We start from the raw sequence: 56,015 nt of genomic DNA, 5'->3' as shown, positions 1-56,015 counted from the left end.
ATGAACGCGGCGCCCTTCACCGCCGCACGTACCAGGGCAGCGACCACATCCGGATTCTTGTCGGACCAGGTCTGGCGGACGGCCAAGACTTTCTCCGCCGCCCGCACGAGAATGTCGGCGACGAAATGCAGGATGTGGCCGATGCCGAGATCGACCGCGACAGAATTCCAGGGCGCGCCGACACAGAACGCATCGACATGGCCGTTCGCGAGGCTGTCGACCATGTAGGGCGGCGGCAGCACCACGAGGCGCACATCCTCGTCCGGATCGACGCCGGCTGCCGCCATCCAGAACCGCAGCTGGTAATTGTGGGTCGAGAACGGGAAAGTCATGCCGAATGTCAGCGGCTCAGCCCCTGCCTTGCGCCGCTTGGCGACCACGCGCGCCAGCGCTTTCGCCGTGACAAGCGGATCAAAGCGGTCGCCGTCGATCTCTTCCATCAGCGCGGCATGAAGCGCCGGCGAGACCGTGATCGCGTTGCCGTTGATGCCGAGGTTGAAGGGCGCGGCGATCGGCACCTTGACGTGGCCGAGCCCGAGAGAGGACGCGATCGCCACCGGCGCCAGCAGATGCGCGGCGTCGAACAGGCCGATATTGAGCTTGTCGCGGACGTTGGACCAGGAGACCTCGCGCACCAGCTCGATCTCGAGCCCTTCGGCGGCGGCAAAGCCCTTGTCGACGGCGACGATGAGAGCGGCAGCATCGACCAGCGGAATGAACCCGATGCGGAGGGGGGCAGTCATTTCAGCATCTCCGACGCGGTGATGATCGACTGCGCGATCTCGCCGATTTTCTTCTTCTCGCGCATGGCGGTGGAGCGCAGCAGCACATAGGCCTCGTCCTCGTTGAGGCCCTTCACCTTCATCAAGATGCCCTTGGCGCGTTCGATGATCTTGCGGTCCTCGAGCTGCGACTTGGTGCGCTCGAGCTCCTCCTGAAGCTTGGCGAAGGCGTTGAAGCGCGACACGCAGAGGTCGAGGATCGGCTTGATGCGCTCCTTCTTCAGCCCGTCGACGATGTAGGCGGATACTCCCGCCTCCACGGACGCCTGGATCGAGGCTGAATCGCTCTGGTCGACGAACATCGCGATCGGCCGTTTCACGGCGCGGCTGACCTGGAACATCGCTTCCAGCACGTCGCGGCTGGGGTTTTCCAGATCGATCAGGATGATGTCGGGGTCTACCGCATAAATACGGGCGAGCAGGCTCTGCATCTCGCGGATATGGACGACCTGCGTGAAGCCGGATTCCCGCAACCCTTCCTCGAGGATCGCAGCCCGGATCGGGCTTTCGTCGACGATCACGATTTTGGGCGACTGCTCGGCGCTCATAGCTCACTCACCACCAGTGATTCATCCATAGCATGCCCGCGGGCGATGCAAAGGGTTGTAATTATGGGCAATTGGGACTAGCTCAGGCCGGTCAATCAGGCAGATCAGATATGGATCAGACGGCTGCGCCCAAGGTCAGCTTCGTGTCGCTCGGGTGTCCCAAGGCATTGGTGGATTCCGAGCGCATCATCACGCGCCTGCGCGCTGAGGGCTACGAGCTCGCCCGAAAGCATGACGGGGCCGACATCGTCATCGTTAATACGTGTGGCTTCCTCGACAGCGCCAAGCAGGAATCCCTCTCGGCGATCGGCGAGGCCATGGCCGAGAACGGCAAGGTGATCGTGACCGGTTGCATGGGCGCGGAACCCGAGCAGATCGAGCAGGCCTATCCCGGCGTGCTCTCCATCACCGGCCCGCAGCAATATGAGAGCGTGCTGGATGCCGTGCACCGCGCGCTGCCACCGGCGCACAATCCGCATCTCGACCTGGTGCCGCCGCAGGGCATCAAGCTGACGCCGCGCCACTACGCCTATTTGAAGATTTCCGAGGGCTGCAACAACCGCTGCACCTTCTGCATCATCCCGAAACTGCGCGGCGATCTCGTCTCGCGTCCGGCGGGCGACGTGCTACGCGAGGCCGAGCGTCTGGTCGGTGCCGGCGTCAAGGAATTGCTGGTGATCTCGCAGGACACCTCGGCCTATGGCGTCGATCTCAAATACGCCGAGAGCCCGTGGAAGGATCGTCAGGTCCGCGCCAGATTCCTCGACCTCGCGCGCGAGCTCGGCGAGCTCGGCGCCTGGGTGCGGCTGCAATATGTCTACCCCTACCCGCATGTCGATGAGGTCATCGCGTTGATGAACGAGGGCAAGGTGCTGCCGTATCTCGATATCCCCTTCCAGCACGCGAGCCCCGAGGTGCTGAAGGCGATGAAGCGCCCGGCGGCGCAGGACAAGACGCTGGCGCGGATCAAGCGCTGGCGCGAGGAATGTCCCGATCTGGCCTTGCGCTCGACCTTCATCGTCGGCTTCCCCGGCGAGACCGATGCCGACTTCGCCTATCTGCTCGACTGGCTGGATGAAGCCGAGATTGATCGCCTCGGCTGCTTCAAATACGAGCCGGTTGCGGGTGCGACGTCGAATGCGATCGAGAACCCGGTCGCGGAAGACATCAAGCAGGAGCGCTACAACGCGCTGATGGCCCGCCAGCAGAAAATCTCCGCGCGCCGGATGAAGCGCAAGGTCGGCACGCGCCAGCAGATCATCATCGACGAGGTGGGCCCGACGGTCGCCAAGGGCCGCTCCAAGGCCGATGCGCCGGAGATCGACGGCGCGGTCTATCTCTCCAGCCGCCGTCCTCTGCGCGTCGGCGAGATCGTCACCGCGAAGATCGAGCACGCCGATCAATACGATCTGCACGGCAGCGTCGCGGGGTTCTGAGAACTTACCACGCCACCAGCCATTTCGGCACCCAGCGCTCGGGGCGCGGGGCGCGGGCGAGATCGGCCTGCGCTTCGGACAGTTTTGCAGGCTCGCCATAGATGGTCGGGCGCACATCGTATTCGAAATTCGGCATGACCCGGCCGTCGGCATAGAGCCCGAAGGTCATCGCGTGCCACAACCCGAGCTCGGGCTGCGCGCGGCGCATCTCCTCGCGCAAGTCGCGCAGCAGGGACTCGATCGAGGCGGCTTCCTCGAACGGCTGCGGTCCACGGGTCAGGACGCGGGCTTCGTATTGCTTGCCGACGATCGCGACTTCGAAATGCGTCTTGTCCCAGGGATTCTTGCCCTTCGGCAGATGGGCGGCAAGGCGCCAGCCGAGTTCGGCCATCAAGCGGTGATTGGCCCAGTAGTCTTCGCGATCCCGGCTCCATTTTTCGACAAAGCCGCGAAAGTCGGGCAGCTCCGACGATGTTTCGTCGGGCGCCATCGTCTCGCCGGTCGGCCGTCCGGCCAGCCATTGTGCAAGCTCGACCGTCTGGCACTCGACCTCGTCATGCGGCCGCAGATCGCTCCAGGCCTTGTCGAATTGCTGCGATGTCAGTTTTGCGAGCAACCCGTCGAGGCTCGGCGCCAGCAACTCGTAGTCGCCCTCCGACCCCAGCCCCACCATCGGCGGATTGTCGCGATCCAGACCCGCGCCATACCAGCCGCCGACGGCCGAGCCGTCCGGCAGCCGCATGAACAGTGAAAACCTGTCACGCAAGAAACTGCCGTTGATGATCGGTGTGTGATCCGAGAACTGGCCTTGCAGCGAGAAGCAGCCAACACTGCCCCAGGGGCGCCCCTTCAGCCAGCTGGCGAAGTCGACCAGGAGGGATGGCGCTTCGATACCCGGCGGAAACGCGCTGCGAATGCTGTCGAGGTCGATCGAGTAGAGCGTATCTGACAAGGCTGAAAACTGTCTGGTTGGTCCCGCCCCTCTTGGTCTGAGCCGCGGTAGCTTCGGTTCGAACCAATTGGCGCTCATCGATCACAAACGCGCCAGAGGCGTGATGGTTTCTAGGCGGACAATCGGTGAAATTCAACCGAACGCGCGATATCCAGTGCATCGCGCCGCGCGCAACCGCACGGACCCTGCACCTCTTCGTCACCCCCGATGTCACAACCGGAATACGCCGAGAAAGCCGCGCATCCGATCTGACCGATGCACGCTCGGCGAGCAACTTCCAAGACGCCCGCTTGACAAGCCCTGCCATTCGCCTGTATTGCCGCGGCCCATGATCAACGCTCGGACCCATCAGCGCACCGAAATGCTCCGTCGTCGCTTCCGCGACGATGAGAGGGTGCGCCATGTCCGACGACGCCGCTGAACCACTGAATTCAGCCGAGTTTTCGAGAAGGCCGCACCCGCAAGGTGCGGCCTTTTTGCTTTTCGCGCGCCCTTTCCACCCGCCTCCAGAGGAGTTCGACATGACCAACGCCACCCATCCGTATGACGCGCTGATGGACATCACCGCACGGCCCAACGCCGTGTTCGTCCGCGGCGCCGGCTCCTACCTCTGGGACGACAGCCGCAAGCGCTATCTCGATTTCGTGCAGGGCTGGGCCGTCAATTGCCTCGGGCACTCGCCGCCCGCGATCGCCGACGCCCTCGCCGCGCAGGCCAAGCGGCTGCTGACGCCGAGCCCGGCCTTCTACAACGAGCCGAGCCTGAAGCTCGCCGAGGCGCTGGTCGCAAACAGCGCCTTCGACCAGGTATTCTTCGCCAATTCCGGCGCGGAGGCCAACGAGGGCGCGATCAAGCTCGCGCGCAAATACGGCAGCCTGCACAGAGGCGGCGCGTTCGAGATCATCAGCTTCGAGGGCGGCTTCCACGGCCGGACGCTGGCGACGATGTCAGCCTCGGGCAAGAAGGCGTTCGAGCCGCTGTTCGAGCCGAAAATTGCCGGCTTCAAGAAGGCGAAGCTGAATGACATCGCCTCGGTCGAAAAGCTGATCAACGACAACACGGTCGCGGTGATGCTGGAGCCGATCCAGGGCGAGTCCGGCGTGTGGCCTGCGACCGATCAGTTCTTGCAGGAGCTGCGCGCCCTCACCGACGCGCACGGCCTGCTGCTGATCTTCGACGAGATCCAGACCGGCATGGGCCGGACCGGAAAGCTGTTCCACTACGAGCACGCTGGGATTGCGCCCGACATCATGACGCTCGGCAAGGGCATCGGCGGCGGCGTGCCGCTCGCGGCGCTGCTCGCGACCGAACGCGCATCCTGTTTCGAGCACGGCGATCAGGGCGGCACCTTCAACGGCAACCCGATCATGTGCGCGGCGGGGCTCGCGGTGCTGGAAGAGATCGGCAAGCCCGACTTCCTGAAGGCGGTGACCGAGACCGGCCTGCTGCTCGAAAGCGAGTTGCAGAAGGTCTCGGCGCGGCATGGTCTCGGCGGGGTGCGGGGACGCGGCCTGTTGCTGGCGCTCGACCTCAAGCTGCCGATCGCGCCCGGCATCGTCGTGCAAGCGTTCGAAGCCGGCGTGCTCCTCAACGCGCCGCAGGTCGATGCACTGCGCTTCATGCCGGCGCTCAACGTCACGCGGGCCGAGATCGCCGAGATGATCGATTGTCTCGACGGGATCTTGACCAGGGCCGGCGCGGCGCGGTGCGTGGCGTAAGTTGCCGCTCTCTCTCCGTCACGGCCGGGCTTGTCCCGGCCGTCCACGCCTAGACGCAGGGCGCGAAGAACGTGGATGCCCGGGACAAGCCCGGGCATGCCGTTCCTCGCGGGCACAATGATTACGGCTTCAGGATCGACGCGCCTGTGGTCTTGCGGCTTTCGAGATCGATATGCGCTTTCGCAGCGTCTTTCAGCGCGTAGGCGTGGTTGATCGGGACGTGCAGCTTGCCGTTGATGACGGCGGCAAACAGCGTGTCGGCACCTTCCAGCAACTCCTTGCGCGTGCCGATGTAATCATTCAGCTTCGGCCTCGTCGCAAACAGCGAGCCGTGAGTGTTGAGCTCGGCGATCGAGAACGGCGGCACCGGACCTGAGGCATTGCCGAACGAGACGAACATGCCGCGCGGCTTGAGACACGACAGCGAGCCCGGGAACGTCGCCTTGCCGACGCCGTCATAGACGACGTCGCAGCCTTCGTTGCGGCTGATCTGTTTGACGCGCGCGACGAAGTCTTCTTCATTGTAGAGGATGACGTGGTCGCAGCCATTGGCTTCGGCGAGCTCGGCCTTCTCACGCGAACCGACGGTGCCGATGACATGGGCGCCCATCGCGCTCGCCCATTGGCAAGCCAGAAGGCCGATGCCGCCGGCTGCGGCATGGATCAGCACGCGGTGATGCGGCTCGACCTTGAAGGTCTTGTGCAGGAGGTACCAGACCGTGAGCCCCTTCAGCATCAGCACCGCGCCCTGCTCGTGGGTGATGTGGTCGGGCAGCTTGACCAGCTTCTCCCAGGAGATATTGCGCTCACCGGTATAGGCGCCGAGATTGTGGTAGTAGGCGACGCGGTCGCCGGGGTGGAAATTGGTCACGCCCGGCCCGACCGCGACGACCTCGCCCGAGGCCTCGTTGCCCGCGATGAAGGGCAGTCCCGGCGCCTTATAGAGGCCGGTGCGATAATAGACGTCGATGAAGTTCAGCCCGACCGCATGCTGGCGGATGCGCACCTCGCCGGTAGCCGGCGCCGGAACATCGACGCTCTCATAGACCAGGACTTCGGGGCCTCCGACCTTGTGCACACGGACGGCTTTGGTCATCACCTGACCTCCTCTTCTCGCGGCTAGAGCCATTCCCGTTCCAATGAAATTGGAACGGGGCTCTAGATTCTTGTTTTGACGCGTTTTCCTTACGCGAACCGGTATCCACTTCGCTCGAAAACGCTCTCAGCGAAAGACATCGCGCCGGCCTTGTCAACTCGACGCTGCCTGGAACGGTTAACCCGACGGGTTGCGGGCTTTCCTGCGGTTGCGCTTCGCCAGCACGTTGAAGAATTCCACTGCGGCCGAGAACGCAATAGCGAAATAGATGTAACCGCGCGGAATGTGAAATTGGAATCCGTCCGCGACCAGCGCGACGCCGATCAGCACCAGGAACGCCAACGCCAGCATCTTGGTGGTCGGATGCTCCGCGACGAATCGCGACACCGGCCCCGACGAAATGTACATGATCAGGCAGGCGATCACGACGGCCGCGATCATGATCTCGATGTCCTGCGCCATGCCGATCGCGGTGATGATCGAGTCCAGCGAAAACACGATGTCGATGACGATGATCTGGACGATTACCCAGAAGAAGGCGCGGCCACCCGACTCCCGGTCGCCCTCGCCGTCATCGGCTTCGACCTCGGCGTGGATCTCGTGCGTCGCCTTCGCGATCAGGAACAGGCCGCCGCCGATCAGGATGAGGTCGCGCCACGAGAAATCGTAACCTGACAACGAAAACACCGGCGCGGTCAGGCCGATCAACCAGACCAGCAGGCTGAGCAGGATGATGCGGAAGACCAGCGCCAGCGCCAGCCCGATCTGGCGGGCGCGGTGCGCCTGCTTCTCGGGGATGCGCGAGACCATCACCGACAGGAAGATGACGTTGTCGATGCCGAGCACGATCTCGAGCGAGGTCAAAGTGAGCAGCGCGGCCCAGGCTTCGGGGCTGGTGAGCAGGTGCATCATGCGAAGGATCTTGCGAGCCGGATCAATGCGTCACTGAAGACGATCCAGAGTGCGATCGCACAGAGAGCGACGGTTACGCCGGCGCCGACGCGAAAATCCATCTGCAGCGTGTAGAGCCCGAGCAGCGCCCAGATCGCGATCAGCGACATCGTCAGCCAGCGCAGCCGCACGACCCGGAGCGGATGCAGCACGTGGAACGGCACGAAGGTCAGCACCACCAGGGCCGCGACCAGCAGCGTCGATGCCAGCGGCGGCCAGTGCAGCAGGAATAGATAGAACGCAGCCGCGTTCCACAGCGCCGGAAACCCGCGAAAATGATTGTCGTCGGCCTTCATGCGCAGATCGGCGAAATATAATGCGCTGGTGACGATGATGGCGATGCCGAGCAGCGGCGCCGCAACCGGCAGCAACAGCCCGCTCGCCACGATCGCATAGGCCGGCACGAAGACATAGGTGACGAAATCGACCACGAGATCGAGCACGTCGCCCGACCAGTTCGGCTGCACACCCTTGACGTTGAGCCGGCGGGCGATCGGCCCGTCGATCGCATCGATGATCAGGGCTACACCCAGCCACTGAAACATCCCCGCCCAGTGCTCGCGCACGGCCTCCAACATCGCCAGCAGCGCGATGGCCGCGCCGAAGGCGGTGAAGATGTGCACCGAAAAGGCCGCGGCGCGGATCGCCGGTTTCGGCTTCAGGGAATCCTGCTGGGTATCCATGGCTTCTGCTATCAGAATGAGGCCGGTTTGCACATCCGCCATTGCGGCGCACGGTCGCACAATTCGCCATAAAAGCAGGCAAAATCAGTGGGCGGCGAGTTGATTGTCTCCGTATCGTCATGCCGGGGCGGCGCGCAGCGTCGAGCCCGGAATCCATTTCACAGCCATCTGTGCGGCGTGATGGATTCCGGACTCGCGCCAAGAGGCGCGCCCCGAAAGGACGACGGAGACTTAAGCTTGAATTTGCCGCGGGGCGTGTCAAATGTCGTTCCATGACAGACGCATCGACACTCCATGACGCGGCCGTGATCGGCGGCGGACCGGCGGGACTGGCGGCCGCCATCGCACTGGCGCAGGCGGGTGCAAGGACCGCGCTGGTGGCGCGGCGTGTGCCCTATGCCGACAACCGCACCACCGCGCTGCTCGGCGCCTCCGTCGATCTCCTGGAGGGGCTCGACGTCTGGCCGCGCTGCAAGGACAAGGCGGCCGCGCTCGAAATCATGCGCCTCGTCGACGACACCGACCGGCTGTTCCGCGCGCCGGAGGTCCGATTCTCGTGTCACGAAATCGCGCTCGATGCCTTCGGCTACAACATCGACAACCGCTCGCTGATGCTGGCGCTGGAAGAACGTGCGGCCGAGTTGCCCAACCTCGCCCGTTTCGATGACGAGGCCGAAAGCGTTCTGATCGAAGCCGACGACGTCGCGATCCGCACCGCGTCCGCGCAATTCCTCTCGGCCCGGCTCGTGGTCGGTGCCGACGGCCGGCACTCGCTATGCCGGGAGGCCGTCGGCATCGCGGTGACGCGGCGCGACCTGACGCAGACCGCGCTGACCTTTAATGTCGGCCACGCGCGCCCGCATCGCAACGTCTCGACCGAGTTCCACACTCCGCACGGGCCCTGCGTGTTCGTGCCCCTGCCCGGCGACCGCTCCAGCACCGTCTGGGTCTCGGCACCCGCGGAAGCCGAGCGGCTTCGCGGATTGAGCGATGAGGAGCTGTCCGCCGCGATCGAGAAGCAGTCGCATTCGATGTTGGGACGCATGACGGTCGAACCGGGCCGCAACCTGTTCCCGCTTGCGATCGAACGGCCAAAATCCTTCGGCCGCGACCGCATCGCGCTGGTCGGCGAAGCCGCCCATGTGGTTCCGCCGATCGGCGCCCAGGGTCTCAATCTCGGCCTCCGCGATGCCGCCGACATCGCCAGGCTCGCGGGCGAAGCCATCGCCGCGGGCCAGGATCCCGGCGCACCCGACCTGCTCAAGCGCTACGACCGGGCGCGACGTCCGGATATTCTGAGCCGCACGTTTGCGATCGATATCGCCAACCGCTCCCTGCTCAACGATTTCCTGCCGCTCCAGCCGATTCGCGCGGTCGGCATGCACCTGCTCGGCGCCATTGGCCCGCTCCGGCGGTTTGCGATGCGCGAGGGGCTGACGCCGACGTGGCGCAGGTAGATTTGGCGCAGGTAGATTTGGCGCAGGTAGATTTGGCGGCGGTAGGCCCGCTCAGGGAAACGCGAGGCGGCCGGTCTGGATCGCCCACATCACGGTCGTCAGCGTGACCACGGACGCGAAGGTCCCGAGCAGCACGGCGACGGAAGCGGACTCGATCCAGGCGTCGTTCTGCCGGGCGATCACGAACACGTTGAGTGCCGGCGGCAGCGAGGCCATCAGCACGGCCGTGGCGGCCCATGGCTGCGCAAACGGGCCGAACGCCAGCATCAGCCCGAATGCTGCGAGCGGATGGATCAGGAGCTTGACGGCGATCACGCCCGGCACTTCCCAGGGCACGCGATCGAACGGGCGGAGCGCAACTGTCACGCCGAGCACGAACAGCGCGGTCGGTGCGGCTGCGTTCTGGAGAAAGGTGATGGTGCGATCGAGTGCAACCGGCAGCTCGATATGAAGCGCCGCCACCGCCGCGCCAAAACAGGCCGACATGATCAGCGGGTTGAGCACGATCTGCTTCAGCACGACGCCGAAGGCATGGACCAGCGAGGGATGGTCGCGGTCGGAGAGCTCGATGAGCAGCGGCACGATCGTGAACAGGAAGATGCTGTCGCAGCAGAAGATCAGCGCGGTCGGTGCCGATGCCGTCGTTCCGAGTACGGCGAGCGCCAGCCCCGGTCCCATGTAGCCGATATTGCCGTAGCCGCCGGAAAGGCCCGCGAGCGTCGCCTCGCGCAACGATAGCCGGCCGAGGAGCTTGCCGACGACGAGCGCAATTGTGAACGCGGCAATTGTCGACAGCGTGGTCGCGATCAGGAATGGCGGGTTGTTCAGCTCCGAAAACGGCGTCTTCGACATGATCGCAAACAGCAGCGCCGGCAGCGACACGTAGAGCAGGAAGAAGTTCATCCAGGCGAGCCCCGATTCCGGCAGCGATTTGGCCTTGCCGCAGGCGAAACCGACGAAGATCAGGCCAAAATAAGGGAGAGCCAGATTGAGGATATCGACCATTGATGAAGTGTTTTCTGAAGAGTTGGGGCCTATCCGCCCCTGAGGCGAAGGGAAATTCCAAATGAGGGCACTAGCATCGGCCACAATCCTGGTCTATCGACGGAGAATGATTAAAGCGCGGACCGCGAAGTTCCAGATCGGACAGGTCGTTCGCCACCGGATCTTCTCGTTCCGGGGCGTCATCTTCGACATCGATCCGGAATTCAACAACACCGAGGAATGGTGGCTGTCGATTCCCGAGGAGGTGCGGCCCCACAAGGACCAGCCCTTCTATCACCTGCTCGCGGAGAACGCGGAGTCGGAGTACGTCGCCTATGTCTCCGAGCAGAACCTGGTGCCGGACGATTCCGGCGAACCGATCCGCCATTCGCAGGTCGCCGAGATCTTCATCAAGGACAAGGGCGGCGGCTATCGCCCGCGGAATCCGTCGCTGAACTAGATTCTGGTTTGACGCGTTTTCTTTACGCGAACCGGTATCCACTTCGCTCGAAAACGCTCTGAAGTTTCGCCGCCGGCACGCGGCCAGCAAAAAAGGCGCTCGAAGTGAGCGCCTTTTTCATGTCCGGACGTCCGTCGCCCGATTACTTCTGAGCGGTCGGAGGTGCGCCGGGCGCACCGCCCTGCTGCTCGAGCTTCTTGCGCTGCTCGTCGGCCTTCTTCTGAAGCTCTTCCTGGAGCTTCTTCTGGGTTTCCTCGAACACCTTCGGATCGGTCGGCGGACCGTCATAGGCCTTCTGGAATTCGCCGGCGAGCGGCAGCGGAAGGGTCAGCGGCGCGCCGTTGGCATTGATCGCCTGAACGACGAGGTTCTGGCCCTTCTTCATGTTGTTGATGAACTCGGGCGTGGCCTCGTAGTCGGACATGCAGCCGTTCTGGAAGCAGATCACATACGGGCTCTGCAACGGCGGATTGTTGTCCACGATGATGCGGGTGCCGTGCACGAGCTGCATGCCGAGCGGCAGCGTCACGCGCAGGATCTTCTTGGGCTCGCCTTCCGGCTCGATGATCACGGCGGCGATGACCGGCTGGCCCGACTCGATACGGCCGTCCTTGCCGGTGAAGCAGACCTGCTTGGCATTGGCGTCCTGGCCCTTGAGGCAGAACTTGGTCCAGGGGGCGTAGATCAGCTGGATCTGCTGATCAGCCGGCTGGGCCGCACCCTGCTGCGCCGGAGCGCCCTGCGCGGGAGCCTGCTGGGCGGGAGCCTGGGCGGCCGGCGCCGGAGCCTTGGGCGCAGCCTTCGGAGCAGCTTTCGGCGCCGCCTTGGGCGCGGGCGCGCCCGGGGCGGGCGCAGGAGTTTGGGCTTCGGCGGCAAACGGAACGGCCAACGCCGTCGCCGTCAACAAGGCGAGAAGTCGCCCGCGCGGCCGGACGCACGCGGCCAAGTAACGGAAATTCATTGCGGAAAACCCTTTCTGAACGGGAAGTGCCCGAACCGCTCCGAAGCGCCGAACCTGCCGCCTTGGGCGCGGCTCTCTCCCCACCAAATGAGGCGGATAAGTGACGGGCTCGGCGCTGTTGCGCGATTGCCCGTCTTCTTAGCGTGGCCGACGAAAAGATCAATGCCGACAACCATCTTTGACCGCATCCGACCCTGCGGTCGGTGAAATTCCCTGTGATAGGATTCAGACCCGCCCTGTCCTCGAATCAACCTGTGCCGATGTTCATGTTCCAGCACCTTTTCGAGGGTCGTTTTCAAGGCCTTGGCGTCCGCCTCTGCGTCCTTGCCTTTGGCCTCGCCTACGGGCTGTCGGCAGACGCCGCACGGGCAGAGGAAGCCCACGCCATCGCCATGCACGGCAAGCCGGCGATGCCGGCCGATTTCACCCACATGCCCTACATCAATTCTGATGCCCCCAAGGGTGGCCGGCTGACCTGGGGCGTTCTCGGCACCTTCGACAGCCTCAATCCCTTCATCGTCAAGGGATTGGCCGTGCAGCAGGTGCGGAGCTACGTGGTCGAGAGCCTGCTCGCGCGCGGCAACGACGAGCCGTTCACGCTCTACGGCCTGCTCGCCAGATCGGTCGAGACCGATGACGAGCGGAGCTTTGTCACGTTCCGCCTCGATCCCCGCGCCCGCTTCTCCGACGGCAAGGCGGTACTGGCTGAGGACGTGCTGTTCTCGTGGCAACTGCTGCGCGATCACGGCCGCCCCAACCATCGGCAATATTATGCCAAGGTCGCCAAGGCCGAGGCGCCCGATCCCCTCACCGTCCGCTTCGACCTGGCTGGGGCCAACGACCGCGAGTTGCCGCTGATCCTCGGCCTGATGCCGATCCTGCCGAAGCATGCCGTGGATGTTGCGACCTTCGAGGAGACGACGCTGACGGGCCCGATCGGCTCGGGCCCGTATCGGATCACGGCGGTGAAGCCCGGCGCCAGCGTGACCTTGACCCGCAATCCCGACTATTGGGGCCGCGACCTGCCCATCAATCGCGGGCTCTACAATTTCGACGAGATCAGGCTCGACTATTTTCGCGAGGCCAACGGCCAGTTCGAAGCCTTCAAGCGCGGCCTCTATGATTTCCGCGTCGAGCACGAGCCGCTGCGCTGGCACGACGGTTACGACTTTCCGGCCGCCAAAGGCGGCGAAGTGATCCGCGACACCATCAAGCCCGGCGTGCCGCAGCCCTCGGAATTCCTCGTGTTCAACACAAGGCGTTCGGTCTTCGCCGACATCCGCGTGCGCCAGGCCTTGACGCTGCTGTTCGATTTCGAGCTGGTCAACCGCAACTACTTCTTCGGACTCTATTCGCGCGTTGCCGGCTATTTCGCCGGCTCGGACCTGTCGGCTTATGGCCGCCCTGCCGATGCGCGCGAGCACGAGCTGCTGAACCCCTTTGCCGCGCAGATTCCGCCCGACCTCATGGACGGCAGCTACCGCCTGCCCGTCACCGACGGCTCGGGGCGCGATCGGACGACGTTGCGCGCGGCACTCAAGCTCCTGTCGGACGCAGGCTACGATCTCGATGGCACCGTACTGCGCAACCGCGCGACAAAAGCCCCCTTCACCTTCGAGATGCTGGTGACGACCCGCGACCAGGAGCGCATCGCGCTCGCCTTCCAGCGCGACCTCAAGCGCGCCGGCATCGAGCCGAGCGTTCGCGCGGTCGATCCGGTGCAGTTCGACCAGCGCAGGCTCGGCTACGAGTTCGACATGATCCAGAACCGCTGGGACCAGTCGCTGTCGCCCGGCAACGAGCAATATTTCTATTGGGGGAGCGCTGCCGCCGACAATCCGGGCACCCGCAACTACATGGGCGCCAAAGATCCCGCCGTCGATGCCATGATCGGCGCTCTGCTCGAGGCCCGTGATCATACGGCCTTCGTCTCGGCGGTGCGGGCACTCGATCGCGCCTTGATCGCCGGTTTCTACACAATCCCGCTGTTTAACGTATCCGAGCAATGGATCGCGCGCTGGAATCGGATAGAACGGCCAAAGGCCATCTCGCTGTCCGGCTATCTGCCGGAGACCTGGTGGTCGAAGGGGCAGCCGCAAGCTACTCAAGCAAAGTGACGCCGTGAATCAGCCACCCGTATCGCCGACGCTCGACACGTTGTTTCAGCGCACGCTGACGCGGCAACCGCACGCGCCCGCTCTATTCGATCCCTTCAACAAGGCCCGCGTGACCGGCCACCAGCCGCGGCGGATGACCTACGCCGAGGCCGACACTGCCATCGAGGCCCTGTCGGCGCATTTCGTCGAATCGGGCCTGCCCGCCAATTCCGTCATCGCAATCCAGCTGCCTGCGACGGTCGAGTTCGTGCTGACGGTGCTCGCCGCCCATCGCGCCGGGCTCGTCGTCGCCGTGCTGCCGCTGCTGTGGCGTCATGCGGAACTCACCGCCGCGCTGAACCGCACGGCGGCGCGCGCCATCGTCACCATGAGCAAGGTCGACGGCGTCAGCTATTCCGATCTCGCGATGCATGCCGCCGCAGAGGCCTTCTCGATCCGATACGTCTGCGGTTTCGGCACCGACCTGCCCGAGGGCATGGCCTCGCTCGACGACGTGCTCGCCCGCCCGCCCGGCACCACGCGCGCCGTGATCCAGGATGGCCGCAAGGCGGCGATGATCTCCTTCGACGTCACCGCGGAAGGCTTTCGCCCGGTGCCACGGCCGCATTTCAGCCTGATCGCCGGTGGCCTCGCGATGTCGCTGGAGGCTGACATCAAGCAGGGCGCGACCGTGATGGCGGCGTTCATGCCGATGTCGTTCGCGGGCCTCGCGTCCTCGCTCGCGGTGTGGCTGCTCTGCGGCGGCGCGCTGGCGCTGCATCACCCCTTCGAGAATGACGTGCTGGAGCAGCAGATCAACGAGCATGAATGCGAGGTGCTGATCGCCCCCGCACAGCTCGCCTTGCGGCTCGGCAATTCCGACCTCGCGGCGCGGATGCCGAGCTTGCGCAACGTCATCGGCCTGTGGCGCGCGCCCGAGCAGGTTGCGGCGAGCGAGGCCTGGATCGCGCCGCATGCACCGCTGACCGACGTCTATCTGTTCGGCGAGGCCGGGCTGTTCGGCGCCCGCCGCGGCGAGAACGGCATGCCTGTTACGGTGATGCCCGGACCGCACGGCGCCCCACGCGAGCAGTCCGGCTCCTCCATCGCCGGCGAGATCCTGCTGACGCCGAAGGGAACGCTCGGCCTGCGCGGAGCAATGGTGCCGATCGCGGCCTACGCCCCGCCGCAGCCGGTCGGTGACACCCTGACGGCGCAGCCGCCGCGCGACTATGTCGACACCGGCTATGCCGCGCGGATCGACCGCCCGAGCGGCGCGATCTGCATCACCGCGCCGCCCTCCGGCATCATGGCCGTCGGCGGCTACCGCTTCCTGTCCAACGACCTCCAGGAATGGGCGCGCCGGCTCGGCCAGGGCGCCCTGCTCACGGCGCTGCCCGACCGGCTCTCGGGCCACCGGCTCGCGGGACGGGCGCAAGACAATGCCCGGGCCCGCGAAGCGCTCAACGAACTCGGGCTTAACCCCCTGATGGTCGAGGCTTTTCGCGACCGCTCCGGGCCGGTTTAAGCGCAGTTTCGAGCTATCCATTGACGCTGCATTAAGGCGACCGGACTAGATTGCGCAGCATCTGTCGCGTGATCAGAGTTTGTGATGTCCCAGGCGGGCCCGATCCTGTTTGTGTCCAACGCCCAGCGGCCGCCCTTCATCGCGGCACTGGACGAGGCCCGTCTCTTTCCCGTCGTCGATACCGACTGGGCCAGCGCGGCGCGCGCGGTCGGAGAGGTGCAGCCGGCCGCGGTTCTCGCCGCGATGCATGTCGGGCATGAGGCCCATCTGGCGACGCTCGCCAGGACGATCGCCGAGCAATCGCCCTACCTGCCCTTCGTGGCGCTTGATGCTGCGGGCACACTGCCGCAGAACGCCCTGCCCTTCTCCTCGCACGGCGGCAATTCCGACCGCCTCGTCGCGCGGCTCCGCGCCGCGCTACGCGTGCGCACCCTCCATGCCACGGTGCTGCGCCGGCTGCCGGAGGTGAAAGTAGCGCTGCCGGAGGCCGATCCCGTGCGCGATGCTACCGTGCTCCTGATCGGCCGCGGCGTGGCTTATCCTGCACTCTCCGTGGCGCTCGGCGAACGCGTCGGCGTCATCGGCGCGCTCTCGATCGAGGCCGCGGCCAAGCATCTCAACACCCGTGATATCGACGGCGTCGTGCTCGCGGAAGGTTTTACCCCGCGCGTCGCCGACGCCTTTCTCACGGTGCTCGCCGAGGACACCCGCTTCCGCAGCCTGCCCGTGATCCTGACCGCCCACCAGCTCACACAAAGCTACGACCTGCCCAATCTCGAGCTGATTCCGGGCGAGCCGGCGAAGGTCGCCGCCAACGCGCTGCCGCTGATCCGCCAGCACGCGATGGAGGCTCAACTGAGCCGCACGCTGCGCTCGATCGATGCCGGCGGCTGGCTCGATCCGCGCAGCGGCCTGCTCACGGTGGAAGCTTTTGCCAGCGACTTTTCCAAGGCGGTGGAGCAGACGCTCGCCCGCGGCGGCGGCCTCTCCGTGGCGCGCTTTGCCTTCGATCCCGGCAATCCCCGCGCCCAGCTCGATGCCGCACGGATCCTGAGCCGCCTGATGCGGCAGATGGATTTTGGCTCGGCGCAGAAGGACGGCTCTGTCATCGTCGCGTTCGCGGAGACCGACTTCCGCACCGCGCATATGATCGCGCGTCGTCTCTCCGCGGTGATGCGGCACACCTCCAACGGCAAGAACGAGATGCGCAGCGATCCCGTGGTCAGCGTCGACTCGCTATCGCCATCGGATACGGCACGGTCGCTGCTCGGCCGGCTGTCCGCCGAAGCATCGCGCGCGGCGTCTTAGGCATCCTCTTCAGCGCATGATAAAGCCGCCGTCCACCGAGATGGATTGGCCGGTTACGTAGCTCGCTGCGCCGCTGCAGAGCCACAACACCGCATTCGCAATTTCCTCAGGGCGGCCGACCCGTCCCATCGGCACGCTCTTCTCCATTGCCCTGAGAGCATCGCCCTGGCCGGCGGCAACCATCTGGTCGGCCATCGGTGTCCAGACAAGCCCAGGGCATATGGCATTGATACGGATGCCGCGTGCCGCATATTCGAGAGCCGCACTCTTGGTGAACCCAAGGATTCTTGGTGAACCCAAGGATTCCGTGCTTGGCGGCATGATAGATGCCGCGCTCGGCGCGGCAGTCTCCTCCGTGCGGGCCGATGGCATGGCCATCAGCGAAAGCAATGCGACGACCTGCAGTTTCATGAGGGATCGCCTTGGCCGTTTACGCCATCATAAGCTTGATCTGGCCGTCCTCAGCGGTTCCCATCGCGAGCGCGTCGCGCGCCATCTTTTCGACGGCCGGCCAATTCGTGAGAAGGTATCTCTGCGCCTGTACTTTCGTCGGGAAGGTGGTCTGTAAAATACAGCTCTGCCGCGCGTTTCCATTCGCAATCTGAAAGGAGACTGCCTGGGGGTCCTCTGCAAGCTCTTGTTTGGTGGGCTGGGGAAACTTGCGCATGCTGCTCCTTCATGAAACGCTTGAATGACGCTGCTCGGCAGCTCAGGGCTCAGCGAACCGGTGGGATGACTTCGGGCGCTTGTTCGGCGGGAGCCGCCCCAGCCGCGGTCTTCCTGGCTTTCGCCAGGCGTTTCGACTCAAGGCTGGGCTGCGTGTTGCGGACCGCCTCGGTCAGCATCTCGCGGAGCTCAGTTTTGGTCTTGGGTGCTTGCCGCGGACTCGACTTCTGCCAATTGGTCATACCCCTATATGGGGATGCTCGCGCTAAATGCCACCATTCGCTTTCGCGTTGGCGGCGAGACCGGGACTGGCCAGAAGAAACCCGACGGAGTCATGCAAGAGTTCGTAGGCCCGGTCGACAATGTCGTCCAGCGATATGGTTTTGGCGAACATGCGCTGCGCTTCAGTCAGCAACTGGTCGCGAGCCGGCATGCTGGACAGACGCAGGTCGGCACGGTGCTGCAACAGAACGAGCGCGTCCCGGACCGACAATTCGGTCTCATGGATCGACGTCTTGATCGCCAGCGCGATGTGTTCAGGATTGAAGCGAGCAGCGAGCTGCTCAGCCGCTTGTCTTACCACGCGCGAGCCCAACCGATGCTCATTGCGCAGAACCTGCTTGGGCGGCATCTTCAAATCCCGGACGATCCCGAGCCAGGACAAGGCCACCAGGGCATAATAGGTCAGATCAATCTCATACCAGTAGAAGCCCTGTCGAGCACTGGCCTGATAGGCGTGGTGATTGTTGTGCCACCCCTCGCCCATCGTGAAGAGAGCGAGCAGCCAATTGTTGCGGGAATCATCACCAGTCACATACCGCCTGCGGCCGTGGACATGTGCGAGGGAGTTGATGCAGAACGTGGCGTGATACACAAGCACGGTGCTCCAGAGGAAGCCGACCACGAGTCCTGACCACCCGGCAACGAGGAAGCACAGACCCGCGAGCACGACTGCCGGCAGGAGTTCCAGTCTGTGCAGCCACATCAACTCGGGATACGACGCCAGATCCGACACTTTCACCAAGTCGGTTGTGTCGTGCTGCCGGTAGAAGATCCAGCCGAGATGACTGTAGAGGAAACCCTTGTGCCGGGGTGAATGCACATCCTGCGCCGTATCCGAGTGAAGATGATGATGGCGATGTTTGGCAGCCCACCAGAGGACGCTTTTCTGAGCGCTGCTCTGGGCAAGAAAGGCCAGGATGAACTGAAACACCCGGCTGGTCGCGTAAGCCCGATGCGAGAAATATCGATGATACCCGGCAGTGATCGCAAACATGCGCAACCAGTACAGAACCGCGCAAATGGCAACGGCCTGCCACGAGACGCCCGACCAGATCGCCGCGACGCATCCCAGGTGGACCAATATGAACGGCAGGACCTGCGGATACATGACGTCGTCGTGTTCGTCATTGTGTTCCTGGCCTGAATCGATTCCGATAGACACGCTCGCGACCTCAGCAGTTCCGATGGGCGGGCCAACCCGCAATCGGTGTAAAAAAACCCGCGGCCGGTAAACCAGTCGCGGGTCGTACGAACCAGAAGCTTTGCCAGTACATCCGTGGCCAAAGCAACGTAGTCGCGATTGCGGCAGCCTATTCGGCGCGCAGATTTTCCGCAGCAGACTTGCCGGTCCGGCGGTCTGCGACGATTTCGAAGGAAACCTTCTGCCCCTCGTTGAGGGTGCTCATGCCGGCGCGTTCAACGGCGCTGATATGAACGAAAACGTCCTGGCTTCCCTGGTCCGGCTGAATGAAACCGAAACCCTTTTGGCTGTTAAACCACTTCACAGTTCCCGTAGTCATGGGGGTCGTCCTTTAAGATAGATAAGGCTTTAGAACTGCGCTCAGGAGCGCAGTCGGCGAATTCGAGATCTGGAGGGAGGGTCGTCAGTCAGGCACGCTATCAGCGGCGAGGCCAAGTCGTTCGGCCGAAACTCGATGACCCCAATATGACTACTGTTCGGGCATTCCGCAAGTGGCATGTGTCGCTGTTTTCGGAGCCAAATGGGCACCGTTTCGCGCCGCGCCGTCTCCTGGAACACGATACCCGCTACGCCGCCTTCTTGCTGTGCGCAAGGTGCGCCAGCTGGCGCATGATCTCGGTGGTGCCGACGAGACGCTCTTCCGGCGTCTCCCAGTCCTGGAGGAACACCACCTTCATGTCGGGCCGCACCTTGGCGGCCTGGCCGTAGCTGCGGATGAACGATACCAGGCGGTCGGGATAGGCGAACGAATTATCGCGGAACGCGATGACGGCGCCCTTCGGACCGGCATCGATCTTCCCGACATTGGCCTGACGGCAGAACGCCTTGATCGCGGCGACCTTGAACAGATAGCGCACCTCGTCCGGCAGCACGCCAAAGCGGTCGCGCATCTCCGCGCCAAAGTTCTCGATCTCCTCTTCGGTGTCGAGATCAGCCAGCCGGCGGTACAGCGACAGCCGCACCGAGAGGTCGCCGACATAGTCTTCCGGAATGAGCACGGGCATGCCGATGGTGATCGACGGCGACCAGCGGTCGGCGGCGGGCTCAGACACACCGGCCTTGAGGTTGACGATCGCCTCCTCCAGCATCGACTGGTAGAGCTCGAAGCCAACCTCCTTGATGTGGCCGGATTGCTGCTCGCCGAGGATATTGCCGGCGCCGCGAATGTCGAGGTCGTGCGAGGCGAGCTGGAAGCCTGCGCCCAGCGTCTCCAGCGATTGCAGCACGGTGAGCCGGCGCTCGGCCTGCGCCGTGATCTTCTGCTGCGCCGGCAGCGTGAACAGCGCATAGGCGCGCAGCTTTGAGCGGCCGACGCGGCCGCGCAGCTGATACAGCTGCGCGAGGCCGAACATGTCGGCACGGTGCACGATCAGCGTGTTGGCGTTGGGAATGTCGAGGCCGGATTCCACGATGGTGGTCGACAGCAGGATGTCGAACTTGCCGTCGTAGAACGCTGTCATGATGTCCTCGATCACCGCGGGCGGCATCTGCCCGTGCGCGACCGCGACCTTCATCTCCGGCACGTTCTTGTCGAGGAAGTCCTTGACTTCGGCGAGGTCGTCGATGCGCGGCACCACGTAGAATGCCTGGCCGCCGCGATAGCGCTCGCGCAGCAGCGCCTCGCGGATCATCAGGGAATCGTGCGGCGCAACGAAGGTGCGCACCGCGAGGCGATCGACCGGGGGCGAGGCAATGATCGAGAGCTCGCGCACGCCGGTCAGTGCGAGCTGCAACGTGCGCGGGATCGGCGTCGCCGACAGCGTCAGCACGTGCACCTCGGCACGAAGCGCCTTCAGCCGCTCCTTGTGGGTGACGCCAAAATGCTGCTCCTCGTCGACGATGACGAGACCGAGATCGCGGAACTTGATCGCCTTGCCGAGCAGCGCGTGGGTGCCGATGACGATGTCGACGGAGCCGTCGGCCAGCCCCTTCTTGACCTCGTTGAGCTGCTTGGCCGGAATCAGGCGCGAGGCCTGCGCCACGTTCACCGGGAAGCCCTTGAATCGCTCGGCGAAGGTTCTTGCGTGCTGGCGCGCCAGCAGCGTGGTCGGCACCACAACCGCGACCTGCTTGCCTTCGAGCGCGACGGCAAAGGCCGCGCGCAAGGCTACCTCGGTCTTGCCGAAGCCGACGTCGCCGCAGATCAGCCGGTCCATGGGACGGCCGAGTTCGAGGTCCTTCAGCGTTGATTCGATGGCGCCGAGTTGGTCTTCGGTCTCGTCATAGGGAAAGCGCGCACAGAACTCGTCGTAAAGGCCCGACTGCACCGGCAGCTTCGGCGCCTCGTGCAAATGGCGCGCGGCGGCGATCTTGATCAGCTCGCCCGCGATCTCGCGGATGCGGTTCTTCAGCTTGGCCTTGCGCGTCTGCCAGCCCGAGCCGCCGAGGCGGTCGAGCTCGACCGTGGTCTGGTCGGAGCCGTAGCGCGACAGCAGCTCGATGTTCTCGACGGGAAGGAACAGCTTGGTCTCGGCGGCATAATGCAGCTCGAGGCAGTCATGCGGTGCGCCGGCGACGTCGAGGGTCTGGAGCCCTATGAAGCGGCCGATGCCGTGATCGACGTGAACGACGATGTCGCCGGCCGCCAGACTCGTGATCTCCGAGATGAAATTGTCGAGCTTGCGGCTCGCCTTGCGCGGCCGCACCAGGCGATCGCCGAGGATGTCCTGCTCGCTGATGAGCGCAATCTCGTCGGTCTCGAAACCGCTTTCGAGGCCGAGCACGGCCAGCATGGTCTCGTTGCGTGGGGTCGCCTGCACCGTCCGCCAGCTGTTGACGCTGGTGGTGTGGGTCAGCTTGTGGTCGCGCAGCATCGAAATCATGCGGTCGCGCGAGCCTTCGCTCCAGAGCGCGACCACGACCTTCTTGCGCTGGGCGTGCAGCGCCATCACGTGGGCGACGACGGATTCGAACACGTTGACGGTGGCGTCGTTGCGTTCGGGCGCAAAGTCACGGCCCTTGCGTGCCCCGGCATCGACGACACTCGTGCCATCGGCCGGAACCGAAAACTGCGTCAGCCGCACCAGCGGCATCTCGCTCTCGCGCCTGGTCCATTCCTCGTCGGTCAGATAGAGCCTGTCCGGCGGCAGCGGCTTGTAGATGGCACCGCCGCCCGGATGCTCCATCGCGTCGCGGCGGGCCTGATAGTAGTCCAGTATCTGCTTGAAGCGCTCACGGATGGCGTCCTCGGCCTGCGGCTCGATCGCGACGGCTGCGCCCTGCAGATAGTCGAACAGCGTGTCCATCCGGTCCTGGAACAGCGGCAGCCAGTGCTCCATGCCGGGATGGCGGCGGCCCTCGCTGACGGCCTCGTACAGCGCATCGTCGCGCTCAGGTGCGCCGAACTCGGCGACATAGCCCATGCGGAAACGGCGGATGGTGTCGGTGACGAGCTGGAATTCGGAGATCGGCACCAGGTCGAGCGCGCGCATGTCGAGCAGCGTGCGCTGGGTCTCGGCGTCGAAGGTGCGGATCGATTCGAGGCTGTCGCCGAAGAAGTCGAAACGGACCGGCTGGTCGAGGCCGGCCGGAAACAGGTCCAAGATGCCGCCGCGCACGGCATATTCGCCCGGCTCGCGCACGGTCGAGGAGCGATTGTAGCCGTTGTGCTCGAGCCAGGCGACGATGGTGTCCATCGGCACGACGTTGCCGGGCGCAACCGACAGCGCCTGCGCCGCGACGAGGTCGCGCGAGGGCACGCGCTGCACGACGGCGTTCACCGTCGTCAGCGCGATCAGCGGCTTGTCGCTACCGGTGAGCGAGGCGAGCCGCGCCAGCGTGGTCAGGCGCTGCGCCAGGACGCCGCCATGCGGCGAGACGCGATCATACGGCTGGCAGTCCCAGGCCGGAAAGGTCAGCACGGGCAAATCGGGCGCGAAGAATTGCAGAGCCCGCTCGAGCTGCTGCATCCGCGCACCGTCGCGGCAGACCACGGCAAGGCTGACGGCCGGCTTCTTCGGCCGGGCCGCGATGGCACGGGCGAGATCGGAGATGACGAGGCCTTCGGCGCCTTCGGCGACATTGGCGAGCGTCAGCGCGCGGCCGGGCGTGAGCAGCTCGGCCGGAGATTTCGAGCCCTGCTTCATGCGTCACGATCCGCGAGCGGAAACGCCTTGACGCGGGCAAACAAACCGCCGGTGACGTCAGCCGGCAGCACCTTGTCGCCGATGACGGCGGCATAGAGATCGGGATCGTTGACCTCGAGCAGGCGCTCGAGCTCAGTCAGCTCGGCGTCGGACAGATTGCCGATCTCGGCATCCGCGAAGCGGCCGAGAATCAGGTCCATCTCGCGCGTGCCGCGGTGCCAGCAGCGGAACAGAAGCCGCTTGCGACGGTCGTCCAGCCCGTTGCTCGATCGTGTCGTTCCCGTCATGTCTCAAATCCAGTCAAACGCCAAAAGCCCGGACGTGCCGGGCCGGGGTGATATAGCCATTCGGACCGCCGGTGTCAGCCCTCGATTTGGCATGGCTCGCCACACGGCAGTCCCTGCAAAAAAGACGTGGATGCCCGCCATAAAGCCGGGCAAGAGGAGCTAAAACGATCCTAGATTCGTCTCATGCGCCCCAGCCTGCTCAATCCGCTGTTTGCTCCCGTGACCAGCCTGCCCGGCGTCGGTCCGAAGCAGGACAAGCTGCTGCAGTATCTGCTCAGCCGCAATGAGACGCCGCGCCTGGTTGACCTGCTGCTGCACTTGCCGAGCCAGGTCATCGACCGCCGCGCGCGGCCGAAGATCCGCGACGCCGTCCAGGGAACCATGGTGACGCTGGAGGTCACCGTTGATCGCCATCGCCCGCCCCCGCCGCGCAATGCGCGCGCGCCGTATCTCGTTTATGCCAGCGACGAGACCGGCGATGTCGTGCTGACCTTCTTCCGCGCAAAACCCGGCTATGTCGAAAAACTGCTGCCGATGGGCGAGAGGCGCTACGTCTCGGGCACACTCCAGATGTATGACGGCATCCCGCAGATCGTGCATCCCGACCGCGTGCTCGACGAGGAGGCGATCGCAAAACTCTCCGGCATCGACCCCGTCTATCCCTTGACCGAAGGACTGGCGCTCGGTTCGCTCCGCCGCGCGGTCGCACAGGCACTGCAAAAGCTTCCCGCCTTGCCGGAATGGATCAGCCCCGAGGTGCTGCGGCGCTGCAGTTTTCCGCCGATCGCCGAAGCGCTCAGCCGGGTGCATCAGCCGGTCGAGCTCACGGACATCCTGCCTGAAAAGCCCTACTGGTCGCGCCTCGCCTTCGACGAATTGCTTGCGGGCCAACTCGCGCTCGCCCTGATCCGCGCGCAGCTGCGCCGCCCGGCCGGTGTCCGCAATGCCGGCGATGGTCACTTGCGCAATGAGATCATCGACGCCCTGCCCTATGCCCTGACCTCATCCCAGCGCAGCGCCGCGGCCGCCATCGCCGAGGATCTGAAACAGCCCGTGCGCATGCTGCGCCTGCTTCAGGGCGATGTCGGCTCGGGCAAGACCGTCGTGGCGCTGCTGGCTGCCGCCGCCGTCGCCGAAGTCGGCAAGCAGTCCGCGCTGATGGCGCCGACGGAAATCCTGGCGCGGCAGCACATCAAGACCATCGCCCCGCTCGCGGAGCGCGCAGGGCTAAGGGTGGCCATCCTCACCAGCCGCGAGAAAGGCAAGGAGCGGCGCGAGCTGTTGGCGCAACTTGAAGCGGGCGAAATCAATCTCCTCGTCGGCACCCATGCGCTGATCCAGGACGACGTGATCTTCAACGATCTCGCCCTGGCCGTCGTCGACGAGCAGCATCGTTTCGGCGTGCGCGAACGCCTCGCGCTGACCTCGAAGGGCAAGGCCGTCGACGTGCTGGTGCTGAGCGCGACCCCGATCCCGCGCACGCTGGTGCTGACCTATTTCGGCGACATGGACATCTCCGAGTTGCGCGAAAAGCCCGCCGGGCGCCAGCCGATCGAGACCCGCACCATATCGATGAGCCGCCTCGACGAAGTCACCGATAGCATCGGCCGCGCACTCCAGTCCGGCAAGCTGGTCTACTGGATCTGCCCGTTGGTCGATGAATCCGAGGCCGAAGGCACCGAGCACCTCACGAACGCGACCAAACGCTTCGAGAGCCTGCAAAAACGTTTCGGCGACCGCGTCGGCCTGGTTCACGGCCAGATGAAGGGCACCGAGAAGGACCGCGTAATGGGCCAGTTCGCCGCCCATGAGATCGGCCTTCTGGTTGCGACCACCGTGGTCGAGGTCGGCGTCGACGTGCCGGCTGCGACCATCATGGTGATCGAGAACGCCGAACGATTTGGATTGGCCCAGTTGCATCAGCTGCGCGGCCGCATCGGGCGCGGCTCGGAAGCCTCGACCTGCCTGCTGCTCTACTCGGAGCCGCTCGGCGAGATGTCGAAGGCGCGGCTGAAGGTGATCCGCGAGACCACCGACGGTTTTCGCATCGCCGAGGAGGATTTGAAGTTGCGCGGCGAAGGCGACGTGCTCGGCGTGCGCCAGAGCGGCCTGCCCGGCTACCGCATCGCGCGTTCGGAAGTGCACGGCCAGCTCATCACGCAAGCCCGCGACGAGGCACTGCGCATCCTGAAGGACGATCCGAAGTTGAAAGGCGAGCGCGGCGAGGCGCTCAGGTGCCTACTGTATCTGTACGAAAGGGACGAGGCGATCCCGCTGATCGGGGCGGGTTAGGCGTAGCCGGCTGCTGCGGCCGCAAAGATAGTGACGAATGGTTTCGTGTCGTCTCCTCCTGATTTGGACAAGCTCTGCACATGTCGACCAGTTCGACTCGCGGAGAAAGGCGACGAAAGCGCAACCTTTTCCCCAGGCCGATTTCGTGACACCTTGCGGCCATGCGCCGGATCATCGTCGTCGGCTCTCAGGGAAGCGGAAAGACAAGCCTCGCCCTCAAGCTCGGGCGAAAGCTTGGATTGCCGGTGGTGCATCTCGACGTGCTCTATTGGCGGCCGGGCTGGAAGCCCTCCGACAAGCCGAGCTTCCGGACACGTGTCGCCGATGCGATCGCCGGCGACGAATGGGTTGTCGACGGCAGCTTCTCGGGGCTGGCCTTCGATCTGTCACTTGCGCGTGCCGACACCCTGGTCGTCATCGAGCGCCCGCGCTGGCTCTGTCAGTGGCGCATTCTCTTGCGTTCAGCCTTCGATCGCGACAACAGGCGATCCGATTTGCCAGAGGGGTGTCCGGAACAGTTCGACTGGAAATTGATGCGGGAAGCGTGGCGTTACGACACCGAGCGCTCACCGGTCATCGAGGCCGAGCGCATCCAACATGGCGCGGACGTCCCGGTCGTGCGCTTGAGACGCGACCGGGACATCCAGGGTTTTCTGGATTCCGTTTCGGTGCACGGCGAGTGATCCTTTGCCGTGACTTCAGACTGGACGGCTAGGCCTTCTTCTGCGCGATACGCGCAGCGAACGCCTTCATCAGCTCGGCATCCGCCGCCTCGCCATTGGCATCCGCGGCGAGATGCTCAAACCAGCGCGCAAAGCCTTCGTAGATCTGGCTCGCCGGATGATCTGGCCCGAGGAATCCTGAAATCTCCCGCATCTCCGCGACCCAGCGATAGGCCTTTGGGATCATGTCCGGCAGCGCGATCTCGAGCCGGGCCAGCAACGCGGGTTGGCTCATTGCGAGTTCGTCGCGCAGCGCGTCGGCCGCGCCCGCTTTCGTTGCCGCGACCACCATCGCCGAGCCGATGCCGGCGAGGCCCTTGACGATGCCGGCATAGGACATCTTCAGCGCGGAGGCTGCGCCGACGGGTCCCTCGACAACCCGCATGTCGAGCCCGAGATCCTTCAGCACCGCGACGTCCTTGGCGTGCTCGCCGGACATGTAGAAAGCCGGGCTCTTGCTGCCGGGCTGCGGCGGGAAACCGATGATGCCGCCATCGACGAACGGCGCTTGCGCCGAGCCGATGATCTCCTCGATTCTTCGCACGGTATCGACATTGACCGCGTTGCAGTCGACGACGACCGGCTTCTTCTCGCGCCTGACGATCAGCGCCGCCAGCCGCTCAGCCAGCGCTACCGCTTCGCCCGGCGGCACGATCGAAAGGATGATGTCGGCCTCCGCGATCGCATCGTCCTCGGCGCCGATCATGCCGGCGTCCGCCGCGCGCTTCAGCGTCGCCTCGCTGCGCCCCTGCAACGACGTCAGCACGCGTGCACCGTTCTCGCTGAGGCGGCGGGCCACGGCGCTGCCCATGGCGCCGGGGGCGAGGATCGCAATGGTCTTTGACGCCAAAATTTTGGTCATCGTGCACACTCCAGGTCGAATTCCGAGCGAGGCGCTCAGATCAGCCGGAGAATAGCAGAAGAGGCAAACCCCGCGTGATCGACGGTCATCCCGCGGAGGAATGGCCCTACTCCACCTTTGCAGGCTGAGGCTGGATCGCTGAGGCGTTGGCAATGCGCGCGGCGTTCGCCATGCCCGCAAGCGCTGCGGCCTTCTTCGAATCTGGTGCCGAGCCCGGTTGCACGACGCCGGCTGACATGATCAGCGTCGCGGCATCCTCGGTGCTCATGTCGACCTCGATGATCTTGCTCTTTGGCACGTAGAAGAAGAAACCGGTGGTCGGGTTCGGCGAGCACGGCAGGAATACCGAGACGTGCTCTTCCTGCCCCGGCAGGCTGCGCGCGACCTCTTCATTCGGTGCCTGCGAGATCAGCACGATTGACCACATGCCGGGCGAGGGAAACTCGACCAGGCCTACTTTCCGAAAGCTCGAGCCCTTGCCCGAGAACAGCGTCTCGAACACTTGCTTCAGACCGCGATAGATGGCGCGCACCGCCGGGATGCGGCCGACGAAGGTCTCGCCGAGATCGACCAACGTGCGGCCGATCAGATTGGCGGTCAGAAAGCCCAGGAGCGTCAGGGTGAAGACTGCGACAATCAGTCCCCAGCCGGGAACGACGTAGGGCATGTACGTTTCCGGCCGGTAGGCCAGCGGCACGAACGGCCGCACCACGCCATCGACCCAGGTGACGAACCACCAGACCAGATACAGCGTGATCGCAATCGGCCCGGTCACGACGAGGCCGGTGAGGAAATAATTGCGGAAGCGGCCCATCAGGCCGGTATGCGGTTCCGGGAGGGGATCGAGAGGCGCAGGCGCGTCGTCGCGGGGGGTCATTCGGGTTCCAGATCGGTCGCAGCACACAAGCTAGGGTCTTCTAGCAGGTTTTGGAAGACCACGAAGCGACCGACCGATATCCCTTCTGCCTATTCCACCGTCACCGACTTGGCGAGGTTGCGCGGCTGGTCGACGTCGGTGCCCATGATGACCGCCGCATGATAGGCGAGCAGTTGCACCGGGACCGCATAGACCATCGGCGTGAACGCCGCCGCCATATCAGGCATCACGATGGTGACGAGGGACTCGACGGTCGCCTCCGCCGCGCCCTTGGCGTCCGTCATCAGGATGATCCTGCCGCCGCGGGCGGCGACCTCCTGCATGTTGGAGACGGTCTTTTCGAACACACGGTCGTAGGGCGCGATCACGACGACCGGCATGGTCTCGTCGATCAGCGCGATCGGCCCGTGCTTGAGCTCGCCGGCGGCATAGCCCTCGGCGTGGATGTAGGAGATTTCCTTCAGCTTCAGCGCGCCTTCGAGCGCAAGCGGAAAGCTGGTGCCGCGGCCGAGATAAAGCACGTCGCGCGATTTGGCGATCTCGCGCGCGAGCTTCTCGATCTGGGGCTCGGTGGTGAGCGCGTCCGCCATCAGGCGCGGAATCTCGATGAGGCCATGGACGAGCCTGGTCTCGTCCTCGTCGGACAGTTGGCCGCGGGCCTTGCCGGCCGCAATCGCAAGGTTAGCCAGCACCATGAGCTGGCAGGTGAAGGCCTTGGTCGAGGCGACGCCGATCTCGGGGCCGGCGAGTGTTTGCAGCACGGTCTCGCTCTCGCGCGCGATCGTCGAGGTCGGCACGTTGACGACGGCCACCGTGTGCACGCCCTCGGCCTTGGCATAGCGCAGCGCCGCCAGCGTGTCGGCGGTCTCGCCCGATTGCGAGATGAAGATGGCGAGATCGCCCTTGCGCAAGGGCGCCTCGCGGTAGCGGAACTCGGAGGCGACATCGACCTCGACCGGCACGCGTGCAAAACGCTCGAACCAGTATTTGGCGACGAAGCCGGCATAGCTCGCGGTGCCGCAAGCGGCGATGTTGATGCGCTGGATGTTCTTGAAGTCGAACGGAAGCTTGACCGGCAGCAAGACGCGCTCGGTCGCCATGTCGACATAGCGCGCCAGCGTGTGGCCGACCACTTCCGGCTGCTCGTGGATCTCCTTCGCCATGAAGTGGCGGTAATTGGCTTTGTCGACCAGCGAGGTCGAGGCGGCATGCCTGATCTTGTCGCGCTGGACCGCGTGGCCGTCCTTGTCGAAGATCGTCGCGCTCTTGCGCGTTAGCACGACCCAGTCGCCGTCCTCGAGATAGCTGATCGTGTCGGTGAACGGGCCGAGCGCGATGGCGTCGGAGCCGAGATACATCTCGCCGTCACCATAGCCGATTGCGAGCGGCGGGCCGTTGCGGGCGCCGATCATCAGGTCGTCCTCGCCGGCAAAGATGAAGCCGAGCGCGAACGCGCCGCGCAGCCGCGCCAGCGTCAATTTCACCGCTTCCACGGGCTTGTTGCCGCGCGTGAGCAGATCGTCGACGACATGCAGCACGATCTCGGTGTCGGTCTGGGTGTGGAACACCGTGCCTTTCTTCTCGAGCTCCTCGCGCAGTTCGCGGAAATTCTCGATGATGCCGTTGTGAACGACGGCGACGCGCTCGGTCGCGTGCGGATGCGCATTGTTCACGGTCGGCTTGCCGTGAGTGGCCCAGCGGGTGTGACCGATGCCGGTCGTGCCCTTGAGCGGCTCGGCTTCCAGCCGCTTCTCCAGATTCTTCAGCTTGCCCTCGGCGCGGCGGCGCTCGATCTGCTCGCCTTCGAGCGTGGCGACGCCCGCGGAGTCGTAGCCGCGATATTCAAGACGTTTGAGCGAATCCACCAATTGCTCTGCAACCGGCTCGCGCCCGAGAATGCCGACAATCCCGCACATGCGGATCAATATCCCCCAAACCGTCGAAAAATCATCAAAACGACGCGTGTAGTTTCTAGCGAAGTTCCTAAGGAACCAGTTACTCAATAATTATTGCCGATTGAGACAGCGCCGGTCCGCTTCCGGCTTCGACTGCGTCGAATTGGCCGGCCTTAAACCGCGCGCATTAACTTGTTGTCAATAAGTTTGGCCAACGATTCCAGGCCAGGAGCGTAAGGCCATGAAGAGCTCGTCCGACCGCAAAAGTCTGTCATCGATGTCCGCGCACGCCAGCGAGACCACCGGCACGCACCTTGCGCATTGGCCACCGCCCCAGCGCGGCAAGGAAAGCAAGCCCGTTTTCGTCAAGCACATCGCCGGAGAACCTGCGAAACGCGCCAAGCCGCGCGGCTGGCGCCTGACGCGTGCGATCTTTTCGGAATTCTCCGACGATGAATAGCGCCGGTCAGTTCTCCGGCTTCTTCTCGACCTTCTTGCCGCTTGTCTTCATCTCGCGATAACGCGTAGCGCCGCCTTCCCTGATGGTCTGCGGGCTACGCTCCAGCGCCATCGCATCATCGGGCACGTCGCGGGTGATCACCGAACCCGAGCCGATATAGGCGCCGTTGCCGATCTTCACGGGTGCGACCAGCGAGGAGTTGGTGCCGACGAAGGCGCCCTGCCCGATCACCGTCTTGTGCTTCTTGAAGCCATCGTAGTTGCAGGTGATGGTGCCGGCGCCGATGTTGGAATTGGCACCGATTGTCGTGTCTCCGATATAGGAGAGATGGTTGACCTTGACCCCGGCTTCCAGCGTCGCAGCCTTGGTCTCTACGAAATTGCCGATCTTCGCGCCATCGCCAAGCGAAGTGCCGGGTCGCAGCCGCGCATAGGGGCCGATCGAGACGTTCTTGCCGAGCGTGGTCTGCACGATATGCGAAAAGGAATGGATCACCGTGCCGTCGGCGATCGACACGCCCGGACCGAGCACCACGAACGGCTCGATCGTCACGTCCTTGCCGAACACGGTGTCGGCGGACAGATAAACGGTCTCGGGCGCGATCAGCGTGACGCCGGCTTCCATCGCCGCTTTCCGCAAGCGCGCCTGCATCACGCCTTCTGCCTCGGCGAGCTGCGCCTTGGTGTTGATGCCGCGCACTTCGTCCTCGCTGGTCTCGATCACCACGGCCTCCCATCCCTGTTCGCGGACGATGCCGACCGCATCCGTCAGATAATATTCGCCTTTGGAATTCGCATTGCCGATCTTGTCGAGGATGGCGAGTGCACGGCGCCCGTCGATCGCCATCACGCCGGCATTGCACAGATCGATCTTGCGCTCTTCTGCGCTGGCATCGGTCTGCTCGCGGATCGCGACCAGGCGGTCGGCCTCGACGATGAAGCGGCCATAGCCGGTGGGGTCGGCGGCGCGAAAGCCGAGCGCGGCGATCGCAGCGCCCTTCGCGAGCGGCGCACGCAGCCGCGCAAAGGTCTCGGCCGAGATCAGTGGCGTGTCGCCGAAGGCAATCAAGAGATCGTCGACGCCCGGCGCAATCGCCTCGCGCGCCGCCAGCACCGCGTGCGCAGTGCCGAGCCGTTCTGCCTGCACGAAGGTGAGCGCATCGGGACGAATGCGCCTCGCCTCGTCGGCGACCGCCTGATGGTCGGGGCCGATCACGACGGCGAGCGCGGTGCCGGTTCCCTTCGGGGCGGCGGCGAGCACGTGTGCCAGCAGGCTCTGGCTCGCGACCGGATGCAGCACTTTCGGCAGGTTCGATCGCATGCGCGTGCCTTCGCCGGCGGCGAGCACGATCGTGAGGCTGGAGCGGGCGGTCATCGAAATCCTGTCAACTACGGCCGAATCAATTGGCGCGATGGGCAGCGAGCCGCCCTCATAAGCTCTCGCCTTGCTACCCCCGCAAACGCCCGGAATTCAAGTGTGACACACTTTTCCTGTTAATGTTCCCTGATTGATTCGGGGAAGCCGGACAGGGGCTGGGCACTTAACGTTCATGGCAAAGGATTCCGACCCACTGGCGGACGCCTTCGGGACCAACGAGACCGGCGGGCTGTTCTCCGGACTTTTGGCCGAGGAAAGCGCAGTCGACCGCCGCATGATGTGGCGGCTGGGCTCGTGGGGCGTGGCCGCCGTCGCGGCTGTCGTGCTGGCCGTGATGGCCAATCAGGCCCAGCTCGGCTGGCATCGTGACCAGGTTGCGTCGGCCGATCTGTCGCGCCAGGCCGACCGGCTCCAGGTGCTGAGCAAGGAAAGCCAGAACGAGGCCCGCCGCCTCGCCTCCGCCATCGAGACGCTGAACACCGATCGCGACCGGCTCTATTCGCGCGTCACCGTGCTGGAGCAAGGCTTCGATTCCGTCACGGGGGCCATCGCCAAGCAGAGCGCGCCGCCGGCCGCGAAGCCGCAGGATGCCGGGCCCGTGGCCCCCAGCGTCGCGCCGGTCGCCTCGACGCCGGCCTCCAGCGGCGACAAGCCGCGCACGGAGGCCACCAAGGACTCTTCGAAGGACGCGCCGAAGGAATCTGCAAAGGAGCAGGCAAGTCCGCCACCGCAGACCGCGGCCGCCGCCTCGCTCGTGCAGCAGTCGCCCGCGATGATTTCGGCACTGCCGATGCTTCCGCTGGTGCCCTCCAAGTCGATCATGGCGCCGCCCGATCCGGCCGCATCGAAACTGATTCAGCCCGAGGCAACCGAGAAGGCCGCCGAGAAGAAGCCCGAGCCGACGCCAGCGCCGACCGAAGTCGCCGCGGCAGCAGCCAAGCCTGAGGCGCCCGAAAGTGAATCACCTGCGATCGCGGTTCAGCAGACGCGCTTTGCGATCGAGGTCGGCGGTGCCAACTCGATCGACGGCCTGCGCGCGCTCTGGCGCGGCCTGATCAAGTCCAATCCGGAAGTTGCAGCGCTCCGCCCGATCATCATGATCAAGGAAGGCAATATCGGCCTCGGCATGCAGCTCCGCTTAGGTGCCGGCCCCCTGATCAACGCTGCCGCCGCCGCAAAGCTCTGCGCGGGCCTTGCCGAGAACGACCGCCATTGCGAAACCACCGTGTTCGACGGCCAGCGCCTGTCGCTGCGCGGCGGCCCGGACAAGGGGCAGGAAAAGACTCAGGACAGGGTTCAGGAGAAGAACGCCGAGAAGAACCAGGACTCGGTGCCGCAGGCCGAGAGCACCCCGGCGCCCGCGCCTGCTGCCAAGCCGGACAAGCACCGCCGCAGCTACTCCTCAAAGCGCTCGTCAAAGCGCGAGGAGCCCGCGCCCACGCCCGCGCCTGCACCTGCGGCGCAACCGGCGAAGCCTGAGACGGCGTCCACGGGATCGACGCTGTCGTCGTTCTTCAGACGATAGGGCTGTGGCCTCGCCCATCGATGGGGTTCTTCGGGCAGGCAATCACCTACTCGATCCGTGCTTTTTCCCTGAGGTCCCGGATGCGCGTCTCGGCCTCGTCCTTCGACTGGACGAGTTCCGACCAATCGTCGACCCGCGCTTCCTTGCTCAGCCTCTTGAGTTCGTCCAGTTGCGCCTGCGTTGGTTTCTCCATTTTCGTCTCCTTGAAATGCAACAGCTGACGAGGTGCAGAACCGGTTGAATCCTCGCACGTTCCCGAGAAAATGGTGGAGCGCGCTTTGCTTGGCGGCGGGCGCGCGGGAACAGAAAAATCTGCCTCCCCTGTTGCCCGCCCGCGCCTTCCCGACCATATTGCGCCCATGACAAAAAAGCCCTTCCGCCTCACGCCCTACCAGGTGCAGTTCCTGATCGTCGTCGGCTTCGCCAGCGTCGGCTATGCGCTCTATCTGCGCTATCTCGGCATCGAAAACTCGACTGTCGGGCTCGCCTGCGATGCCGGGCTTCAGACCCTGATCTGCAAGGCGCGCTCGGTCTCGACGGTGCTGTTCAAGAATTCGGTGTTCGGAATCGTCGCGCTGGTGGTGGCGACGCTGAATCTGATGCGACCGTCGATCGTGCTGCTCACCGTCGGCATCGTCGCCGCCGGCCTCGGCATCGTGCTCTACAATGTCGTGCTGTCGGGGCTGGCGATCGGTCTGCTCATCCTTGGATTTGCTCGGCCCGCGCCCGCCACAGCGTGAGCGCAAACAACAGGTAGATCGCGCAGGTCCACAGCGACTGCCAGTTCTCGCGACCTTCGCTGATAAGAATATACGCCGCCGCCAGCGCGAGAACACCTGCGAACACGGCCTCTGCAATCGGACGCTGGCCGATCTGCGGCCGGTTCAGCATCAGGATCGCGAACGGCACCACCGCCATCGTCAGCGAGGCGTAGGGGAAATCGTGGTAGCGCGGATCGAACACGAAGCCGAGCGCGGTCTGCGCCGCGATCACCGCGGTCACCGCCAGCGTCAGGCCGAGCACGGCCGTGAGTTTTGACCATTTCCGTCCCTCGCTCGGGCCGAGCAGATCGAGGAATGTCGGAAGGCTGCGGCCGATCACTATCGCCTGCGCGCAGAAGATCGGCGACAGGATACCGGCCAGAAGCAGCGCGCCCCAGTGCAGCCAGCCGGCCACGCCGTAGCTCTCATAGTACATCTTGTCGGCGCCGATCCCGAGCAGGATGCCTGCTGAGGTCGCCGAGATACCGACGCCGAGCCAGGCCGAGAAGCGCGGCGTCCACGGCCGCCGACGCAGCGTGAGGCCGGCGACCGCGAACACCAGCACGCAGAGGCCCATGCCCGCGCCCATGTACCATTTCCAGTACGGGAAATTGCTGATCGGCTCGCCCGGCGGATATTTCAGGCTCCGGCGCACCGAGTCATAGAGTCCCCAATAGCCGCCGACGGTGCCTTCCAGCTTGCGCTTCCAGGGCTGGTCGTAGGACTCGATCAAATTGACGCGGAACTTCTGCGCCTTCGCCAGGCTCAGGATTTCCGAGACGACGCGCGCCTGGTTGGTGCGCGACGGCAGCGCGCCCTCGCGCATGCGCCCTTCGCTGGGCCAGCCGGTTTCGCCGATCAGAATTTCCTTGCCCGGAAACGCCACCGCCATGCGCTCACGGATCGCCTCGACATGGCTTGCTGCGAATTTCGCGCGGACCGGAACGTCTTCCCAATAGGGCAGGATGTGGATCGTGACGAAGTCGACGGCGTCATAGACCTCGCGATGCCTGAGCCAGAACTCCCAGACGTCGGCATAGGTGACGGGCACGCTGACCTGCGCCTTCACCGAACGGATGATGGAGACGAGGTCCGCCGTCGTCATCTCGCCGCGCAGCAGCACCTCGTTGCCGACGACAAGCGTGGTGATGATGCCGGGGAAATCCTTGGTGAGGCGGACGGCGAGCGCGACCTGTTCGAAATTCTTGGTGCGGTTGCTGGAGAGCCAGATGCCCTGGAGCACCTTCAGCCCGCCGACCTTGGCGGCGATCGCCGGCACCTGGTCGAGCCCGTTCTCCATCGAATAGGTGCGGACGCAGTCGGTGATCTCCTTGAGCTGGCGCAGGTCCTGCTCGATCTGGTCGGCCTCGATATGGGTCCAAGCGTTCAGCGGCGTCTGCTCGCCGCGGAACGGCGCGTAGGAGACGCATTGAACTTTGTCGCTCGGATCGATAGGCGCGCGCGCAAGCGTGATCGGCGTGGCCAGCCACCACCACACGGCAGCAATCGCACCCAATGAAACGAGCAGAAGCGCCAGTGGCGTACGAAGAGAAATTGGTTCCGTCCTCCGCGAAGGGCCGTCGATTACCTGCTCGCAAGCCGTCTGCCAAGGGGGGTGTCCGGAATGGATCCCTCCCTCCCCTGAGGAATTTACCTGCGGCCGTTCGACAGTGGCCTAGGATCGTGACTTTGCTGGACAAAATTTGAAATTCAGGTCATGGACTCGGGAGGACTTTTCCGCCGCATTGGAGACCCATTTGGACGCCATCACCGGCGGGTCCGCGAGGTCCTGACGCGGACGGTCAGCTGATCATTGGGGAATTCATGCGGCAACGGGTGTTCGAGTTACGAAATGCGATCCTGCGGCAGTTCGCCGCCACCTTGGCCGTCTCCTCCGTGCTCGTCATGGTCGGTCTCGGTGGCGCCTCCGCCCAGAGCGGCACGCCCGCCCCGGACCAGGGCAAGGCAGCCGCCCAGCCCGCCGATGCCGCCGCCAAGGACGCCGCCCAGAACCAGCGCCGCACCGACGAGTTCGCCGAAGCAGCCCAGGTCATCAGCGGCCCGGCCGGCAACCCCGAATGCGTCTGGCTCGGCCGGCGCGTGGTGCGGCTGATGTGGCGGGATGACCTCGATACCGCGTTCCGCCATCTCGACCTCTACGATCGCTTCGGCTGCCCCGGCGGCCACATCCAGGCCGCCTTCCGCTGCCTGACCCGCTTTGGCGGCCAGATCGATCCCAAGGTCGCCGAGACCCTGGACAGCCGCGTGCACGCTTGTTGGATCAACCCGGCATCGCAGCCGCAGCAGGCAGCCGCCAGCGCCTCGCAGGCGACGGCGCCGACGTCAGGCAATTCGCAAGCCCCGCAGCCGGCCGCGAGCCCTTCGCCTGCGGCAAGCCCGACACCGGCGCCCTCGAAATAGCCGCGATCGTTTCAGCTGCCGTTCAGGAACGATCGGCGATAGAACCGGTTGGCACTGCCGCACATTCCACAACTGCCATGCCCTCATAAGGTCATGAGGCCGTGACAGTTGTGAAACCGCGCGGCAGAGGTATGCTCCATTTGCCGCGGACTCGGTCGGATTTCGGGGTCGGATCCGCTTCCCTGCCACCTCAGCCCCTTTTGGTTTTGCCGCGATGCGCGTTGTCGCCGCCGTTTTGTTGCTCGTGACCGCGCTCCACGCGGGCATCTGGGGAGTCCTGCGCGACAAGGAACCCGCGCCCGACTTCAAGGGCCTGTTGCCGAGCGTCTCCTACGCGCCGTTCGAAGGCGCGGCCCACCCTGACATCGACAACATTCCGACTGTCGAGAAAATCCGCGCCGACCTGAAGACGCTGTCGACCATGACGCGCGCGATCCGTCTCTATTCGTCCACCGGCGGCGTCGAGCTGGTGCCGCCGATCGCGGCCGAGTTCGGCCTCAAGGTCACCGTCGGCGCCTGGATCGACAAGGACAAGGACCGCAACGAGCGCGAGATCAAGGCCGCCATCGAGCTCGCCCGCAAGAACAGCAACGTCAACGGCGTCGTCGTCGGCAACGAGGTGATCTACCGCGGCGAGCAGAAGGTCGAAGACCTCATCGAGATGATCAAGAAGGTCAAGGGCGCGGTGCGCGTGCCCGTCACGACCGGCGAGATCTGGAACATCTGGCGCGACAATCCCGACCTCGCCTCCAACGTCGACTTCATCGCCGCCCACGTGCTGCCCTATTGGGAAAACTTCCGCTCGGACCAGGCGGTCGACCAGGCCGTCGACCGTTACAATCTCCTGCGCAATCTGTTCCCCGGCAAGCGCATCGTGATTGCCGAGTTCGGCTGGCCGAGCCAGGGTTATAATTTGCGCAACGCCGAGCCCGGTCCGTTCCAGCAGGCGCTGACCTTGCGCAACTTCGTCAGCCGCGCCGAAGCCATCGGCATGGAATACAACATCGTCGAAGCCATCGATCAGCCCTGGAAGTTCTTCGAAGGCGGCGTCGGCCCGTACTGGGGCATCCTCAACGCCAGTCGCGAGCCGAAATTCGCCTGGACCGGCCCGGTGGAAAACCCCGACTACTGGAAGCTGATGGGAGTTGCGCTGCTGGTCGGCATCCTGTTGTCGCTGCCGATCCTGCGGCTGGAGCAGCCGACCGCCAGGCAGGCGTTCCTGCTGTCGGCGACCGCCAATGGCGTCGGCGCCTGGGCCGCGACCGTGTTCGCATTCTGGAACGGACACTATTTCATCTTCGGCTCGGCCTTCGCGCTGACGCTCGGCATGATCCTGCTTGTTCCCCTCGTCCTCATCGCGATGGCGCGCATCGACGAGATCGCGGCGGTGGCTTTGGGCCGGCCGCCGCAGCGGCTGCTCTCCAAGAGCAAGCCGGTCGAGAACGTGCCCGAGAATTACTACCCGAAGGTCTCGATCCACATCCCCGCCTATTTCGAGCCGGTCGAGATGCTGAAGCAGACGCTCGATGCGCTGTCGCGGCTAAACTATCCGAACTACGAATGCGTCGTCATCATCAACAACACGCCGGACCCCGCGTTCTGGCAGCCGATCCAGGACCATTGCCGCGCGCTCGGTGAACGCTTCAAGTTCATCAATGCCGAGAAGGTGCAGGGCTTCAAGGCCGGCGCGCTGCGCATCGCGATGGAGCGTACCGCCGCGGATGCCGAGATCATCGGCATCCTCGATGCCGACTATGTCGTCGATCCCGACTGGCTGAAGGACCTCGTGCCGGCTTTCGCCGACCCGCACGTCGGCCTCGTGCAGGCGCCGCAGGAGCATCGCGACGGCGACCTGTCGATCATGCACTACATCATGAACGGCGAATATGCCGGCTTCTTCGACATCGGCATGGTCCAGCGCAACGAGACCAACGGCATCATCGTGCACGGCACGATGTGTCTGATCCGCCGCGCCGCGATGGACATGGCCGGCGGCTGGTCAAGCGACACGATCTGCGAGGACAGCGATCTCGGCCTTGCGATCCAGGAGCTCGGCTGGACCACCCACTACACCAATCACCGCTATGGCCAGGGCCTGCTCCCGGACACCTACGAGGCCTTCAAGAAGCAGCGTCACCGCTGGGCCTATGGCGGCCTCCAGATCGTGAAGAAGCATTGGCGTCGCTTCCTGCCGGGCGCGAGCCGGCTGACGCCCGACCAGAAGCGCGAATATGGTCTCGGCTGGCTGAACTGGCTTGGCGCCGAAAGCCTCGGCGTGGTGGTGGCGCTGCTCAATCTCATTTGGGTGCCGATCGTCGCCTTTGCCGACATCGCCATCCCCGACAAGATTTTGACGCTGCCGATCATCGGCGCCTTCATCGTCTCGCTCGCGCACTTCCTGTCGATGTACCGGCTGCGCGTCGCGATCAAACCCGGCCAGATGCTGGGCGCCATGATCGCCGCAATGAGCGTGCAGTGGACGGTGTCGCGCGCAGTCGCGCAAGGATTGATCACCGAGCACATTGCATTCGCGCGCACCTCCAAGGGCGGCCTGTCCAGGATGTCGATCGAGTTCCAGGCGTTCTGGGAGGCCGTCATCGGCGCCCTGCTGCTGATCGGATCCGGCGTCCTGATCGCCTCCAACAGCTTTCGGCAGATCACCGAGATCTACATCTTCGCCGGCGTGCTGGTGCTGCAAAGCCTGCCCTTCCTGGCTGCGGTCGCGATCGCCATTCTCGAGCTCAGCCGCATCAACTCGTTCCAGTTCTGGCGCGACAGCGCGGTCCGCACGGCCGAACTGATCGGCCTGCGCCCGGTCGCACTGCCGGCCCCCGGCACGCCGCAGCCGGTGCCGAACGAGGTCCGGCGGGAGGCGAAGTGACGCTGCCGTCGCCCGCGGCACATCGTTCGAGACGCCCGCCGACGGCGGGCCCTCAGGATGAAGTCGCGTTTTGCTGCGAGATAAACCCTCGTGGTGAGGAGCCCGCCAAAGCGGGCGTCTCGAACCATGCAGGCCGAGCTCATCCGGCAGGCTCCTCCCTTCGCGCCGGCACGCTATCCCCGCAGTTCGCCGCGGATGACACCCCGCCAATCGGGTTGAAAATCCGGACCTAAGCCGCGGATACCGCGAGAAAATCCCCGCCCCTGCCGCGAGTTTTGGCAGCCACCCCTGCTATTGACCTCGGCGCCCCATCCCCCTACACAGCGCGGGCCGAAAGCATGATCCGGAAACAGCCGGTTTTCCCCGCGATGCAAGTGACGCGTAGCGGCAAGACATGCTTCTCGAATGTCCGAAGACGATGGCGATCGCAAAGCCATCAGCGGCCATGGGAGCGCGTAGCTCAGCCGGTAGAGCACGTGACTTTTAATCACGGGGTCCTGGGTTCGAGCCCCAGCGCGCTCACCAAGCAAAAACAAATACTTAGCAGAAAATTTAAGCCCCCTCTTCTAATCTGTAAAATCTCGCGTGCACACACCATGCACACGGGAGAGCATTGATGCTTCGCGCTCTGTTGGTCGCGTTCGCCGGCCAGGCCGCCATAGGCGCCGTGCTGTTCGTTGTCATTCTGTGGAGGGAGCGCGTGAAGCGACGCTGCGAAGCAGATGAGAACGGAGCAGGCCCGCCAGCGTGAACCGGCGGGCCTCTCGTCTCAGCGGATCAGGTGCACTTTAGAGTCTCCTTGAGGAGATCTAGCCGAGCCTGAATTTCCAGCACGACACGATAGATTCCGTCGATGGCCGTATCTGCATCGGGGCCGGCCAGAACGATGGCTAGCAAGCCAGTGAGGTCTGTCATCTCCTCGATGAGATCAGCGGGTGCGGTCATGCCATCACCGTATGCTGCCAGTCTTGCCAACCAACCTGCTCTAACAGTCCGTCATGGTCGCCGATGCCGCTCTCGGCGTGCTCCAGTTCAAGGTCGCGCCGGCAGCCGGCGGCCCAGCGGGTTTGATCGCCGCCCCCCATCGACGGATCGCAGCTGCCAAGGGATGGCTCGTCGTCGAGGTCATTCTCTGCCGGGTCGTCGTCCTCCAGCTCGCTGTCGTCGCCTTCGTCCTCAGGCTCCAGCTCCATATGGTTGTCGGTCTCGTCCAGAAACTGGATCAGCCGGTCAATCTCGTCTCTCGCCTCCTTGCGGAGTCTGCCGATGGCCTGGAAGATTTGTTCGGGGGATATGTCGGTCTTTACGTACAACGCGCCAGCGGACTCCGCTGGGCTTTCTAGGGACGCTTTCATGGTGGTGCTTTCGGTTTGGCTTCTCACAGCCGAGCCCAGTGACAGACTGGGCAGCCGGGGGGTGAGAACCTGCCGAAAGACAGGTCGTCGCGCTTTTAAGCCCGCGAAGGCTCTGGACATGGCGCAACGCCCCCGGCATAAAGCCAGAACGGCGCGCCCGCCAAGGCGCTCCAGTAGCGCCCTAGCAAGCCCGCCAAGGCCTGCTGCGCTTTCGGCAGCAATCGACGCCATTCGATCGCCAGCCTATTTCGGTCCGGGTTCTCACACCCACGGACATGCTTTCACTGATTTGCTTAAAAATCCATCCCCTTCCGGGGCGCCTCGGCGCGCTTCTTGCCATAGAGACCTCCCAAAGCATGGAGGCGTGCACCGATGGCACAACGAGCTCGTATTCTTAGACGCCCAAGACCCAGTTTGAAGCATGTCGCGCGCGAGCTGGTCAGATTGCTGGACGCGATCGACGAGCTTGAAGACCTGAAACAAAGGGTCCAGCTCGCCGAGGCCGCGCGGGTCCTGCATTAGGGCGCCGGAAAGTCGTTAAGAAATCCCACGTCTCCCGCGAGGCCGCTCGCGCGTCAGCCCCAGAGGCCGCGGCTGACCGTGTCGCCCCTGGTGCCTGAGCCGTCGTCGTATAGCGCCTCATCCAGCGACACCAACGGACTATCGCCGAACTTGGCATACTTGGTCGGGAAGAGACGGTTGTGCGCGGCCACGTAGGATTTGACGCGGGCTCTAACGTCTTCACGTTTCAAAGCACCTCTCAGCAGATCCTCAAAGATGGCACTGACGACATCATCCCTGTCGGGGAAGTTCGCCGGCAGCATGGCGCGGATCACATAGTAGTCGTTGTCTTGCTCTCGACGTCGCTGAGTACGAACTCGAGTCCACCGCAGCTTTTGTGCTCGACGTTGCGCCCCCGCGATCACCGCCACGGCCAGTGAATTGATCTCGGAGTCGTCGCGCCGAAGTTGCGTAAAAGTCACGTAGGACATCACATAGCTGCCGTTGGCACCGTTGTAGACGTGGCTGAGGGGCGTCTGCCTCTTCAACAGATCCAGCACCTTAGCTCTGCTCTCTGGTGTTACGACACCGGGGCGCTTATGGCGGATTGATCGGCAAGTCCTGCAGTAACGGGCAACACAATTTCCCCGCTTCTGGACGTGGATGATTGCATCTGCGAGCGAGTGGCCGTGCTTGCAATGCGTGCGGTGTCGATAGCCATTGCCTTTTCGATTCTGAGCGGCCCTCGCGTTGGCTGCGATCAGAGGCCGCGCTTCCGCGGCATAGTCTAAATGGGTTTGAAGATAGGCCTCCAATCGCGCTGGCGTTATCGCGAACATTCTCGGCGTCTTCCCGACGCGCAAGCCCTCCATCAGCCGGGCCGCAGTCTCGTCGGTTATCCTGTACAGCGTCGCTCCCATGCTCGCCTCCACAACGCGCAGAATTGCGCTGTGGAAGGGCGCGCCTGAGTCGGGGCGGGGCGATGGCTAAGAGCCTAAATAAGTGTGTATGGAGGCATTGCCTTCAGCTGCCCGTTGCGGTTGAGTGGCCTGATATGAGGGAGGGCACATCAGATGGCACAACTAAACAAGGGCGATACTGTTCGTTTGAAGTCGGGCGGCCCTCTTATGACTGTTGGCGAAACAATCAATGGAAATTACGACTGCTTCTGGTTCAATAATGTGGACGGAGAGTGGACGGTGAAGTCTCAGATCTTCTCGCCCGAGCTGCTAAAGACATCACAATCGAGCTAGTCCTCTGGCGGCAGACCGTCAGCCTTTTTATATGGACAGATCGCCGGTAACGTTTTGATTATACCAGAGAAGCCCGCAAGGATTAGCGGGACCATGGTATCGCGTGAAAGCTGTTGGACGTGCGGGCTAATGAAACCCGTAATGATGAGCAGACTTGAACAAAAGCTGGCGGCGCTGAAGAGAACGTCACCTTTCTCTGTCAGTCGCTCCATATGGAAAGATGGGGTTCGCGACGTAAAGACGTCCCACAGGACGTTGATGCCCAAGAACAAGCTGATCCAGAACAGATAATAGGTTGCAAGATCGGCCGAGTTTGACGGCGCAAGGGTGAGATTAACCAGCCCGCTAAGCACGCGACCTCAGCGAAAGAAGATCCCCTTTGCGATCGCACCCAAAATTCCGCCGCTAATTGCAGCGTAATCGAGCACATGCGGTCTCATGTGATCGAGGAAATCGCGGGCAGTAATCGCAAAGGCAACGTCAAGCGCGCCGAGTGCAGCCAAGGCCAAGCCCGCCCCGGCCACAGCAGCCTTCGCGAAACTCACGAAAATGAGAAATCGCGTCCAAAACGCCGGGAATGTCATCTTTTGCTCGGTGGGGGCAGGGAAAATGGTGGGCACGGCTAACCCCTCCATATGGCCGCTATTCGCGGATCAATGTCAACTGCGAGTTGAACGCGGCAATAGGCCGTTAGTTTCTGCCGATATGGACCTATTGGTAACTCATACTACCGAAGTCTTAACGGTCCGGAAAGGCGCATTACAGGATTCCGAGCGTCCATAGTCCAGCCGCCGGCTGAAGTCGCTGGCGGCGTTGAGAGCCGAAACTATCTGGATCAGGAACGGGTGCAGCAGCCCGCCACCGATCAGGGCTTCCGCATCAGCGTCGCCCACGTCAGCAGCTCGTTTCAGCAGCCCGTCTATCTGCTCATCAGGTCGCCGGCCGTGCCGATTCCCAATCGCGTAGACGCAATTCGCAATGCTCCCCAGATCCTCCAGGGCGCCCGCAAGCTCGTCTCTGATCCAGCCCGCCGCCTCCTTAGCGGGTGCAGCCGCGAACTCCACGCCGCGCGGATCGATGATATACTCGCCCTCAAGGCCAGTCAGCAGACAGGGCGCACAGATGATGTTCAAGGCGGGCACGCATGCTTGCAGGATGACACCATCCGCCCGCGGTTGCCGTTCGCCAGGTCCATCAAGCGTCAGGTCAATGGGGTCGATATTCTCCTCGCCAAGCATCGCGAACTTCAAAGCGATGTGGGGGGAAAGCGTCCAGGACAGCCCGGTCCGGTCGCCGCGACGCTGGCCGCGAAACAATTCTACGGCCTCGCCAACATAGGGCGGCATCACCTTGCGCAACAGCGCAAAGAACAAATCACCATCGGTCACGTATCTGCTGAACGAGACCATTGACCAAGCCTCGACGAAACGTCGCTGCGCTCGGGGATGGATACAATCAAGCGCGAGAATGGCCTTTGCGGCCTCACGCCAGAGCTTCCGCTCCGCCAAGAGGTGAAAGCTCCTGTAAGAGATCGCCGGCGTATTTCTCGCCACCAGGCACCTTTCGCCAGTGATACAGGCCTCAACCAGCCGATCGATCGCTGAACTCAATGCCTCGTCGTCCCGTCCGGCGCCGGCAGCGTGCTGAGGGCAACCCTGTCATAGGCCAGCCCGATCAGTCGCTGCGCCATGTCGTGCAGCAGTTCGGCGTCCTTGTCGCCGCGGGCGAAGCAGACGGCAGCCGCGGCGTGGAGCGCGCGGCCACAGGCCAGCAGGCCGGGAAGCTCCATGTCTTTAGCGTCCACCAGCATTTGTGCGATCTCTGCGCTGAGCTCCTTGCCCACGGGGCCGGCCGAAACTCGCCTGACCAGTTCATGCTCAAGGCGCAACGCCATTTCACCTAGATCGGCGGTGTTAGCAGACATTGATCCTGTTCCTCTCTCGTCAGTTGCTGGTGGATGCGCCGTAGATCCTCGGCGCCGTCTTCCCATGGCTTTCCGGTAAACCGAGCCCACCGTCTGATGGTGGCAACTTCCGCCGGGCTCAGTCCTGGGTCGCCAATGCGCACCGCGCACTCCGACACCATCCTTTGATGAGCGATCATGGCAGTGCGCCATTCCGGTGAGCCCGGAGGCGGGGGAGCAATGTCCGTTCGCTCCAGCGCAGCTTGCGCTGCAAGTCGCTCGCCCTCGAAAGGGCTTTCAAGCCGCTTCGCGATCTTCTGCCGGCGTGTAAGCATCTGCTGCCCTCGCTATCAGTTCCTGAATGCGGTGATCCCGCAAGAGAACGGGCGCCCCTGACAGAGCCGCCTGCATCTCGTTGTCGCTGAAGCCGACAGCGGCAAAAGCAGCGGGAATCGCTTCCCACCCCTCAATGCCGGTGGCCTTCTGTGCGATCGCGAGGCAAGCCGGGCTAGAGAGGTTGATTGGACTCGGTGACGACCAAAGCTGTTGAAGCTCCTGCTCGTTTGAGCCCACGCTCTTCAACATGGCGACGACCTTGGCCGTTTCTTCCCGGCCCCAATCTGGGCGATCGATATTAAAGGCGTCATTCTCGGCATCGCACTGTCGTTTCCACGCCTCAAGCTCCTCGCCGCATGCCGCTTCGTAGATGGACCTCAGCCCCTGAGCGTAGGCATAGCTCGCCTGCCACTCAGGGCTATGCAGCACCGTCATGTCGTCCACTCCCTGAAACTGTTGAATGGCTCGGGCAATGAAGTCGTTCATCTCGGACAGACAGCGTAACTGGTTGCCGGTCGCGGCATATCGAGCTTGCCTAACTTCGGCGAGATCAGCGTAAGGCCGCTCGATCTGGCCCGCCGCTTGGTGGACTGTCACCGCCGCTCGTTTCTTGCGAGGCGCGGGACGCTGTCCAGCAACCCGGTCAGAAAGAACGGCCGCCGCGTCGTCGAGAGATAACCACTTACCCTTGGGGCTGGATACTAGAGCGGAAGACGTTCCTGTCTCTTCGGTGAAGACCGGAGCAAGCCGCTCCGCCGCTTCTGTCAGGGTTAGAGCAGTGGTCATTTAGATGTTTCCTTTGAAGGTGCGGAACGCAGCGTGGCTGGAGTCATTCAGAAACCGTTTGATGAATTTGCGGTCGCGCTGCTTCATCGGCTCTGCCAGTTTGTCGAAGAATAGATTGAGCGGTAGACGCGCAACCACCTTGCCGTCACCGAACCTCTGTCCAAGAGAGTCGTTGAAGTCTTCGCGGTTGGCCGCAAGCAAATCGTCAACCGGCGTCTCGGTCTTGACCACCCACGCGTCGCCTATGTCCATAAAATAGGTCACGGTGCCGTCATCGTCGCGCGAGAGAACTTTCCAATCTTCCATTGGTAGCTTTGCTCCGTAAGAGAGAGCGGCCCGAAGGGCCGCCCTCTAGTCGCGTTAAGGCAGATCCGCCATCGTCGGCACAGTCGCGCTGACGACATGCCCGACAACATTCCATGTCACGCCGTTAGCGCACTCAATACGAACACGAGTTCCCACGTCGGGCGTTACGACGGTGAACTTGGCATTGGAGCTGCCGTTGCTGCGAACAGGAACAAGTTCGTCAGCGCCGGTACCGGAGTCTGCGTCCAGGTGGACGACGCCGCCCTTGTAGTAGTTCGTGTTGGAGCCGGTGCTGATGATCCAGTTCTGAGCATCAGCAGCAGCACCAACATAGGCGAACTCAAACCACAGACCGGTTGCCGGCGTCGGCAGAGTAATCGTGCAGGTCGCGGTCAGGTCCGGCATGTAGTGAACCAAGCCAGCATTGTCCGGGTCCACGGTGTAAGTCGCCGCGTCCGGGACCGAGATCGGAAAGTGAGTAACAGGCATATTCGTTTTCCCTTTAGGTGCTGGCGGTGAGGCCGAAGGTGTCAGCGACGGCGGTACAGGCTTGCTCGTTCTTCATGACCAGGCAGAATTCAGTCACGACAGCCCGTTTCTCGGCGTCGCCGGTCTTGGCAAGCTTTTCCGTCCCCATCGCGCGGAAGACGCCGCGAGCGACGTAATCCGGGTCAATGACCAGGACGTTGCGCGAAGCTGAAGCGTTCAGCATCACGCGGTTCGGCACCACCGCCAGCTCACCGAAGTCGGACAGGTACATGTCCGCCGCGGCGACGATGGTTGCCTGCTTCTTGCCGTTCGCAGGCGTGCGCTGCTGAGCGACGTTGGCATCCGCCATGAAGGTGGAGAAGATGCGCTTGTTGTACGGGGAGACCATCACCGTGGTCGGATTGCCGCCTGCGTTGTAGCAAGTGGAAATCGCGGTATCGAGCAAGGCCTTGGTAAAGGCGCGCTGGGTGCCGTTACCGGCAGCAGCCACCAAGCCCGTGCCAGAGTTGAAGCCGCCGGACGTGCCGGCGGCACCCCGCAGGCCGTTGGTAGAAGTCGCAGAACTAATCCAGGCCGGAAAGCCAGCCGAGACACGGCCAGTGGTCGAGCTGCCAGCCGAAGACGCGACGTTGGAGACGAGAGACAGCTCCACGTCCTTCTTGATTTCCGCGCCCATCTTCGCGAGCTGGTAGCCAAGTTCCGACTTGCGGCCGGCTTTGTCTGCCTTCTCCTGGGACTGCGAAACGATCAAGGTATCGCTCGCAATCTGTGTGAAGTTCTGCACGCGAACCGTAGGAGCCTTGGTCTGGAAAGCGAAGTCGTCGCCTTCGACCTGAGCGTTGGTGGCCGGCGCGCGGAGAGTGTCCGTCTGCCAGTCATGACGAGTTGCGGAGACGGGAGTAGAGCCGATCATGGACACAAAGGGGGTATCCTTCGGCGAAATGTTGTAGACAACATCCTCCAGGTCTTCGCGGTTACCTACACGATCGTAGGTCTGCAACGTTCCGGAAACGACAGTCATTGAGTTTAGTCTTTCATGCGTTGGGCGATGATCGCTGCTGCGTCATCCAATCGCCCGGTGTTTGCGAATTGCTCGAACTCGGTACGGGTGGCGCGGGTGGACCTTGCGGCCCTGTCCATGCGCCGGTTGCTTGTCAGCACAGGCACGCCTGCAACCTTGTCCTTGACCTTCGGGACCGATTTGACGGCCTTCTGGTATCGGGTTAGGTCACGAACAATCCTGAAATTCCGCCAATCGTTCAGCATGGCGTTAAGCTCCTCAACTGAGCAGCCGTATTCCGCCATCGTATCGATCGCGTCTTCCTGGAATCGCCGGGCTTCCTTCGCGTTCGCCAGATCCGGCATGACTTCCAGCAATTTCTCTTGTTGCTGTTGTCTTGCCATTAGCTGCCGATGCATGAGATCGCGCCCTTCGGCGTCGCGTGCTGCCTGGGCAGCCTCGACTTCGTTACGAGCGGCTTGTTGGGCGTGCGCTATGACGCCCATTTTAAATTCGTATTCCGCCTGTTGGTCTTTCCATTGCTGGGGGTCAACATCGACCAAGTTAGAGTCGGGTTGTTGAGGCAGCAGGAAGGCGGCAACCACGTCTAGCGCTTGGCGCAATTCTGCGACCAGACCGGCATGGTGTTGGGTGTGAGCGCGAACGTCCTCAAAGCGAGCCCGCTCTTCAGCGAGGGCCTGGGTTTTCGCGGTAAACGTTTTGCGGCTGATATAGCCGCGCTTCAGTTCGGTTAGCGAAAGTTCGGCGCCGTCCTTGAGCTTGATCTTCGTGTCATCGTTCAATGCAGGCGGATCGACTTCCCTCTCCGCAACGGCAGGCGTGCGGCGTTCGGCCGGGCCGGCATCGTCGTGGAGTTCAGACGACAAGACTTCCGCCGCGGATGCGACGGTTAGCTCGGTAGATTCAGAATTGACGGGCGCAGATGCGCGGGCGTCGGCTTCCATTCACCTTGTCCTTGTTGGTCCAAAAAGGCGGCAAGGGAAAAGGAAAAACCCCTGCCGCCAGTTCTGGACCTCGACCGGGACGGAGATCCCAGCCAAGCGCTTAAAATCTAAACAACCCATGCGACATCAGGAGCTGCATAAGTCGTGCGCTCCTTTCCGTCTAAGGCGAGACGCGTCGCAATCCGCAATGCGGTCTCTCCAGGTTGGAGTACATACGAATTCGTTTTGCCCCCAAGCGGCGAGCCCTTCGCATCGGTCAACCTGACTTCGTTGCCGTCGAAAGTGTAATGGACTTGCATCACGGCGCCGGGATCTCCGGTTTCCTCGTCCGGGGCGCGCGTCTGTGCCGAAGTAGAATAGACAGCCGGCCTCAGCTTACGCGGCTTCGGTTGCTTGCTCGCGCTATGCGCCCTGATCTTATCAGCCCAGCCTGCCATCGCGATCAGATGACCCTCAGGATCTTGTTCAGGATGATAGTCGGCTGCGTGTTGTTGTGCGCGTTGCCACTACCAGCGGAGGCGTTGGTGATTGTAATGCTGGTTGTCGCCGAGCTGGTGTTGCTACTAGTTGGAATGTTACCAAAGGCGCCGCCACCGCCAGTGTTACCGCTGTTACTGGGTATGGTGACCGGATGAGAGTGGCCGGGGTCACTTAGGCTGTTAGCGTGGCTATGCGATGCAAGCTGTGCCGTCGTCAGCGTATGGCTTTCGAGGCCACCGGTTGCGCCGAGGGTGGTCGAATTGCCGCCGAAGTAGGATGACGTCAGGCGCGTTGCCGACGCTTCCTTCATCGCGATCACGCGGCCCGTCAAATCAGGCGCATTGAAGGTTGTTGAGCCGTCGCCACTGCCGTAGGTAGTGCCGACAAGGCTGAAATAGGTCGCATAGGTCGAACGGCTGATCGCCTGACCAGCAGGGAAGACAAAGCTGCTGTTCGGCGTGGTCGAGCCAGTGAAGTCGATCACACCACCAACCGGGATGCTGTACGGATTCCCAAAGAACCCTTGCAGATAGAAGGCAGCGTCGCTGCTGTTGTAGACCGCAACGTAAGGCGTGCCTTGGACCAGGGTGCCCGCCGCCAGTTCAACCGAAGGCGCCGAGCGGAGGGGCTTCGCACCTAGACCATCAACGTTGAGTGTGGTTGTCCCGCCGCTGGTCGTGTGGGGCGTGAACGCGATTATCTGGCCGTCCATACGGGCCAAGCTGTCGAAAACCGAATGCGACGTGACGGCGAATGCGGTGCTCGTCCCAGAGGTGGCAATCGCTCCCGAGATATCCGTGCCCCACATGCGAAGCGCCGCCATGAGCGAGCGGGCAGAGTCGTTGATAGATGAAGGCGATTGGCCCTCAAGGTAGTTGATTGTCGGATCAGCGTTGCCGTTGATCCCCGCCGTCTCGCTCCAACGATAGAAGGGCATCAAGCGTGCTCCATCGACTTGGGGACCACGGGATACACGCGCACCACGCGCTCACCGTCGAGGCGCAAGGGTAGTGGTTTCAGGCGCCAGTGCTGCGCAGGGTCAAAGGGCTGGTTGTCCTCGTTCTCGATCGGCAGCCATACGCCGCCATCCTCATCTTTAGACGGCTTGAAGCCGGTAGCGACCAACTCGCCGCCGCGAACCAGGCAATACTGCTGCTCGCCCACCGGAAAGCCCTCAGCGACCAGCGCTGCGTCTGCAAGCGAGCGCAGGTACGCCGAGACAGTCACGCCCTTGCGCTCGGCAGCGGCCTTCAGAAGCTCCTCGCGGGCATATCGAAACTCTGGCATCAGCGGTGCACGCTCCAAATCATCTCTGACGAATGTAGTACATTTGGCAAGAACACGTAATCTTTTATCACGGCAAAAGGCACTTTAAGCCAGCAATATCCGTCTGTTAGGTAATCCAATGGAATTCCTGCACACTGTATGCACACAACTGGCAAAAGTCTGCGTCAAAATGACTCAGGCTGCGATTGTCTCGCGATCACATTTCGCCGGACGCGAGCGAGGTTCGGCATCTCGCCAAGAGGCCAGCCCAGCTCTCGGTCACGAACGGTAACGTCACGGTCACGAACGGTAACGAGGCGTTACCCGGTCACGAAGTAACGTCACGGTTCTCCCCCCTATAAGGGGGAGACCGGACCGTTACCGTGACCCGTGACCTCGCGCGCGCGTAGTTGTTTCGTTTGGCTCAGGCGGGGAGACATTTCCTTCAATCTCCCAACTTGGACCTTTGATGGCACGGGGGCGCAATCTTCCAACCGCGTTGCTGCATCAGCTCCAGCGCTGCTCTTACCTGCATGTCCGAGATCTGGCACAGCGGCGTGTGAGCCTGGAGCATTCGTGCAAGCTCGCCGATATCGGTTTCAGACAGCATGGCGCGCCCCCAGGTAGTGCTTCCTCAGCGCGGTCTCGATGATCCCGAAGACTGCTTCCGGCATCTCATCCGATGGCGCGATCTGTTCGATAAGCTCCGACACACGGGTGATGCGCGCCCATGCTTCGGGCGTGAGGTCCGCTGGCGGCTGGGTTGGCTGGTAGGTAAGCTGAGCTGGCGTAGAGGTGGGCTCTGCCGCTCGTTCCCGGCGATCAAGTGTCCTCGTCCGTCCGTCCACCGAACGCATCAGGTCGGCTACTGAGGCGTCAGCGCCGTCGCCGAGATCGTACCCAACGCGCACGCTTTTCGCGCCGTTTGCACGCGCCTCCTGAGCGGCTCTCTCGATCGCGGCATTGTACTCCGCCGTATCCTGCGGAATGAGTGAGCCATCCTCCCGCAACATCGGATGGACGATCACACGGACTGGGTTTTCCCATCGGATGGAGTTGGCGGACTGGACGCCAATCAGCTCGATCTTGTTGATGCTCTCGCCTTCCTGGACGTTCTGGCCCAACAGCTCCATCTTGTCGCCGTAGCGCTTGGGGAAGAGCCGGCTGGCGGTCCACTTCAGGGTGTCCACCTTCAGCCGATCCCGCTGCACCTTGGCGTGATTGGCAACGGCGGAGGTCTTGCCGTCCTTGCCCTGGTCCAGGATTACGTCTCCAGACTCGTCAAAGGCGATAGTCAGGATTTGCTCGGCGTAGAAGTCCATCAGGGCTTCGCGCGCTTCCGCGAACCGCTTCCGGAACTCCGGGTTCGACGCCAACCACCGATAGACGGTGACGCGACCGGGCATCCCTTCGTCGGCGCAGATCTTCAGGAGACCTTGGCCGTTCACCATGCGATCGCAGATCGCGTCCACGACCTCGGGGCTGTATTCTGAGGGTCTAGCCATTGTTCACCTTCCAAATTCCGGCGTACTCGCGGACCATGCGCTTATCCTTCAGCGCCATCCTGATCTCGTAGTGGCGCTGCTTTGTCGCGATGCCCTGTTCGCGAGCGAGATCGTTCCAAGCGTCAACGGTCAATCCCTCGGGGCCGGCCTCTGATAGCAGCCGGTACATGACGCGCTGATTGGTGGACAGTCGCGGCTCATGACCCTTCGGCGTAGATCGGCCAGGTTCAACCTCAGCTACGATGTTGACCGTGATCGGGTCGCCATCCTCGTCAGTGCCGAACTCGTGCACCTCCGACGTGAAAGAGAACAGCGGCCCCTCTGGCATATCGTTGGCTTTGACGACGGTGGCGGTCTTGACGCTGTCACCGGAAATGGCAACTTCCACGTCAACGTCACCGCGGAAGGCATTGGAGCCTCGTGCGCCGCGGCTCTCGTCCTTCCCGGTGTGTCCGACGATGGCGAAGTGAGGTCCGCCGCCGCCGTATTTCATGGCCTCCTCACGGATCATTGCCAGATGGGTGAAAACGCGTCCCTGATCCTTGGCCTTGTCTTCATCGCCGCCACCGGCAGCAATTGCCTTCGCGAAGGTGTCGAAGATAACCAGATCAGGCGCACCGCCGCCGAAGCAGAAGCCGGCGCGATCCAGCGTCTCATTCACCTTCTGGACAATCGCCGGGTTCATGAGATCAACCAGGCTGGGTACTACCGCGATGTTCAGCAACTCATCCTCAGCAAGGCCCAAGCGCTCCACGTGGGCCTTGAGCCTGCGCCGAACAAGATCCGCCCGCTCAAGTGCGAAGTAGAGAACGTTTCCACGCCGCTTGGCCTTGTAGCCATGCCAATCCGTGCCACGGGCGACACAGATCGACAGTTCGGCGAGCAGCGCGGACTTCATTCCTCCCGGCGGGGCAATCCATGCTGATGTCTCACCCTTGGCGACGATGTTTTTGACTAGCCAACGCTTCTCAGCAGGACGTGCCGAGAAATTCTCGATCAGTTGGATTTCAAACCCTCGTCCGGACGTAGCCGCATCACGCCTCTGTATTTTGGCGTCGAGGTCGCGATTTTGCCGGCGGCGCTCGGCATCCTGCAAATGTGCCTGATACTGAATCTCGGCAGTGCCAGGATGCGTATGCGGGAACGGGTCATCCGGGTCTGGCGGGGGGATATCGCTCTCGAACTGGTTCTCATGCTTCATTCGGCACCCATCAATTCCGGGTACACCAAATCGAGCGCGCCCATTTCCTCCAGCTTGGCGTCAACCTCGTCCGAGGTCATGGTGCCGGCCTTGAGAGCTAGGCCGATCTTGGTCGCCTCGCTGTCGAGCCAGCGGGCGCGGCTGCACACAAAGCGCAGGCCGGCAAGCTGGAGCGTCTTGCGGATTTTTGGGTCTGTGACGATTAGAGGGCGGACTTTCTGTTCAGGATGAACAGAAATTCGTTCGTGCATCATCGCATCGCCTCCAGGAAAACGAGAGGAGCGATTGCTTCAGCCATTGCCGCGTTCATGGCGTAGAGGCGGACGAGACGGGAAGCTTGAAGTTTGCGAAGCGGAGATGTAGATTCCGAACAGATCGAAGCGCCAGCCAGATCAGACTTCGGAGCCCCGCACGCCGCCAGCGTTGCGGGGATTTCCATGTGGGGCTGCATCAGGCCGCAACCCCCTCGCCGGCATCCGAGGTCGATTTGCGCTTGCCGGCTGCAAGCCAGGCGTCCATGTCGTCAAGGTCGTAGCGAATGACGCCGGCCTTCTTGATGAAGATCGGCCCGCCCCCCTTGCAGCGCAGCTTGTTAAGATAGCCCTCGCCGAACCCGGAATAGGCAGCGGCGCCTTTCACATCGACAGGCGGTCGATGCGTCTTGATAGTGTTGTCCATCTGTGAGCCTCGGTAGTTGGTTGTTACCGACAGCAAGATGCACAAGTTCAAAATTGTCAGCACACCGCGATTGCGCCAACAATCAAACGCTAGGTTTTGCCTCCCAAATGGTCCTGACGGCGCGCGGTGTCATGCCCCACGATCGCGCCACGGCTGCAATGATCTTCTGCCGCTGCCGGCCGTACAATCGAGGCAGCGTCTCAGTAGAGTAAAGCTCCCCAGAAGCCCTTCTGTTATTGCGCACAGCGTTGATCGCGGCCTCGACTCGAATAGGAAGATCTTGTGGAATTCTCTTTTCCGGGTTGAGGCCGTATTCCGAAACGATCGGATTATATTTCCTCCGATACTCCAAGAGCCTTTCCGGTTCCCAATCAAGGTTGCCCAACTCAGTTGGGGCTCGGCCGGCCTTGTCCTTCGCCCAATCTACTCCCCGCCTCTCAAGCTCGCGGTTGATGCTCGCTTCCCATTGCTTCTTTCGCGCTGCTCGCGCCCGCTGCTCGCAATCCTCGCGAATAAGCGCCGCATCCTCCGGCGGAATGTCCGGCTTGCGACCAGCACCTAGCCTTCTGCCCCCGCGTGGCATCAGGCCTGCTCCCGGCGCTCATCAAATCGAACCACGTTCCCTGCCGGCCGATTGAGGATCATCTTGACCATGCCAGCCAGAGCCTCGAAGGCCTGCCGCTTCTCATCCAGGTACTCATACCGATCGTATGTCTCGCGCACGCCGCCGATCACGTGCCCCATGCACCGCTCGGCATGGTCGGCATCAACCTTGGCGCGGCTCATCAGGCTGCGTCCGGTGCGGCGCAGGTCGTGAAGTTGCCACTGCTTCATGGGCGCCCTGCCCTCAGCCTTGCGGATCTTGGCAACAATCCGGTCTAGTTCCTTCTTGGCCTTGCTGAAGCCGCTGAAGGCCTTGGCGCCGTCCGACTGCCCGCCGCTGCTCGTGGTCGAAAAGACGTACCAGGAATTGGCCTTGCAGCCGGCGGGCTTCTCCCCGATGAGCTCGCGGATGGCAGATGTCACGGGGATAACGTGATCCTGCTTGTTCTTGTATCGCGAGCCGGGAATGATCCAGAGATCGCCTTCCAGCTCGTCGGTATGCATCCGGGCGGACTCATTCCGCCGCGTCATGGCCAGCAACAGTGATTTGACGTAGCGCGGATAGCACGCCGGCTGCTCGATCTGCTCCAGCGCAGCCCATACGTCCCTGATCTCATCGTCCGCCAGAGTACGCTTGCGCGCCCTCTCCTTCGGCTTCGTCTTCGCCATGCCGCGGACGATCGGTGATTTGAACTCATCGTCCTGCACCATCTGCCAGTTGAACGCCTTGCGGACGTGCGCCAGCACCCGGTCAGCCATCACGGGGCCGCTTTCGGTCTTGATCTCGTTCAGCATGGTCGTGATGTCGCTACGCTTCAGGTCATAGATCGACTTATCCCCAATCCGGGGCCGGACATGGTTCGTGAAGGCGGCCTTGACCTGATCACCGCTGCGCAACCCCTCAACGTGGTCCTTCTCGAAGGCATCGAGCACGACGTTGACGGTGTTGATGGCGGCCAGCTTCTCCCGCTTCGCCTCCGCACGCGATTCCTGAAGCTCCGCTTGAGGGTCTTTCTTGCCTGCAACCTCTCCCGCCGCCTTCTTGGCAAGGTCTCGGGCCTGCTCGGTGGTGATGCTGCCGTGCAGACCCAAGCCAAGCCAACGCTGCTTGCCTGTCGTCTTGTCGCGGTAGCGATATCCGTAGGTCACGGCGCCGCTATCGAGACGTCGAGCAACGAACCCCTTCACTTCCTTGTCCGCGAGGATTTGCCCCGCAGTCATCCGGTCCACCTGCGTCTTGCTGATCTTAATCTGCATCGCCTGCCCCGTGCACACATAATCGTTACGTGGTCCGCATGCACACTGTATGCACACAGCGTCGGGTCAACGCAAGGCATTTCTCGGCATCTATCGCCAAGCTATGAAAAGGCTGCTATTGCTGTGTTTCAGGCGACTTTTGGGAGAAGATGAATGTTTGCAGAAGCTTGGTCAGTGTGCAAAGCCATAACTTTTAATCACGGGGTCCTGGGTTCGAGCCCCAGCGCGCTCACCACTCTTCAAGTCATAATCTCCGGCGGGACGTGGGATGCGGCGCGTCTTCCCGGCTGAATGCACGGTCATCGTGACTCTAGGAAATTTCCCAAGCAGCTAGTGGCCCATTGATCTCGCGCTCTGGTTGCGCTTGGATGGACCTAACCGGGGGTTTCCAATATGCGAGTTCTAGCTGTCGTGGCGCTGGCCGTCGCGTTGTGCGGGTGTGCGATCCAACGAGCACAAGTTGCCCAAGATGGTAACCGTCCGGTGAGGGCCGCGGGATAACCGCGTTGGCGCGGTGGCCCGATCAGGCCGCGGACTGAACAGGGGTTTTCTTCCAGTCCCAAGGCAGCAGCTCGTT

General features: G+C 63.2%; 54 protein-coding genes and 1 tRNA gene (1 of these 55 running past the window's edge). 16 read left to right on the top strand and 39 right to left on the bottom strand.

Features of this window, described 5'->3' with window-relative positions:
- Both IVA80_RS15850 and IVA80_RS15845 read right to left on the bottom strand, forming a co-directional pair.
- Positions 1-743 carry the 5' portion of a CmpA/NrtA family ABC transporter substrate-binding protein gene (locus tag IVA80_RS15850; protein WP_247431628.1) on the bottom strand. Its footprint begins 421 nt before the window's first position, so only the first 743 of its 1,164 coding nucleotides appear in the window; it begins with the start codon at positions 741-743; its stop codon lies off the left edge, out of view.
- Entirely contained in the window at positions 740-1,330 is a 591-nt protein-coding gene (locus tag IVA80_RS15845) for an ANTAR domain-containing protein (protein WP_247431625.1), read from the bottom strand. The genes IVA80_RS15850 and IVA80_RS15845 overlap by 4 nt, the downstream gene beginning before the upstream one ends.
- Before the next feature lie 110 nt (positions 1,331-1,440).
- Between IVA80_RS15845 and rimO the strand changes: the two genes are divergently transcribed.
- Positions 1,441-2,766, top strand: coding sequence for a 30S ribosomal protein S12 methylthiotransferase RimO (gene rimO, locus IVA80_RS15840; protein ID WP_247431622.1), 1,326 nt, complete (start codon positions 1,441-1,443; stop codon positions 2,764-2,766).
- 4 nt (positions 2,767-2,770) lie between these two features.
- Here rimO and IVA80_RS15835 read toward each other — a convergent pair whose 3' ends face one another.
- Entirely contained in the window at positions 2,771-3,718 is a 948-nt protein-coding gene (locus tag IVA80_RS15835) for a hypothetical protein (RefSeq protein ID WP_247431619.1), read from the bottom strand.
- A gap of 521 nt (positions 3,719-4,239) precedes the next feature.
- Between IVA80_RS15835 and IVA80_RS15830 the strand changes: the two genes are divergently transcribed.
- Positions 4,240-5,436, top strand: coding sequence for an acetylornithine transaminase (locus tag IVA80_RS15830; RefSeq protein WP_247431615.1), 1,197 nt, complete (start codon positions 4,240-4,242; stop codon positions 5,434-5,436).
- Positions 5,437-5,557: 121 nt separating this feature from the next.
- On the opposite strand, the gene IVA80_RS15825 is transcribed toward IVA80_RS15830, so the two are convergent.
- The 3 genes from IVA80_RS15825 to pcsA form a co-directional block, all read right to left on the bottom strand.
- Complete coding sequence (locus IVA80_RS15825) at positions 5,558-6,532, bottom strand: quinone oxidoreductase (RefSeq protein ID WP_247431612.1); 975 nt, start codon at positions 6,530-6,532, stop codon at positions 5,558-5,560.
- Between the two features lie 177 nt (positions 6,533-6,709).
- Entirely contained in the window at positions 6,710-7,444 is a 735-nt protein-coding gene (locus IVA80_RS15820) for a TerC family protein (protein ID WP_247431610.1), read from the bottom strand.
- Positions 7,441-8,208 carry a phosphatidylcholine synthase gene (gene pcsA, locus IVA80_RS15815; protein ID WP_247431607.1) on the bottom strand — a complete coding sequence of 256 codons (768 nt, stop codon included), beginning with the start codon at positions 8,206-8,208 and terminating at the stop codon, positions 7,441-7,443. The genes IVA80_RS15820 and pcsA overlap by 4 nt, the downstream gene beginning before the upstream one ends.
- A gap of 230 nt (positions 8,209-8,438) precedes the next feature.
- Here pcsA and IVA80_RS15810 point away from each other — a divergent pair, with 230 nt between their 5' ends.
- A complete protein-coding gene (locus IVA80_RS15810; RefSeq protein WP_247431604.1) occupies positions 8,439-9,623 on the top strand; it encodes a UbiH/UbiF family hydroxylase in 1,185 nt (394 codons plus the stop codon).
- A gap of 51 nt (positions 9,624-9,674) precedes the next feature.
- Here IVA80_RS15810 and IVA80_RS15805 read toward each other — a convergent pair whose 3' ends face one another.
- A complete protein-coding gene (locus IVA80_RS15805; RefSeq protein ID WP_247431601.1) occupies positions 9,675-10,628 on the bottom strand; it encodes an AEC family transporter in 954 nt (317 codons plus the stop codon).
- Between the two features lie 106 nt (positions 10,629-10,734).
- Here IVA80_RS15805 and hspQ point away from each other — a divergent pair, with 106 nt between their 5' ends.
- Positions 10,735-11,067, top strand: coding sequence for a heat shock protein HspQ (gene hspQ, locus IVA80_RS15800; RefSeq protein WP_247322400.1), 333 nt, complete (start codon positions 10,735-10,737; stop codon positions 11,065-11,067).
- A 142-nt stretch (positions 11,068-11,209) separates the two neighbouring features.
- Here hspQ and IVA80_RS15795 read toward each other — a convergent pair whose 3' ends face one another.
- Complete coding sequence (locus IVA80_RS15795; RefSeq protein ID WP_247431597.1) at positions 11,210-12,028, bottom strand: invasion associated locus B family protein; 819 nt, start codon at positions 12,026-12,028, stop codon at positions 11,210-11,212.
- Between the two features lie 260 nt (positions 12,029-12,288).
- On the opposite strand from IVA80_RS15795, the gene IVA80_RS15790 reads away from it, so the two are divergent.
- From IVA80_RS15790 to IVA80_RS15780, 3 genes are all read left to right on the top strand, one after another.
- On the top strand, positions 12,289-14,145 hold the full coding sequence (locus IVA80_RS15790) for an extracellular solute-binding protein (protein WP_247432084.1): 1,857 nt from the start codon (positions 12,289-12,291) through the stop codon (positions 14,143-14,145).
- Positions 14,146-14,149: 4 nt separating this feature from the next.
- Positions 14,150-15,652 (top strand): class I adenylate-forming enzyme family protein, encoded by a 1,503-nt coding sequence (locus IVA80_RS15785; protein WP_247431594.1) that lies wholly within the window; start codon positions 14,150-14,152, stop codon positions 15,650-15,652.
- A gap of 84 nt (positions 15,653-15,736) precedes the next feature.
- Positions 15,737-16,960 (top strand): GGDEF domain-containing protein, encoded by a 1,224-nt coding sequence (locus IVA80_RS15780; protein ID WP_247431591.1) that lies wholly within the window; start codon positions 15,737-15,739, stop codon positions 16,958-16,960.
- A 9-nt stretch (positions 16,961-16,969) separates the two neighbouring features.
- Here the strand turns inward: IVA80_RS15780 and IVA80_RS15775 are convergent, their stop codons facing one another.
- The 6 genes from IVA80_RS15775 to IVA80_RS15750 form a co-directional block, all read right to left on the bottom strand.
- Positions 16,970-17,371, bottom strand: a complete 402-nt coding sequence (locus tag IVA80_RS15775) for an SDR family oxidoreductase (protein WP_247431589.1) — start codon at positions 17,369-17,371, stop codon at positions 16,970-16,972.
- Positions 17,372-17,390: 19 nt separating this feature from the next.
- Positions 17,391-17,627 (bottom strand): hypothetical protein, encoded by a 237-nt coding sequence (locus IVA80_RS15770; protein ID WP_247431586.1) that lies wholly within the window; start codon positions 17,625-17,627, stop codon positions 17,391-17,393.
- A gap of 264 nt (positions 17,628-17,891) precedes the next feature.
- Positions 17,892-19,016 (bottom strand): acyl-CoA desaturase, encoded by a 1,125-nt coding sequence (locus IVA80_RS15765; RefSeq protein WP_247432081.1) that lies wholly within the window; start codon positions 19,014-19,016, stop codon positions 17,892-17,894.
- A gap of 202 nt (positions 19,017-19,218) precedes the next feature.
- The gene (locus IVA80_RS15760; protein WP_247431583.1) at positions 19,219-19,428 is read right to left on the bottom strand and encodes a cold-shock protein; all 210 of its coding nucleotides are present in this window, start codon (positions 19,426-19,428) and stop codon (positions 19,219-19,221) included.
- A 247-nt stretch (positions 19,429-19,675) separates the two neighbouring features.
- Positions 19,676-23,194, bottom strand: coding sequence for a transcription-repair coupling factor (gene mfd / locus IVA80_RS15755; protein WP_247431580.1), 3,519 nt, complete (start codon positions 23,192-23,194; stop codon positions 19,676-19,678).
- Positions 23,191-23,481: a succinate dehydrogenase assembly factor 2 gene (locus IVA80_RS15750; protein ID WP_247431577.1), complete on the bottom strand. Its 291-nt coding sequence runs from the start codon at positions 23,479-23,481 to the stop codon at positions 23,191-23,193. The genes mfd and IVA80_RS15750 overlap by 4 nt, the downstream gene beginning before the upstream one ends.
- A 183-nt stretch (positions 23,482-23,664) precedes the next feature.
- Here IVA80_RS15750 and recG point away from each other — a divergent pair, with 183 nt between their 5' ends.
- Both recG and IVA80_RS15740 read left to right on the top strand, forming a co-directional pair.
- Positions 23,665-25,773, top strand: a complete 2,109-nt coding sequence (gene recG / locus IVA80_RS15745) for an ATP-dependent DNA helicase RecG (RefSeq protein WP_247431574.1) — start codon at positions 23,665-23,667, stop codon at positions 25,771-25,773.
- A gap of 161 nt (positions 25,774-25,934) precedes the next feature.
- On the top strand, positions 25,935-26,456 hold the full coding sequence (locus IVA80_RS15740) for an AAA family ATPase (protein WP_247431571.1): 522 nt from the start codon (positions 25,935-25,937) through the stop codon (positions 26,454-26,456).
- 28 nt (positions 26,457-26,484) lie between these two features.
- On the opposite strand, the gene IVA80_RS15735 is transcribed toward IVA80_RS15740, so the two are convergent.
- From IVA80_RS15735 to glmS, 3 genes are all read right to left on the bottom strand, one after another.
- Positions 26,485-27,357: an NAD(P)-dependent oxidoreductase gene (locus tag IVA80_RS15735; RefSeq protein ID WP_247431568.1), complete on the bottom strand. Its 873-nt coding sequence runs from the start codon at positions 27,355-27,357 to the stop codon at positions 26,485-26,487.
- A 106-nt stretch (positions 27,358-27,463) separates the two neighbouring features.
- A complete protein-coding gene (locus IVA80_RS15730) occupies positions 27,464-28,234 on the bottom strand; it encodes a DUF502 domain-containing protein (protein WP_247431565.1) in 771 nt (256 codons plus the stop codon).
- An 89-nt stretch (positions 28,235-28,323) separates the two neighbouring features.
- The gene (glmS, locus tag IVA80_RS15725; RefSeq protein WP_247431562.1) at positions 28,324-30,150 is read right to left on the bottom strand and encodes a glutamine--fructose-6-phosphate transaminase (isomerizing); all 1,827 of its coding nucleotides are present in this window, start codon (positions 30,148-30,150) and stop codon (positions 28,324-28,326) included.
- 220 nt (positions 30,151-30,370) lie between these two features.
- On the opposite strand from glmS, the gene IVA80_RS15720 reads away from it, so the two are divergent.
- Positions 30,371-30,589: a hypothetical protein gene (locus IVA80_RS15720; RefSeq protein WP_247431558.1), complete on the top strand. Its 219-nt coding sequence runs from the start codon at positions 30,371-30,373 to the stop codon at positions 30,587-30,589.
- Positions 30,590-30,595: 6 nt separating this feature from the next.
- Here IVA80_RS15720 and glmU read toward each other — a convergent pair whose 3' ends face one another.
- Positions 30,596-31,963, bottom strand: a complete 1,368-nt coding sequence (gene glmU, locus IVA80_RS15715; protein ID WP_247431555.1) for a bifunctional UDP-N-acetylglucosamine diphosphorylase/glucosamine-1-phosphate N-acetyltransferase GlmU — start codon at positions 31,961-31,963, stop codon at positions 30,596-30,598.
- A gap of 175 nt (positions 31,964-32,138) precedes the next feature.
- Between glmU and IVA80_RS15710 the strand changes: the two genes are divergently transcribed.
- Positions 32,139-33,491 (top strand): hypothetical protein, encoded by a 1,353-nt coding sequence (locus IVA80_RS15710; RefSeq protein ID WP_247431552.1) that lies wholly within the window; start codon positions 32,139-32,141, stop codon positions 33,489-33,491.
- Positions 33,492-33,537: 46 nt separating this feature from the next.
- Here the strand turns inward: IVA80_RS15710 and IVA80_RS15705 are convergent, their stop codons facing one another.
- Complete coding sequence (locus IVA80_RS15705) at positions 33,538-33,684, bottom strand: hypothetical protein (RefSeq protein ID WP_247431549.1); 147 nt, start codon at positions 33,682-33,684, stop codon at positions 33,538-33,540.
- A gap of 166 nt (positions 33,685-33,850) precedes the next feature.
- Between IVA80_RS15705 and IVA80_RS15700 the strand changes: the two genes are divergently transcribed.
- Positions 33,851-34,231: a hypothetical protein gene (locus IVA80_RS15700; RefSeq protein WP_247431546.1), complete on the top strand. Its 381-nt coding sequence runs from the start codon at positions 33,851-33,853 to the stop codon at positions 34,229-34,231.
- Here the strand turns inward: IVA80_RS15700 and IVA80_RS15695 are convergent.
- Positions 34,191-35,750 carry a beta-(1-6) glucans synthase gene (locus IVA80_RS15695; protein ID WP_247431543.1) on the bottom strand — a complete coding sequence of 520 codons (1,560 nt, stop codon included), beginning with the start codon at positions 35,748-35,750 and terminating at the stop codon, positions 34,191-34,193. The two genes, IVA80_RS15700 and IVA80_RS15695, sit on opposite strands and share 41 nt — an antisense overlap.
- Before the next feature lie 326 nt (positions 35,751-36,076).
- Here IVA80_RS15695 and IVA80_RS15690 point away from each other — a divergent pair, with 326 nt between their 5' ends.
- The 3 genes from IVA80_RS15690 to IVA80_RS15680 all read left to right on the top strand — a co-directional run bounded on the left by IVA80_RS15690 (position 36,077) and on the right by IVA80_RS15680 (position 40,079).
- A complete protein-coding gene (locus IVA80_RS15690; RefSeq protein WP_247431540.1) occupies positions 36,077-36,673 on the top strand; it encodes a beta-1-3, beta-1-6-glucan biosynthesis protein in 597 nt (198 codons plus the stop codon).
- A gap of 214 nt (positions 36,674-36,887) precedes the next feature.
- Positions 36,888-39,554, top strand: coding sequence for a glycosyltransferase (locus IVA80_RS15685; RefSeq protein ID WP_247431537.1), 2,667 nt, complete (start codon positions 36,888-36,890; stop codon positions 39,552-39,554).
- A gap of 449 nt (positions 39,555-40,003) precedes the next feature.
- A tRNA-Lys gene (locus IVA80_RS15680) sits at positions 40,004-40,079 on the top strand.
- Positions 40,080-40,331: 252 nt separating this feature from the next.
- Here IVA80_RS15680 and IVA80_RS15675 read toward each other — a convergent pair.
- The 3 genes from IVA80_RS15675 to IVA80_RS15665 form a co-directional block, all read right to left on the bottom strand.
- Positions 40,332-40,499 (bottom strand): hypothetical protein, encoded by a 168-nt coding sequence (locus tag IVA80_RS15675; RefSeq protein WP_247431532.1) that lies wholly within the window; start codon positions 40,497-40,499, stop codon positions 40,332-40,334.
- Positions 40,496-41,029, bottom strand: a complete 534-nt coding sequence (locus IVA80_RS15670; protein WP_247431529.1) for a hypothetical protein — start codon at positions 41,027-41,029, stop codon at positions 40,496-40,498. The genes IVA80_RS15675 and IVA80_RS15670 overlap by 4 nt, the downstream gene beginning before the upstream one ends.
- Before the next feature lie 455 nt (positions 41,030-41,484).
- Complete coding sequence (locus IVA80_RS15665) at positions 41,485-42,330, bottom strand: hypothetical protein (protein ID WP_247431526.1); 846 nt, start codon at positions 42,328-42,330, stop codon at positions 41,485-41,487.
- Positions 42,331-42,483: 153 nt separating this feature from the next.
- Between IVA80_RS15665 and IVA80_RS15660 the strand changes: the two genes are divergently transcribed.
- Complete coding sequence (locus IVA80_RS15660) at positions 42,484-42,663, top strand: DUF2158 domain-containing protein (protein WP_256467410.1); 180 nt, start codon at positions 42,484-42,486, stop codon at positions 42,661-42,663.
- Positions 42,664-43,022: 359 nt separating this feature from the next.
- Here the strand turns inward: IVA80_RS15660 and IVA80_RS15655 are convergent, their stop codons facing one another.
- The 16 genes from IVA80_RS15655 to IVA80_RS15580 all read right to left on the bottom strand — a co-directional run bounded on the left by IVA80_RS15655 (position 43,023) and on the right by IVA80_RS15580 (position 55,438).
- Complete coding sequence (locus IVA80_RS15655; protein WP_247431523.1) at positions 43,023-43,283, bottom strand: hypothetical protein; 261 nt, start codon at positions 43,281-43,283, stop codon at positions 43,023-43,025.
- Between the two features lie 102 nt (positions 43,284-43,385).
- Positions 43,386-44,171, bottom strand: coding sequence for a hypothetical protein (locus IVA80_RS15650; protein ID WP_247431492.1), 786 nt, complete (start codon positions 44,169-44,171; stop codon positions 43,386-43,388).
- A 98-nt stretch (positions 44,172-44,269) separates the two neighbouring features.
- Entirely contained in the window at positions 44,270-44,587 is a 318-nt protein-coding gene (locus IVA80_RS15645) for a hypothetical protein (protein WP_247431488.1), read from the bottom strand.
- Between the two features lie 276 nt (positions 44,588-44,863).
- On the bottom strand, positions 44,864-45,688 hold the full coding sequence (locus IVA80_RS15640; RefSeq protein WP_247431485.1) for a hypothetical protein: 825 nt from the start codon (positions 45,686-45,688) through the stop codon (positions 44,864-44,866).
- Positions 45,689-45,994 carry a hypothetical protein gene (locus IVA80_RS15635; protein WP_247431482.1) on the bottom strand — a complete coding sequence of 102 codons (306 nt, stop codon included), beginning with the start codon at positions 45,992-45,994 and terminating at the stop codon, positions 45,689-45,691.
- A gap of 54 nt (positions 45,995-46,048) precedes the next feature.
- Positions 46,049-46,483, bottom strand: a complete 435-nt coding sequence (locus tag IVA80_RS15630; protein ID WP_247431480.1) for a hypothetical protein — start codon at positions 46,481-46,483, stop codon at positions 46,049-46,051.
- 13 nt (positions 46,484-46,496) lie between these two features.
- Positions 46,497-47,504 carry a DUF5309 domain-containing protein gene (locus IVA80_RS15625; protein ID WP_247431477.1) on the bottom strand — a complete coding sequence of 336 codons (1,008 nt, stop codon included), beginning with the start codon at positions 47,502-47,504 and terminating at the stop codon, positions 46,497-46,499.
- A gap of 5 nt (positions 47,505-47,509) precedes the next feature.
- A complete protein-coding gene (locus tag IVA80_RS15620; protein ID WP_247431474.1) occupies positions 47,510-48,448 on the bottom strand; it encodes a hypothetical protein in 939 nt (312 codons plus the stop codon).
- A gap of 442 nt (positions 48,449-48,890) precedes the next feature.
- Complete coding sequence (locus IVA80_RS15615) at positions 48,891-49,865, bottom strand: tail fiber protein (protein WP_247431470.1); 975 nt, start codon at positions 49,863-49,865, stop codon at positions 48,891-48,893.
- Positions 49,865-50,215, bottom strand: coding sequence for a hypothetical protein (locus tag IVA80_RS15610; RefSeq protein WP_247431467.1), 351 nt, complete (start codon positions 50,213-50,215; stop codon positions 49,865-49,867). The genes IVA80_RS15615 and IVA80_RS15610 overlap by 1 nt, the downstream gene beginning before the upstream one ends.
- Before the next feature lie 578 nt (positions 50,216-50,793).
- Positions 50,794-51,699: a hypothetical protein gene (locus IVA80_RS15605; protein ID WP_247431465.1), complete on the bottom strand. Its 906-nt coding sequence runs from the start codon at positions 51,697-51,699 to the stop codon at positions 50,794-50,796.
- Positions 51,692-52,900, bottom strand: coding sequence for an AAA family ATPase (locus IVA80_RS15600; protein ID WP_247431462.1), 1,209 nt, complete (start codon positions 52,898-52,900; stop codon positions 51,692-51,694). The genes IVA80_RS15605 and IVA80_RS15600 overlap by 8 nt, the downstream gene beginning before the upstream one ends.
- Positions 52,897-53,154: a hypothetical protein gene (locus IVA80_RS15595; RefSeq protein ID WP_247431459.1), complete on the bottom strand. Its 258-nt coding sequence runs from the start codon at positions 53,152-53,154 to the stop codon at positions 52,897-52,899. The genes IVA80_RS15600 and IVA80_RS15595 overlap by 4 nt, the downstream gene beginning before the upstream one ends.
- A gap of 196 nt (positions 53,155-53,350) precedes the next feature.
- Positions 53,351-53,578, bottom strand: a complete 228-nt coding sequence (locus tag IVA80_RS15590) for a hypothetical protein (protein ID WP_247431457.1) — start codon at positions 53,576-53,578, stop codon at positions 53,351-53,353.
- 82 nt (positions 53,579-53,660) lie between these two features.
- Entirely contained in the window at positions 53,661-54,161 is a 501-nt protein-coding gene (locus tag IVA80_RS15585; RefSeq protein WP_247431454.1) for a hypothetical protein, read from the bottom strand.
- Positions 54,161-55,438 carry a site-specific integrase gene (locus tag IVA80_RS15580; RefSeq protein ID WP_247431451.1) on the bottom strand — a complete coding sequence of 426 codons (1,278 nt, stop codon included), beginning with the start codon at positions 55,436-55,438 and terminating at the stop codon, positions 54,161-54,163. The genes IVA80_RS15585 and IVA80_RS15580 overlap by 1 nt, the downstream gene beginning before the upstream one ends.
- Positions 55,439-56,015 lie beyond the last annotated feature (577 nt).

Source organism: Bradyrhizobium sp. 139 (assembly GCF_023074175.1).
In the GTDB taxonomy this organism is placed as follows: Bacteria; Pseudomonadota; Alphaproteobacteria; order Rhizobiales; family Xanthobacteraceae; genus Bradyrhizobium.
Note: the sequence above shows the minus strand (reverse complement) of the source record. Positions and strands in the feature narration are given on the sequence as shown.

Bases quoted from the DNA above. Each gene is read 5' to 3' on its own strand.
- IVA80_RS15845 (WP_247431625.1), bottom strand. From the start codon at position 1,330: ATGAGCGCCGAGCAGTCGCCCAAAATCGTGATCGTCGACGAAAGCCCG.
- rimO (WP_247431622.1), top strand. From the start codon at position 1,441: ATGGATCAGACGGCTGCGCCCAAGGTCAGCTTCGTGTCGCTCGGGTGT.
- IVA80_RS15830 (WP_247431615.1), top strand. From the start codon at position 4,240: ATGACCAACGCCACCCATCCGTATGACGCGCTGATGGACATCACCGCA.
- IVA80_RS15825 (WP_247431612.1), bottom strand. From the start codon at position 6,532: ATGACCAAAGCCGTCCGTGTGCACAAGGTCGGAGGCCCCGAAGTCCTG.
- IVA80_RS15820 (WP_247431610.1), bottom strand. From the start codon at position 7,444: ATGATGCACCTGCTCACCAGCCCCGAAGCCTGGGCCGCGCTGCTCACT.
- pcsA (WP_247431607.1), bottom strand. From the start codon at position 8,208: ATGGCGGATGTGCAAACCGGCCTCATTCTGATAGCAGAAGCCATGGAT.
- IVA80_RS15810 (WP_247431604.1), top strand. From the start codon at position 8,439: ATGACAGACGCATCGACACTCCATGACGCGGCCGTGATCGGCGGCGGA.
- IVA80_RS15805 (WP_247431601.1), bottom strand. From the start codon at position 10,628: ATGGTCGATATCCTCAATCTGGCTCTCCCTTATTTTGGCCTGATCTTC.
- hspQ (WP_247322400.1), top strand. From the start codon at position 10,735: ATGATTAAAGCGCGGACCGCGAAGTTCCAGATCGGACAGGTCGTTCGC.
- IVA80_RS15795 (WP_247431597.1), bottom strand. From the start codon at position 12,028: ATGAATTTCCGTTACTTGGCCGCGTGCGTCCGGCCGCGCGGGCGACTT.
- IVA80_RS15790 (WP_247432084.1), top strand. From the start codon at position 12,289: ATGTTCATGTTCCAGCACCTTTTCGAGGGTCGTTTTCAAGGCCTTGGC.
- IVA80_RS15780 (WP_247431591.1), top strand. From the start codon at position 15,737: ATGTCCCAGGCGGGCCCGATCCTGTTTGTGTCCAACGCCCAGCGGCCG.
- IVA80_RS15775 (WP_247431589.1), bottom strand. From the start codon at position 17,371: ATGAAACTGCAGGTCGTCGCATTGCTTTCGCTGATGGCCATGCCATCG.
- IVA80_RS15770 (WP_247431586.1), bottom strand. From the start codon at position 17,627: ATGCGCAAGTTTCCCCAGCCCACCAAACAAGAGCTTGCAGAGGACCCC.
- IVA80_RS15765 (WP_247432081.1), bottom strand. From the start codon at position 19,016: ATGTATCCGCAGGTCCTGCCGTTCATATTGGTCCACCTGGGATGCGTC.
- IVA80_RS15760 (WP_247431583.1), bottom strand. From the start codon at position 19,428: ATGACTACGGGAACTGTGAAGTGGTTTAACAGCCAAAAGGGTTTCGGT.
- mfd (WP_247431580.1), bottom strand. From the start codon at position 23,194: ATGAAGCAGGGCTCGAAATCTCCGGCCGAGCTGCTCACGCCCGGCCGC.
- IVA80_RS15750 (WP_247431577.1), bottom strand. From the start codon at position 23,481: ATGACGGGAACGACACGATCGAGCAACGGGCTGGACGACCGTCGCAAG.
- recG (WP_247431574.1), top strand. From the start codon at position 23,665: ATGCGCCCCAGCCTGCTCAATCCGCTGTTTGCTCCCGTGACCAGCCTG.
- IVA80_RS15740 (WP_247431571.1), top strand. From the start codon at position 25,935: ATGCGCCGGATCATCGTCGTCGGCTCTCAGGGAAGCGGAAAGACAAGC.
- IVA80_RS15735 (WP_247431568.1), bottom strand. From the start codon at position 27,357: ATGACCAAAATTTTGGCGTCAAAGACCATTGCGATCCTCGCCCCCGGC.
- IVA80_RS15730 (WP_247431565.1), bottom strand. From the start codon at position 28,234: ATGACCCCCCGCGACGACGCGCCTGCGCCTCTCGATCCCCTCCCGGAA.
- glmS (WP_247431562.1), bottom strand. From the start codon at position 30,150: ATGTGCGGGATTGTCGGCATTCTCGGGCGCGAGCCGGTTGCAGAGCAA.
- IVA80_RS15720 (WP_247431558.1), top strand. From the start codon at position 30,371: ATGAAGAGCTCGTCCGACCGCAAAAGTCTGTCATCGATGTCCGCGCAC.
- glmU (WP_247431555.1), bottom strand. From the start codon at position 31,963: ATGACCGCCCGCTCCAGCCTCACGATCGTGCTCGCCGCCGGCGAAGGC.
- IVA80_RS15710 (WP_247431552.1), top strand. From the start codon at position 32,139: ATGGCAAAGGATTCCGACCCACTGGCGGACGCCTTCGGGACCAACGAG.
- IVA80_RS15705 (WP_247431549.1), bottom strand. From the start codon at position 33,684: ATGGAGAAACCAACGCAGGCGCAACTGGACGAACTCAAGAGGCTGAGC.
- IVA80_RS15700 (WP_247431546.1), top strand. From the start codon at position 33,851: ATGACAAAAAAGCCCTTCCGCCTCACGCCCTACCAGGTGCAGTTCCTG.
- IVA80_RS15690 (WP_247431540.1), top strand. From the start codon at position 36,077: ATGCGGCAACGGGTGTTCGAGTTACGAAATGCGATCCTGCGGCAGTTC.
- IVA80_RS15685 (WP_247431537.1), top strand. From the start codon at position 36,888: ATGCGCGTTGTCGCCGCCGTTTTGTTGCTCGTGACCGCGCTCCACGCG.
- IVA80_RS15675 (WP_247431532.1), bottom strand. From the start codon at position 40,499: ATGACCGCACCCGCTGATCTCATCGAGGAGATGACAGACCTCACTGGC.
- IVA80_RS15670 (WP_247431529.1), bottom strand. From the start codon at position 41,029: ATGTCCAGAGCCTTCGCGGGCTTAAAAGCGCGACGACCTGTCTTTCGG.
- IVA80_RS15665 (WP_247431526.1), bottom strand. From the start codon at position 42,330: ATGGGAGCGACGCTGTACAGGATAACCGACGAGACTGCGGCCCGGCTG.
- IVA80_RS15660 (WP_256467410.1), top strand. From the start codon at position 42,484: ATGGCACAACTAAACAAGGGCGATACTGTTCGTTTGAAGTCGGGCGGC.
- IVA80_RS15645 (WP_247431488.1), bottom strand. From the start codon at position 44,587: ATGTCTGCTAACACCGCCGATCTAGGTGAAATGGCGTTGCGCCTTGAG.
- IVA80_RS15640 (WP_247431485.1), bottom strand. From the start codon at position 45,688: ATGACCACTGCTCTAACCCTGACAGAAGCGGCGGAGCGGCTTGCTCCG.
- IVA80_RS15635 (WP_247431482.1), bottom strand. From the start codon at position 45,994: ATGGAAGATTGGAAAGTTCTCTCGCGCGACGATGACGGCACCGTGACC.
- IVA80_RS15630 (WP_247431480.1), bottom strand. From the start codon at position 46,483: ATGCCTGTTACTCACTTTCCGATCTCGGTCCCGGACGCGGCGACTTAC.
- IVA80_RS15625 (WP_247431477.1), bottom strand. From the start codon at position 47,504: ATGACTGTCGTTTCCGGAACGTTGCAGACCTACGATCGTGTAGGTAAC.
- IVA80_RS15620 (WP_247431474.1), bottom strand. From the start codon at position 48,448: ATGGAAGCCGACGCCCGCGCATCTGCGCCCGTCAATTCTGAATCTACC.
- IVA80_RS15615 (WP_247431470.1), bottom strand. From the start codon at position 49,865: ATGCCCTTCTATCGTTGGAGCGAGACGGCGGGGATCAACGGCAACGCT.
- IVA80_RS15610 (WP_247431467.1), bottom strand. From the start codon at position 50,215: ATGCCAGAGTTTCGATATGCCCGCGAGGAGCTTCTGAAGGCCGCTGCC.
- IVA80_RS15605 (WP_247431465.1), bottom strand. From the start codon at position 51,699: ATGGCTAGACCCTCAGAATACAGCCCCGAGGTCGTGGACGCGATCTGC.
- IVA80_RS15600 (WP_247431462.1), bottom strand. From the start codon at position 52,900: ATGAAGCATGAGAACCAGTTCGAGAGCGATATCCCCCCGCCAGACCCG.
- IVA80_RS15595 (WP_247431459.1), bottom strand. From the start codon at position 53,154: ATGATGCACGAACGAATTTCTGTTCATCCTGAACAGAAAGTCCGCCCT.
- IVA80_RS15590 (WP_247431457.1), bottom strand. From the start codon at position 53,578: ATGGACAACACTATCAAGACGCATCGACCGCCTGTCGATGTGAAAGGC.
- IVA80_RS15585 (WP_247431454.1), bottom strand. From the start codon at position 54,161: ATGCCACGCGGGGGCAGAAGGCTAGGTGCTGGTCGCAAGCCGGACATT.
- IVA80_RS15580 (WP_247431451.1), bottom strand. From the start codon at position 55,438: ATGCAGATTAAGATCAGCAAGACGCAGGTGGACCGGATGACTGCGGGG.